Below are 44,061 nucleotides of genomic sequence, written 5' to 3'. Positions count from 1 at the left end.
TGAGTGTGCTCAAACCAAGTTCGCGTAGCTTCGGCAGCAGCGTTTCAGCTCCGCCGATGGAATCGAGCACGCGCACGGCGGAGATGTTGAGCGAATTGCCGAGCGCATTTCGATACGTCATCGGCCCAAAGCTGCGCAGGGAGAAATTTTCCGGCTTGTAGGTGCCGCTGGTGGTGGCGAACTCGATGGGCAGATCGGCGACGATGCTCGCGGGTGTCGCACCACGCTCGAAAGCGATCAGATAAGTGAACGGCTTCATCGCCGAGCCGGGGGAATGCGGTGCCCAGGCTCCATTGATCTGACCGCCTTCATTCGCGAAGAAATCGCGCGATCCAGCGAGCGCGAGCACGGCTCCGGTGGAGTTCTCGATCACCACCACGGCCCCATGCGAGACATGACGGCCTTTGAGCGACTCCAGGCGCTGCGCAATGATCGTCTCCACTTGCTGCTGAAGCGTGGCATCGAGCGTGGTGCGGATCGTCGTGGCATCGGAAGCGCCGCGCAGCATTTCAATGGCATGCGGAGCCTCAAATCCGCCGCTGAAGCGTTGCAGCACGATGTTTTGGCTCAAGGCGACACGATGCGACTCGTCATCGAGCCAGCCGAGCGTGCGCATGTGATCAAGAATGCGACGTTGGCGCGGTAAAACAGCCTCCAGGCTGCGAAACGGGTTCAAACGGCTCGGCGACTGCGGCAGCGCGGCGAGCAGCGCGCATTCGGCTGGTGTGAGATCGTTGAGCGGCTTGTGGAAGTAGCCGGACGCAGCGGTGGCGGCTCCGGTCATGAGGTTGCCGAAGGAAATGCGGTTCAGGTAAGCCGTAAGCACGTCCTCGCGGCTCCAGGACATCGCGAGACGACGTGCTTGCAGCGCCTCGACGATCTTGATCCCCAGCGTGCGTTTGCCGGAGCGCGGCGTGGTGTATTTGATGAGCTGCTGGTGAATTGTCGAGGCACCGGAAACGACACGTTTCGCCTGCGCATTGTCCCAGGCGGCGCGCGCGATGGCCAAAGGATCAACGCCGCCATGGGAAAAGAAACGTTTGTCCTCAGCGGCGAGCACCGTGTGAACCAGCGTCGTCGGAATCTCCGCGTATTGCACCGGTGGTGCGGAGCGTGTGCCATCTTCATTGAGAAGATGCCGCAGCGGTGTGCCGTCGCGGGCGAGGTAAAGCGTGGAAGCGGGCGGTGGTTGTAGCAGAGCTTCTGGCAATGGCACCAGCCATGGAATGCCCCACCAGCCGACTGCTGCGAATACGAGCAGGGTGATGAGGATGGCTTTCCAGCGGCGACGCATCGAGAAAGAAACATGTGCTGTGAGGAGAATGCCAGCGTGGGTTCGATTTTGACCCCTCACCCCAGCCCTCTCCCCGAAGATGATCTTGGAGCGAATTCAGACTGGGGCGGGGAGAGGGAGATTCGCTTTGTGTGCCTTGGAGATAGGTCGAAGTGCAGGGCGTCCTCCTCTCCCCGTCGAGAACGCGGCATGGTCGTGCGTTTTACTCCGGGGAGAGGCTGGGTGAGGGGGAATTCAAAAACGTCATTGGCGACACAACTTGACCGCATGCAGTCACCACCCCAGCATGCGCGGCTCGCATGAATCCGCCGCCAACCATCGCCTGCCTCGGCCCCGAGGGCAGTTTTTCGCATCTGATCACGCAGATGCGCTTTCCAGGCGCTGAGGTGAGTTTGCGGGACAACGTGGGCGATGTGTTTGCCTACATTGCTGCGAATCCTGCGGTGCAGGGCATCGTGCCGATCGAGAATTCGTCGGGCGGCTTCATCATCGACACCGTGGACTGCCTGGTGGACGCACGTTCAGGACTGACCATTTTTGAAGAACTGACGCTGGATGTGAAGCTGGCGTTGCTGGGACGTGCGGACGAAAAAATCACCTCGATTCATTCTCATGCCATTCCGTTTTTCCACTGCGATGAGTGGCTGCGCACGAACTATCCGCAGGCGAAACGTGTGCCGGAACCGAGTACGGCCAAGGCGGCGGCCAAAGCCGCCGCCACACCCGGTGCCGCCGCCATCGGCCCCAGGCAGAATGCCGAGCGCCACGGCCTGCAGGTGCTGCATTTTCCCATCGCGGGAGAGACGCCGAACATCACTCAGTTTTTCCTGGTGGGGCATGGGGTGAGCGCGGCATTGCCGGTGCATGACCGCACGGCGCTTGTGGTGGAGCTGCCGGATCGTCCGGGCAGCCTGTGCCGGTTCCTGACACCGCTGAGCGATGACGGCATCAACATGAAACGCATCGAGTCACGCCCGATCCGCGGCCAGCCGAACAAGTATCGCTTCTACATCGAGATCGAAGGCTCCATGGCTGATCCGCAGGTGCAGCAGGCACTGGATCAAACGCGGGCGGAGGGTGCGACGATCCGCAGCGTGGGGTCTTATTCTGCCGGGCGGCGGTTTGAGTCGTGAATCACTGCATGAAACGCGAATTTTCACGAATGGCGATCCTGCTATGAGCGCGTTTCTGGATTCGCGATCATTCGCGAACATTCCGCAGCATTCGCGTTGAAATTCTGAACCCTAACCATCCATGAAGAACATCATCACCTGCTTGTTACTGTTGTCGGCCAGTTCCTTTGCCGCCGAAACCATCTCCAAACGTGCGAGCGAGATCGATCCGCGTGCCAAGGAGCATCCTGAAATCGACTTCGTGTTCACGGACAAGAAAGGCAAGCCGCAGGACATGCAGAACGCGAGCGTGGACACGAAAGTGAAGCCTCAGGGCAAGCTGGTGATCTGGCTTATGGGGCACAACGCAGGCTTGTTTGAGCGGCTGAACAGCTACGGGTTGCATGCGATCCAGGTGCATTATGCGAACAAGTGGTTCGGCATCATCCCGGCGGCACGACGCGATGATGGCAAGACTTTGGGCGACATCCGGCTCGAAGCGTCCATCGGCGAAGATCGGAGCGATCTGGTGAGCATCCCGCAGCCGGATAGCATCATGGAGCGCTCGTTTCAGTTTGTGAAATGGCTCTCCAAGGAGCATCCCGAAGGCAAGTGGAAGCAGTTCCTGAGCAAGGATGGCAAAGGCCTGGACTGGGATAAGGTGATCCTCTCCGGTGCTTCTCATGGTGCGACGACCTCGGCGCGTTTTGCCAAGCACCAGAAGGTGGACCGCGTGGTGTGCCTGTGCGGGCCACGTGACAACTTGGAAAGCTGGCAGTCCCTGCCCTCCGCGACACCGGCAAACCGCATCTTCGGCTTCAGCCATGTGCTGGACGGCGGCTGGACGGGCGATCACTACTGCCGCTCGTGGGAGATGATGGGCCTGAACCAGTTCGGCCCAATCGTGAATGTGGACATGGTCTCCCCGCCGTTTGAGAACTCGCGTCGTCTCATCACGGACGCCGATGTGAAGGGCGATGCCGGTCGTGCGCACGGTTCCGTGACGCCCGGCGGGTCTGCTGTGAAGGACAAGGACGGCAAACTCATCCACGAGGCGGTCTGGAAGTATCTTTACACGCATCCGGTCGATCAAACCGGCTCGCCAACACCTGCGGATCCCGACTGTGTGAAGGATCAGCGCAAGTAATCCCGTTTCTCCACGCCTCCATCAACCCCACGACCTGCCTCCTATGTTCTTCTCGATTCGCTCCCTCTCTGTCGCTGCTGTTTTCAGTCTCGGCGCTGTTTTGAATGCCGCTGACAATCCTTTCGTAGGACGCTGGGCGCTGACGATCCCCGGCGGTGGCGCTGGCTGGCTGGGCGTTGAATCCAAAGACGGTGCCCTCAGCTCCAGCGTGCTCTGGGGCGGCGGCAGCGTGGTGCCGACGGCGGGCACGAAGGTCGATGGCGACACGTTGATCGTGACGCGTGAGCAGAAGAACAAGGAAGGCAAGCTGTCGGCCATCGAAACCATCACGGCGAAGATCGAAGGCGACGCGTTGAAGCTCACCACGGCGAAAAAGAACGCTGAGGGCAAAGAGATTGGCAAGCCTGCTGAGTTTGCCGGCAAGCGCATCGCCGACATCCCGGCCAAGCCTGATCTCGCGAAGGTGAAGTTTGGCGATCCGATCCAGCTCTTGAATGGCAAGGATCTCACCGGCTGGCGTTTGCTCAAAGAAGCCGACAACGGCTGGAGCGTGGTCGATGGCGTGCTGCAAAACCGCGTGGTGAAGGCCAAGGACAAGCATTTCGGCAATTTGCGCACCGACGCGGAGTTTGAGGACTTTAATCTGAAGACCGAGGTGCGCACGCAGGAAGGCAGCAACAGCGGCATCTATCTGCGCGGCATTTATGAGGTGCAGATCATGGAGAGCTTTGGCAAGCCGCTCGATTCGCACCACATGGGCGCGCTTTACAGCCGCATCACGCCAAGCGTGAACGCGGAGAAGCCGATCGGCGAATGGCAGACGCTGGACATCACGCTGGTGGATCGCCACCTCACGGTGATCCTCAACGGCACCACCATCATCGACAACCAGCCCGTGCTCGGCTGCACCGGCGGCGCGATGACGAGCGATGAGTTCAAACCCGGCCCACTTTACCTGCAAGGCGACCACACGAACGTGGACTACCGCAACATGGTGCTGCGCCCGGTGGTGAAGTAACTTTTGCTCATCTCCAGTCGCATGACTTCACGCCTGGCCCTGCTGTTGCTCTGCCTGCCCATCGGCGGGCTTGCCGAGTCCCACTGGCCGCAGTTTCGCGGTGAAGGCGGGCTCGGCATCGGCACAGGAAAGCCGCCGGTGGAGTTCAACGCGGAGAAAAACATGCGCTGGCAGGTCGAGGTGCCGCATGGGCATTCTTCGCCCTGCGTCTGGGGAGACAAGATCGCGCTCACGGGTCTCGATGGCGGCAAGTTGGTCACGTTTTGCCTCAATCGTGCTGATGGACGCGAACTCTGGCGTGTGGCGGCTCCGGCTGAGAAAATCGAGGGTGCGCATCGCATCGGCAGCCCGGCCACGCCGACCTGCTGCACGGATGGCGAGCGTTTGATCGCGTATTTCGGCAGCTACGGCGTGCTGGCCTATGATTGGAGCGGCAAGGAGCTGTGGAAGAAGCCGTTGCCTGCGCCGGTGGTCGAGTTTGGCACCAGCGCCTCGCCGATCATCGCGGACGGAAAGGTCATCATCGTCGCGGATCAGGATGTGGGCAGCTACATGATCGCGCTGGATGTGAAAACCGGCGCGGAAGCCTGGCGCGTGGACCGCAGCGAGTTCCGGCGCGGCTTTTCGTCGCCGTTGGTGTGGAAACACGACGGCATTGAGGAACTCGTCGTGTGCGGATCGCTGTGGGTGCGGAGTTATGATCTTAAAGATGGCAAACAGCGCTGGTCTGCGCGTGGCATGGCGCGTGTGTCGAATGCAAGTCCTGTGGCCGCCGACGGTGTGTTGCTCGTCTCAAGCTGGAACGTCGGTGGCGATGAAGACGACCGCGTGCTCATGGAGCCGCACGAGACTTTTGCCGCCGCGAACGACGCTGACAAAGACGGCCTGCTGACGCTGGCGGAGTTTCCGAAGGGCAAAATCAAAGACCGCTTCTCGCAGATCGACGCCGACAAAGACGGCAAGGTGACGAAGGCCGAGTATGAAACCATGCGCGGCATGTTTGCCGATGCCGTGAACCAGCTTTTCGCCATCAAGCCCGGTGGCAGCGGCGACATCACCGACACGCACGTCATCTGGCAGGTGAACAAGCACCTGCCGTATGTTTCCTCGCCCATCGTGGCGAACGGACGCGTCTTCACCATGAAGAGCGGCGGCCTCGCCAGTGCCTACGACGCGAAAAGCGGCAGCCCCATTTTCCAGGCCGAGCGCGTCGATGCCTCCGGCGACTACTACGCCTCCGCTGTCAGCGCCGATGGCCGTATCTACATCACGTCGCAACGCGGCACCGTCGTCGTGTTGGATGCCGCGAGCGACACGCTGAAGGTACTGGCACGCAACGATCTCAAGGCTTCCGTCTTCGCTTCACCCGCCATCGTCGATGGTGTGATCTACCTGCGCACCGACAAGCATCTTTACGCCTTCGGCGAGTGATCAAAGAGGCTGCTGTTGGTTCGAATCATGAGCCAAAACACCGCCGCGATGATGTAGAGAGCGCCAAAGCCGCCGAGCACCGCATTCCAGCCCCCGGCATGGGCCAGCAGCCATGGCACGGCAATCGGGAACGCAGCGGCGCCGAGATTGCCGCACATGTTGGCGGTGGCGCTCACGGTGGCGACATGCGGGCCGCCAAGGCTCATCACCGTCGCCCCCAGGCAGGGATTCGCCGTCGCCGCGCAGAACATGCCCGCGCTGATGACCAGCACCGCCATCACCGGATGCGCGACGAACCACGCGCTGAAGATCAGGCCCGCGCAGAGCAGCAAGGCCGTGGCACTCAAGCCCTGACGCGCGAGACGCGGCCTGCCGGTCCAGCGCAGCACCGCATCCGAAAGCACGCCGCCAAACATGCAGCCCGTCACATCTGCCAGCAGTGGCAGCGTTGTCAGCCAGCCGGAGCCGAGGATCGTCACGCCGCGTGCTTCTTGCAGGTAGGTGGCAAACCAGCTCGCAAAGAAGATGTAGCCCGCAGCCCGGCAGAACTGCTGCGCACACAGAAACCACATCGCCGGACTCTTGATGAGCAGCCGCCACGGCACCGCTCCAGGCTCATTCGTCCCATTCGTTTGATCCTCTCCAATCAGTTCACTCTCCGCTTCATTCACCGATGAATGCTCCGAGGGGCGGTTTCGATACCACACCGCAAACCAAATGGCCCACAACACACCGGGAACCGCATACCACACAAACATCCAGCGCCAGCCGACGCTCACGACGAGCCAGGCCGTCAGCGGAGCGGCGACGATGCTGCCCATCGACATAAAACCGCTGAACGCCCCCGAGGCCGAGGCCTGCGCTGTTTTGGGAAACCAGCGTGACATGACTGTCGTGCCCACCGGCACCAGTCCTGCCTGCGCCACGCCCATGAAGGCCCGCGACCCGATCATCACCGCGAGATGGCCCAGCGCCAGCCCCGCTGTCGCCAGCGACCACAACACGCCATACAACGACAGCGCCCAGCGCGAGCCCATCCGCTGCGCCAGCATCGCCGCCGGGATCTGGCACAACGCATACGGCCAGAAAAACGCGCTCATGAGCATGCCCGACTGCTCTTTGGAAATGCCCAGTTCCGCACGAATCGTGCTCTCCGCCGGACCCACGCCATTCCGCGTGAAATACGCCAGCGCCGCGCCCACGCAGATGCCAGCGAGGACGATGAAGCGAATGCGAGTGGGGTTCGGCTGGGGCATCATGTTGCGTCGGTGTTTTGCACGCGGACACCTTCAAGACGCTCGATCCACACAAATCCTCGCCAATGCTTTCGTCAATTGAGCTGCCGACCGCTTGGCTCTCTATCTAACCAGCAGTTCCTCACCGCGATACACCACGCGTTCGACCATGCCTTGCAGCGTTTGGTCGAGGAAGGGCGTGTTGATGCTCTTCGACTTCATGAAGGCGCGGTTGAAGGTCGTGGTGCGGGCGGGATTGAAAAGGATGAACTCGGCGATGCCGCCTTCTTGGATCGGCACGGGCGGGAGTTTCATGAGGCGGCGCGGTTCGGCGCTGTAACGCTTCACGATGAGGCCCCAGTCGAGGATGTCTTTGCGGATGTAGTAGTCGTAGAGCGAAACGAGCGCAGTTTCGAGGCCGGTGATGCCGAAGGGCGCGCTGGCGAAGTCCTGGTTCTTCTCAAACGGCGTGTGCGGCGCGTGGTCGGTGGCGATGACGTCGAACCAGCCGTCTTTGAGGCCCTGGAGCAGCGCGGCGTTGTCCTCCGGCGTGCGCAGCGGCGGGTTCATCTTGTAGTGCGTGTTATAGTCGCCGATGTGCTCGTGGTTGAACATCAAATGATGTGGCGCGATCTCGCAGGTGACGCGGATGCCACGGTCCTTGGCGCGTTTGATGGTGCCCATGCCGCGCTCGGTGCTGACGTGCTGGATGTGGAGATGCACGCCGGTGAATTCGGCGAGGCGGATGTCGCGCGCGATGCAGATCTCCTCGCTGATGGCGGGGATGCCGGGCAGGCCGAGCGCGTAGCTGATTTTGCCCTCGTGCATGCAGCCTTTGCCGCTGAGTTCCTTCACCTCGCAATGGCTGGCGAGGGGGATGTCGAACTCGCGAGCGTATTCCATCGCGCGGCGGAGAACCTGGGGATTATCGACCGGGAAACCGTCGTCCGTGAGCATCACGGCCCCAGCGGCCTTCATGCCCGCGATACCGGCCAGTTCCTCGCCTTTGCGGCCTTTCGTGATCGCTCCTGTCGTGTAAATGCCGGGGCCGATGCGGGTGCGGCGGGCGCTTTCGAGCACGCTGCGCACGACACCCGCGTTATCGATGGCCGGAGAGGTGTTCGGCATCATGACGAAGCCGGTGACGCCTCCGTTGATGGCCGCCTCGGCGCAGGTGGCGATGTTTTCCTTGTCATCCTGGCCGGGTTCACGAGCATGGACGTGGATGTCAAACAGGCCGGGAAGCAAGATGCGGCCGGTGCAGTCGATGATCTCCGCGCCCTCGACTTTTTCGATGCTGGGGGCCACACCGATGATTTTGTCGCCCTCGACGAGCACGTCGGCGGTCTGGAGCTTTGGAGAGTCTTCGCTGGCGATCTGGGCGTGGCGGTAGAGGCGTTTCATCGTTTGCGGCATGATGTCACGCAGGTCTGGCGAGGCAAGCGGGCTTCTTGCATCCCTCCAGGATGCGCCCTTGAGAAAAGGTAAGGATCGTCTGCGTTCCAGGAGTCATTCGATCCCTGGCTATCTTCTTTGATCCCTCCGGGATCGTGAATCACTTCTTCCGCACATAAAGCAGCACGCGGTCGTGCGTCAGCAGGCAGAGGTCGAGGCGGCCGTCGGCGTCGAGGTCGAGGGCGGCGTAGTCGTGCGGTTCGCTGGCGAGGCCGGTCTTGCCACGGAAGTGCGGGTCGGTCTCGAAGACGCGGAAGTGCATGGCGCTCTGCCATTTCGAGCCGGCGGCGGGCTGGAAGAACTCGATCACGCGACTTTTCGCGGTGTCGAGCAGGGCGATGTCGTCTGTGTCCTCGCCGGAAAATGAGGCGGTGATGAGGTCGGAGTAGGTGGAGTCTTTCAACTCGCTGTCAAAGGTGGTCACGGTGTCGAGCTTGAGCGTGGAGCCGTCGAGCGGGGAGATTTGGAAGCTGTTTTTGGCGAGCAGGAGCAGTTGCACGGCCTTGTCCGCCGTCATGAGCACACAGCGGTCCGGCGTCATGACGGGCAGCGCGTGCGTGTGATCGGCGCGATAGACGCGGTCCTTGTCCGCGACGAGCTCGTGGAGCTTGCTGTGTGTGGCGTCGATGAGCAGCACAGAAATTTTGCCGTCCTTGCGTGAGATGAGCGCGCTGTGCAGCTCGGCGGCGGGATCAGGCGCGTTGAACTGCTCGACGATGCTGGCTTTGCCCTCGGCATCGACCTTGAAGGCGCGGGCGAGCTGCTGATGCGCGATGATGAACTCTTCCTTGCCATCGCCATCGAGATCGCCGGTGGTGAGCGCGGCGGGGGCGATTTTGCTCACAAACGAGTCCGGGATGCCCTCGACGCGCTTGAAGGGTGCTTTCGCGTCGCTCGTGCTGAGCAGAAGCTGCATGGGACCGAGATTGGAGAACAGGGCGAGGTCGCCACGTCCATCTTGATTCGCATCCACCACACGCAGGCCGTTGATGCGGCCGGTTTTGATCGTGAGCTCCTGTGTGGTAGCCAGGAAGCCTTTGCCGGAACCGGATAGGCACAGTGTGACGAGCTGCGGCTTCGATTTGATCTCGCTCACGCAAAGAATGCCCGCGTCTGTCAGCGCCAGGAGCGAGCCGGTGGTCAGCGCGAGCAATGTCTCGCCTTCCTTGGCCTGGTAAACGATCTCGGGATAAACGAGGCGGTTGTCCTTCCAATGTGCGACTCCAATGGACTGTTCGCCGGGGCTGAGCAGCACGAGATCGGGCTTCTTATCGACATCCACGTCGGCAATGGCGAGCGACTCGACGCCGCTGAGGATCGGAAACTCACGACCGGCGCTGAAGGAGCCGCTGGCACTGCCTTCAAACAACCACGCACGCGCGGCTTTTGGCTCGGACATGACGACATCGGCGTGGCCGTCGCCGGTGAGGTCGCCATAGGCCACGGCGCCGGTCTTCGAGTCAGTCGGCGGCATGGCGTGGCGGATGGTGGCGGCACGATCCGCGTTGGGTTCGGCCAAACCACGCGTGAGTTTGGCGATCTCCACCATGTTCGTCTCCTCCTGAATCCAGGCGAGGCCGGTTTGCTTGCCGCCAAGGCGGATGGGATGCAGCCAGTGGCGCGTGGTAGGGATTTCGAGCCGCCACTCTTCGCCGAAGGTCACGCCATCGCGCTGGAGGCGCACAAGCAACGCGTCGCCCTCCGGCGCGGTGTAGAAAAGGTCGGCGCGGCCATCGCCATCGAGATCATTTGCGCTGAGACCACCGCAGCCGCTTTCGCCCAGCGCGTGATTTTGCGGCTCCGCCCATTCGCCAACGGCTTTTTGCAGCAGGATCATTAAACGCGTGTTGGTGAGCAGCGCGATGTCGTCGCGCCCATCGCCGTTCAAATCGCGGGCGACGAGGGTTTCGGTGTCGTCGTTGGTCGAATCGAGCGTGAACTCGCGTTTCTGCGTCCACGTCGCTTTCTCGCCCTGCATGCGGAGCACAAGCTTGTCCTCATCAGTGATGAATGCGATGTCGGTTTTCTTGTCGCCGTTCCAATCGCCCGTGACCAGTGCCAGCGCGGCGCGGCCGATGACGAGCGGTTGTTTCTCGAAGCGCGAGACTTCCAGGATCGGGTTCCAGCGGTCGGTGCGGGCGGATTTTTCAGGATCGCCGGGCTGCACGCCTTCTTTGCGCTGCAGTAGGAACTCGATGCGGGCGCGGGCGGCGTTGATGACGGCCAGATCGGTGAGTCCGTCGCCATTGAAGTCGCCCGAGCGCGGGCTGGTGGTGTTCCAGTCGAGTTTGACGACCTCCGGGCCGTCAAAGTAGAGCGCGGGGACTTCCGCGAAGGCGCTGGAGGCGAGAAGGCTGAGAAGAAGGGGACGCATGGTGCGGGATGCTGGTGTCCGCGACTACTCTTCCGGCGGGATGACGAGATAGTGGATCTGCACGGCGTCCGGGTGCGAGTACTGCGTGCCGAGCATGCGGCCGAAGTAGCGCTGGAAGACTTCTTTTGGCGGGATCGCGCTGGAATCGAGCATCGAGCCGCTGGCGGCGGCGGTGTCGTCTGCGGCGGCTTTTTTGCCGGGGCCTTTCTTTTGGGCCGCCGCCTTCTTTTTGCCGGCATTCTGCGCCTCCAGGGTGCTGGCGGCGGTGGCGATCATGCTGATCATGCTGCCCACATCGGCCACGGTGGCGCTGCCGTAGTTCGGCGGCACGGCGGCGAGGAGCTTTTGTACCTGCGCGTTTTCCCAGATGCTGGGGCCGGAGGGGTCCTTCATGCGGGAGAGCACCTTGTTCAGCGTGCTCGGGGCGCCGATGGAGATGAGGAGGTGCTTGCCGGTGTTGCAGTATGCCATCTCGGAGGCCGCGCTGGAGGTCTGGGAGAGCTTGAGTGTGTTCACACTATAGCCCAGGTAGTCGCTCTCCTCGAAGGCGCCGAAGCCCGCACCGACGTAGCGCTTCAGGCTTTCAAGCGCGCCGCCGATCTTGTCCGCGCTTTTGATTTTGAAAGCCAGCACCTGGCTTTGTTTGTCCAGCGCGCCGTCCTGAACGGTGGAAATCTCATCTTCGAGGCTGCCGAAGAAGTCATCGCGAATCTTGAAGCCGAGCTGCTGCTCGAACTGCGGGATCTGCATCGTCACCATCATAGCCATGGGGCCGAGCTTCATGATCATGCCCATGATGCCGTCGTAGAACTTGCCGAAGTCATAGCGCGTGACGCCACCCTGGAGCACATCGCCGGGAATGAAAACCGGCAGGGCCACTTCATTGGCCGTGGTGCGCATGAGGGAAACGAGCCCCGCCGGCTTTTCAGGATGCAGGATGGTGAAGTCCGAGCGCATCTGCCCGTCCTGCAGTTCCATCGTGATCGCGACAGCCTGCAGTTCCTGCACGCCGAGCATGTTCATGATGATCTGCGGGGTGATGCCCATGGCGGCCATGGCGTCTTTCTCTCCGCCCTTTTTCGCCTTTTCAGCCTCGGCCAGGGCTTTCTGGCCGAGTTCCAAAAACTTCACGCCGTTGAAGTAGATCAGCATGTCTCCGCCGCCGTTGGTGAGCTGGCCGATGCGCGTCAGATGCTCGCGGGCGTCCGCCGCCGCGTCTGCCGAGCCGCTTTGAACTGCGGTGATCATCTGCTCCAGCAGCTTGCGGGAGGTGGACTCGATCATCACATCCCCGACGACAGCCCAGGCGGTGAAGCAGGCGTCATCCTCAGGATCATCCGTGGCGATCTGCACACTCACACCGGCGATGCTGGCGTTCTCGATCTTCAAAGCCGCGTTCTTCTTTTTTTCCGCCTCGACCTCGGAGAGCTTGTGCGCCTCGATCTCCTTCTCCTTGCCCGCGATCTCGCAAAGAGCCACGCTTGGCGGGTTTTTTTTGAAGTCCTCAGGGTCGTTGATCACCAGAAAGTTCAGCAGGGCACCAGGATAGTCCTTTAGCGTGTCATGCATGCCGGTGCCGTAGTGCTCTTTGAAGAACTTGTCCCAGGGAGCGACGCCCTCCTGGCGCATCGGCGCGGTCCAACGCTGCACGGCCTCGTCCTGCATGAATTTCGAGAAGGTGCTCTTGTCCCAGTCGGCGAGCAGTTCTTGCGTGTTTTTCACCGCGACGACAACGGTGGTGCCTTTCGGCATGAGGTTGTACCATTGTTCCAGACGGTCTGCGGCGGAGGCGGGCAGGACGCTGGCGAAGGCCAGGGCGATTAAAATGAGGGCGCGTTGGGGTTTCATGAGATGAAGTTGAATGAAGGGCGTGATCACTACCGGCGAATCAGCCGCCGGTGGTTACAGATTCCGGCTTTGATTTTTCCGTCGGCGGAGCCGGTGGCGGCAGATAGCGGAAGCCGCTGTTCGGATTGCGCGGATCAAAGGCAAAGGCCTCGCGGTTCTTCAAAAACAGCTTCAGCACGTTCGAGGGGATCGAGAAGCCGAGGCCTTCCACGCCGACGCCAGCGGCCTTCATGTTGTTCACGCCCACGACCTCGCCACGCGCGTTGAACAGCGGCCCGCCGGAGTTGCCGGGGTTGATCTGTGTCGTGCTTTGAATGTACCAGCGCCCGCCGTTCTCACGCGCCCGAATGCTGACGATGCCCTTCGACACGCTGCGCTCCAAACCCAGCGGGCTGCCGATGGCGAAGACCTCCTGGCCCTGCGTGAGCGTTTCCGAATCTCCCATCGGCACGAAGGGCAGCGACGCGGCAGCCGGATCGTCGATTTGCAGGATGGCGAGGTCGAGAAAACCGTTCATCGCGATGATTTTCACCTGGGTGAATGGCTGTTTCTCCAATCCGCCCGGCTTTTTGCGATACACCACGACGGTGATCTCACGCTCGCCCGCGATGACGTGCTGGTTGGTGATGACGTAGCCGAGTTTGTTGATGATGAAGCCGGAGCCGAGGCCGGAAGCGGTCTGGATCTGCACCACCGACTCCGCCACGCGCTGGACGTTCTTTTCCACCGTCACCGCCTCACGCCCCGGTTCCACGAAATAGATGTCCTCGCCCTGCACCGCCGCCGCCTTGGTCGAGGCAGTGGCTTTTTCCAGCACGGAAATCTCCGCGCGTGGCAGTGTCAGCACCGTGTGGCCGAGATCGAGCACCACGAAATCCTCCCGCTCTTTCAGCACCTCTCCACGCAGCTCCGCGCCGTTTTTGAGCACGATCTTCACTGTGTCCGCCGCCAATGCCGAAACCGCCGTGCAGGCGGCCGCGAGAACTCCCAAGCTCAGTATTTTTCGCATCACGGACGCGGACTCTAGCGGACACGTCTGCGGATACGAGTTCTTTTTCCGTCACCCGCGCATCGCCCGCTGGCGCAGGAAATGATCCGCCAGCACGAGATGCACCATCGCCTCGACCATGGGCACGGCTCTTGGCAGCACGCAGGGGTCGTGGCGACCACGGGCGGACAGCGTCGTGTCCTCGCCGGTGTTGGTGACGGTTTTTTGCTCGCGCAAAACGGTGGCGGTGGGTTTGAAGGCCACGCGAAAGACGATCTCCTCGCCGTTGCTGATGCCGCCCTGCACGCCGCCGCTGCGGTTCGTGCGCGTGCGGACGTTTTGACCGTCCATGTAGAACTCGTCGTTGTGCTCCAGTCCGGTCATCGTGGTGCCGCCGAAGCCGCTCCCAATTTCAAAACCCTTCGTGGCAGGCAGGCTGAGCATCGCCTTGGCCAGATCGGCCTCCAGACGGTCGAAAACTGGCTCGCCGAGGCCCGCAGGCACGCCGCGCACGACGCACTCGATGATGCCACCGACGCTGTTGCCCTCGCTGCGGATGTTTTCGATAAGCGCGATCATTTTCTCCGCCGCCACCGGATCGCAGGTGCGGACGATGTTCGATTCGATGACCTCGGAGTTCAGCGCGGAGCCGGCGGGCACCTCCGCGTGGATGTTTTGCACCGTTTTAACGTAGGCGAGCGCTTCATAGCCGGAAAGAGAGTGCTGAAGCACTTTCCGCGCGATGGCACCAGCGGCGACGCGACCAATGGTCTCGCGGGCGCTCGATCTACCGCCGCCGGAGACGGCGCGGATGCCGTATTTGGCATCGTAGGTGTAATCAGCGTGACTGGGGCGATACGCCTGCTGCATCTCGGTGTAAGCCGAAGGACGCTGGTCGGTATTGCGAACAAAAATGCCGATGGGCGTGCCCAAAGTCTGCCCATCAATCACACCGGAAAGAATTTCGGCGGTGTCGTCCTCTTTACGCGGCGTGACGATCTTGCTCTGGCCCGGGCGACGACGGTTCAGCTCGTGCTGGATGTCCTCAACGCTGAGCGGGATCTTCGGCGGGCAGCCGTCCACGACGACCCCGACGCCGGGGCCGTGTGATTCGCCCCAGGTGCTGATGCGGAAAAGAGTGCCGAAGTTGCTCGCCATAGGCCGCTCATGATGCGGAGCTTGATTCAAGGTTCAAGGTTCAAGGTTCAGCACTGTTGTAGGGTAGGAAACAGCCAAACGCTCAGTCGTAACTCAGCACATCGTGGATTTTCCACGACAGCACCCCGCGTCCCAGTCCGCCTTCGCTCCACTTGCGAAGTTCGAGCACCTCCAGCGGTTCCAGCCACTTGGCCGCTTGCTTGAAGCCTGACACGTCATTGCCTCCTTGACCACGCACCACGGCAAAGGCCTTCAAAAACTCCCGCAGCTTGGTGAAGCTCAGCTTCACGCGCGTTCCCGCCGTCACGGCTTTGCCTGCCTGGGCGAGATTGTCGGCAAACTGACGCTGTAATGCCCGCGAGGTGCCAAGCATGAAGAACTTGTCCGTCAGCGACACGCAAGGCAGCAGATCCTCGGATTCAAACGGCAGCGTGTAGGCGTAACTCGTCACCGGTCCTTTCTGCCTCATGATCGCCTGCGGCAGTTCCAGTGGTTGCGGCAACGGAGCCTGTTGCGCCAGCTTTTGCAGCGCGGTCTCGATGTTCTGCCACGAGACCCCGATCAACGCGCGATTTTTCATCTCATGCAGCACCGTCAGGCGCGGCAGCGGCACATCCTGCCCGCCGGGTGGCAGACCTGGCAGCAGGGGCATCTTGCCGCCGACATCCAGGATGAACGCGCCATCATTTCCCAGCGCCTTCTGCCAGATTGTTTTCGTGCCGTCATAAACGTCGAGCACGCCTGGCAGCACCGTTTGATCCACCAGCTTGAAAATCTCTGCCGCCTGCTTACCGCCCACGCCCGCGCCGATGACCTCCTTCGTCGCCGCATGGGCCAGCTTCATCCACGCCTCAAAATAAGCGCGTCCAGCGCCCGATGCCGCGCTTTGGCCGCTCACACCCAGCACCACGGATTCATCATCGAGCAGCGGTGTGAACTGCGATCCCTGCGCCAGCACCGCCGCGTTCGCCGGGTTGACACTGCCGGCCCAGTCCAGGTGCAAACCCGCGTCCCACCAGGCCACGGCGGCGCCATTCATGAAATCAGCGCGGTAATACGCCTGCTCAGCCGCTCCCAGCTCCACAACCAGCGGTGCCAATGACCTCGCCACACCAGCAAACATCCGCTCCTGCTCCAATCCCGCCAGCAAACCGCGCAGCATCGGCTGAAAGGGCTCATCGGATTGCAGCGCGTTCAAAAACGCCCCGTCCCAGCAGGCGACCAGGCCCAGCTCACGTTTCGCATGCGCGTCGTCCGCGAAACGCATCTCGCTCCGCGCCAGCATCGAGTCCTCGACCGAATTCGCCAGCCGCACCTGCTCCGTCGTGCGCCCCACCGCCACATAGGCGCGGCCTTTGCCCAAGCCGAGCGCCAACACCCACTTCTTCCGTGCCAGCACCTCCAGGCCACGCGCCACGCGATCCCGGATCTCGGGGGTGATCTGCGGCATCGACTTCACCAGCGCCTCCAGCCAGACACGCCGCCGCTCCAGCGTCAAAATCTCGTTCATCGCGATCTCGTTGACCGTGATCTGCTCGCCCTGCGTCGTCACGATGCGCGATTGCGGCGCGTCGCCAAGCCAGTCCGAGATCCGCAGCAGGCCGCTCATCTTTTGCAGCACCTTTTCCGGCTCCGGCGAGGCCACGCCGATCATCACCGGTGGCATTTCAAAGCGCTCCAGCCACAAAATCAACGCCTCCAGCACCTGCGCGTCACGCAACGCCGCTTCCATCATCTTTCCCGCGTCAAAACTCGTTCCCAAGCCCGCCAGCGCACCGCCGCTCATCATGCCGCGATACGCGGTCTCGTTGTAGAGGTCGTTCAACTGCCGCAGCATCACGATCCCCTTCGCGCTCTGCTTCCCAAACGCCACGAACGCCTCGTCCACCTGCACCGCCTCCGCGCTGCCATCCGCCGCCGGCAATTGCTCCTCCACAAACGCCATCGTCTGCTTCCACCAGTTCGTCGCTCTCAAGGCCTCCGCATGCTTGCGGAAGTGAACGCTGCTCACACAGAACTCCACATCCCCCGGCACCCGCTCCGCCAGCCCCAGCTTCGCCGCCTCCGTCATCAACGTCTGCTTCACCACGACGGGCGCTTCCGCTTGAGCCTTTGGCGCGGCTTTTTTCTTCCCGCAGCCGCAGAACAGCAGCACGGCCAGGAGCAGCAATGACGAAGCCCAAATGACGAATGACAAATGACCGAACCCACGTTCGGCATTCCCACTTCGGCATTCATTCGTCATTCGGATTTCCTCATTCGTCATTACTTCAGCGCCGCATACACGCGATGCACGTCATCATGCGCATCGAGCGTTTGCAAAAACTCGGTCACTTCCTCGCGCTGCGCGTCGGTCAGTTCCGGGTATTCCTTTGGCACATAGCTCATCTCCGAGGTCGTCACCTGCCAGCCTGCGGCCTTCAGCGCCTTCGTCACCGCATCCAGGGTCGTCGTTTGCGTGAAAAAACGTGCGCCGATGTGTCCTGCGGCCTCCTCGTCCTCGATTTCCAGCGGCTCCACGTTCTCCGCCTCGGCCTCCAGCGCCGCGACTTCGATGTCGAGCGACTTGTCCGCGTGATGCGCCTCGATCAAGCCCACATGGTCGAACATCCACATCACCTTGCCCATGCTGCCAGCGCGGAAGAGCACCTTGATGTCCGAAGAGGTGCGGTTGTTGTTGTCCGTGAGGCATTCCACGATCACCGGCACCCGGTGCGGCGTGAAGCCCTCGTAAGTTGTCGTTTCATACTGCACCGCGTCCGGTCCGGTGCCCGAGCCCTTCGCAATCGCTCGCTCGATCGTCTCGCGTGTCACGCTCTGCTTCTTTGCCACCGCGACGGCCGCAGCCAGTCGCGCATTGTACTCAGGATGCGGCCCGCCCAGCTTCGCCGCCACCTGGATTTCTCGTACCAGCTTGCCCGTGATCTTGCCTTTCTGGTCCGCGGCCATCTCCCGCCATTTCTGTTTCCATTGTGCGCCCATGATGTGTCTTTCAGTTCAAAGTTTAGACGCGCACCAAAGGTGGGAGCGGGGGGAATGCAAGCCGCGCTCCTGCCTCACGCTCACTTGCGCAGCGCTTCCCGCGCCTTCTTCGGCAGCGCGTCCACCACGAGCTGGTACGAATGCTCGATCAGCTCTCGGATCAGCTTCGGCGGCAGGCTGCCGTCCAGCATCACCGTGTTCCAGTGCTTCTTGTTCATGTGCCAGCCGGGTTTGATGGCCTTGTGCTCGTCTCGCAGCTCGATGGCGCGTTCAGGATCGCACTTCAGGTTGATGCGTGCGGGAAAATCCTCCGGCACGGTGATGGCAAACATCTTGCCGCTCACCTTGTAAACCAGCGCCTCGGGTCCAAACGGCGTCGTTTCCTCCGCTCCAGGCAGGCTCAGGCAGTGGGCGATGACATCCGGCAGGTCCATGCGGTCATGACGCCAGCAGCGCCAGTTTAAAGCGGCCGTCATACTGGCCGCCCGCGTGTTTGTTGCAGCAGTGCAGGCAGGCGGTAGGCCGACGGAACTTGCGCACACGCTGCACCGTCGTCTGGCAGGCCGGGCAGGCATAGACCAGCTTCCTCACCACCTCGTTGCGCGGCAGCGGCAAGCGATGATGTGCTTTTTCACCCGCGATGCCCAGATCCGCGCAGGCCTGCCGCCACTCACGCCCATGCGGTTCGATGCGCCGACGCCCGCTGCGATGGTAGGCGATCAAATGCGCCAGCTCATGCTTCAGCGTGCGCTCCACCTGCCCTTCAAAGTCACGCAGCAGCGGATTCAGTTCCACCGCCCACTTCGGATATCGCGCATAGCCCGCCGTGCTGCGCAGCCGTGCGTTCCAGCTCACGGTCAGCAGTTTCGCGCCACCGGGCAGCTCCAGCGCATGCAGCCACTCGCGTGCCTGCGCCTCCAGCGTTTCATCGCGACCGTCCTGCAGGGCGGTTTCGGTCATTTCCGGGGGCTCCACCGCCTCCAGCTCACGCACCGACTGAAACGGCGTCCACACCGGCGACGCCGTGAAGTCGAAAAAGAGCTGGGAGAGATCAAGCATGCGCGTCACTTCTGCTTCTTGGCCTTCACCTGATGCTCTTGCTGGCCGAGCGCGTAAAGCATGTCCGGCGGCACCGATTCAAGGATGAAAACATTCGCGCCGATGGTGCTCCGCGCGCCGATCACCGTGTCGCCGCCCACAATCGTCGCGTTCGCATACACCGTGACGTGATCTTCGAGTGTGGGATGCCGCTTCTTGCCACGCAGCGCCTGCCCGGCGGCCAGAGAACGCGCCACGAGGCCCACGCCTTGGTAAAGCTTCACATGGTTGCCCAGCGCCGCCGTTTCGCCGATCACCACGCCCGTGCCGTGGTCGATGAAGAAATGCGTGCCGATCTCCGCGCCGGGATGGATATCGATCCCCGTGCGGCCATGCGCCCACTCCGTCATCATGCGCGGGATGAGCGGTACGTTTTCTTTATATAAGACATGCGCTGTTCGCTGGATAGCGATCGCCTCCAGCCCCGGATACGCGAGAATGATCTCCTCAAAGCCACGCGCCGCCGGATCGCCCTCGAACGCGGCCTCCACATCGGTTTGCAGCAGCGCCCGCACTTTCGGCAGCGCCAGCATGAAGCGGCACACGAGGCCCTCGCTCTCCGCAGGCGCTGAATCGCCGTTCAACCGCACGGTGCGGCGCACCTCGACATTCAAACGCTGACGGATGCCCGCGACGAGCTCATGCGTCATGAGCTGAAGCTCGTCCGACGTCACCGCCTCCTCGGAAAAGAAGCCAGGGAACAGCAGGTGCAGCAGATCCTCGCACAGCGACGCGATCGCCTGCTTCGACGGCAGGTTCCCGCAATCGACGTGGTTGATCCCCCCGACCTCGTGATACGAGGCCATGAGGCTGGTGACGATCTCATCCTGGCGGCAATCCATGTGCTTCCAGCGATACCGCGCTGCGGAGGGGATTCAAGTGAGGCATCACACAAACCTTGGTTGCGCAGAGGTGAAGTTGTTCGTAACCACCCACTGCCGTGTGAATAACCATGCTCGCTAATATCAACCAGCTCAAACTTCCCGATCCCTGGCAGCACCAGGCGGTGAATTTGTTGCGCACGGGCACGGATGTGGTCGTCAGCGCGCCGACCGGGGCGGGGAAGACCTACATTTTTGAGCTGCTGCATCAAGGGCGGCATTTGTCCGGTCAGGCCATCTACACGGTGCCGACTCGTGCGCTCGCAAATGACAAATACGCGGAGTGGAAGGAGGCGAAGTGGAATGTGGGCATCGCCACGGGGGACATCGCGGAAAATGTCGATGCGCCGGTCGTGGTAGCGACGCTGGAGACGCAGCTCGAACGCCTCGTGCGCGGTGAAGGGCCGTCGCTGCTGGTGATCGACGAGTATCAGATGATCTCCGATCACGCGCGTGGCGCGAATTATGAAGCCGCCGTCGCACTAGCGCCTGCGGGCACGCGTTTACTGCTGCTCAGCGGCTCCGTGGCGAATCCCGAGGATGTGGTGGCGTGGTTGCGCGGGTTGAATCGCCAGGCCGAGGTCGTGTTGACGAAGGAACGGCCCGTGCCGCTCGAAGAAGTGCCCATGGAGACGCTGCCACAGCGTCAGCGGCAGTTTGAGAACTACTGGCCGCGCTTCGCCGCCGCCGTGATGATCGCCGATCTCGCGCCGCTGCTCATTTTCGCGCCACGACGCAAGGAAGCTGAGTCCATCGCACGCCGACTCGCCGCCGACCTGCCGATGGGTGATCCGCTTGAGCTCACCCCCGAGCAGCGGGCGGTGTGCGGCAAAGATTTGGCGACATTGATCGAAAAGCGCATCGCGTTTCATCACAGCGGCCTCTCGTATGGTGCGCGCGCCGGGGTGATCGAGCCGCTGGCGAAGGCCGGGCAGCTCCGCGTGATCGTGGCGACGATGGGACTCGCTGCTGGTATTAATTTCTCCGTGCGTAGCGTCCATGTGGCCGGCACGACCTATCACGACGGTCGCAGCGAGCACAAACTGGCTCCCGACGAACTTTTGCAGATGTATGGCCGCGCTGGTCGTCGGGGACTTGATGACAAAGGCCACGTCGTCACCAGTCGCGACAGTCCGTCGATCTTCGATGCGCGGCCTGCTCGGCTGCATCGCAGCGCCTTGCTCGCCTGGCCGATTTTCTTGCGAGTGATGAAGCATGCGGCTTTGAAGCAGGAAAACCCGTTTGAGGCCGCGAAGCACTTCTCCGAGCGTCTTTTCGCCAAAGTGCCGCCGCTGCTTGGTTTGGAGGACTTGGAGCCAAATGTCGCCCATCCGCATTTGGAGAACGTAAAGGCCCTCTTCGGCCTCGAAGCGACGGAGAAGCAGATTTTAAACTCCTTTGGCGAATGGGAGCGCAAACACAAGCATGCGCTGCAACGCGTGCCCTTGAGCCGAGTGCATGCCTTGCTTGGTGTTCCGGCCTTTGCGGCGAAGTTTGCGCATGGCATCGGCCGCGTGGGCAAGATTCGTCGTGAAAAGGATGTGATCTACGGTGTCGAGATCAGCCTTGGCACGCCGGTGGGTGATGACATCAAGCCCACCAAGTCGATCCGTCGCCTGTTGAAGCTGCCACGCAAGGCGGAGACGGTGCCGCTGGAGGAAATCACGGTGCTGCATGCCGGTGATCTGGCGAACGCGATCCTCGCCAGTGTTGAGGACGTGATTCATGACGTCGCGCCCGAGTTCATCGGCACGGTGACGAAGGAGAACCTCGTTTTCGCCTGCTTCGACCTCTCACCGGTCGAGGTGATGGCGTATGAGGATAGTCACGGGAAGCTGCTCTTCTCCCCGCAGGAGCGCAGCATCGTGGTACGGAACGAAACCGGCGTCCACATGCCTGAAACGGTCACCACCGACCGCGAACCGCGTCCTGGATCACCCATTCATGCCTGGCGCACGCTCGGACTCATCGACGCTGATGGTGCGCCGACGCGGCGCGGCGAAATTTTTAGCTTCTTCCAGCACGGCGAAGGTTTGGCGGTCGTCGCGGCGCTGGAGGACGAAAGTTATCCTGCGGACGATCTCGTGCATCACATGGCAAACCTGCGCAGCGGCTCGAAGTTCGATCTGCCGTTGGATTGCGGCTCCGAACGACTCGCCGCCGTGTGTCGCGGCACCTACGGCTTCGTTAATCATCACGGCTACCTCGAAAACGGCCTGCCCATCGACTACGGCGAGGGCGCGGCGGAACTGCTCGATGCCATGCTGCATCCTGAACAACCCGGTGCCCAGGATTTGAAGGCCGGTATCGCCGAGGGTGACATCTCCCGCGCCTACGTCGAGTGGCTGAGCCTGCTGCGTCACATCAGTCATGCGCCCGATCATCCATGGAAGCGCTGGATCGCGCTCAAGGAAGCCGCGAAGGCCGTGCTAAAGCACCACACCAAGACCCTGCGCCACTTCTTCCACCTCGACCTCCCGCCGCTGACCAACAAGCAGAGGCACGGCAAGACGCGGCATTATTTGATGGTGAAGTGAGCAGGCAGCCTGATCCCGGAGGGGTCAGGAGGTTGTGCGCATCTTCATCAGTGCCGCGCGCACCATGAGCGTCTCGCCGATATTTTCAGCGGTGAGCAGGCCGACGAGCTCGCCGCTGAGCGGATCAATGACAGGAAGAGCGGGGCAGTCGCTCGCGCCGAGCGCATCGAGAGCCTGGGTGAGATCAATGGCTGGTCCAGTGGCATCCGGGCAGCGGCGCATGACGTCGATCACGGGATGCGCGGGTCCCTTTTCCGCCAGCGCGGAGATGAGGTCATGCCTCGTGAGCATGCCCTGGATGCCGCCTTGCAGGTTCAGCACCGGGAAATCCTGCTGTGTGCCGGCGAGCAGCAGTGTGACGCCATCCCGCAGCGTTGCCTGGGGCGGCAGCGTGCGGAAATCGGTGAGCATGGCATCCTTCACACGCAGATCACGCGTGGCCTCCTGCTGCGTGACACTGGCGGCCTCCTGACCGGCCGCCATGAAGATGAAGAAGCAGATGAGCAGCAGCATCGGATGAAATTCGACTTTGTTCAGCAGCATGGCGATGCCCACCAGCATGGCGATGCCCTGGCCGATGGAGGCCGCCAGGCGTGTGGCCTTGCCGTAGTCGAGGAACCATGCGAGCAAGGCGCGCAGCACACGGCCGCCATCCATGGGAAACGCCGGGATTAGGTTGAAGACCACCATGAAGACATTCCACACCATGAGCTTCTGGAAGAAGTGTCCCGTTTTGAGAAAGTCGTAGCCGGGATTGAACTCTGCGTTGATGCCGAGCCCGAGAAAGATCGCGGCTGCGATGATCACATTCACCAACGGCCCGCAGATGGCGACGACAAACTCCTGCGAGGGCTTGCGCGGCATGCGCTCCAGCCGCGCGACGCCGCCGATGGGCAGCAGCGTGATGTCCGGCGTGCGGATGCCGTAACCGCGCGCGGCCAGCACATGCCCGAACTCATGCAGCACCACGCAGGCGAACATCGTCACGATGAACAGCATCGACTCCAGCGCCACGGCCATGCCCTGGCCGCTCATGAGGCCCTGGCTGGCGACAAACAGCAGCAGCAGAAAAAAGGTGACGTGGATGCGCACCTCGGTGCCGGCGAAGGTGAAGATGCGGAAGGACCATTTCATTGGGGAAGAGTTACGTTTTGTCCTGCTTGGACGGATCGAAATAGATGCGCACGTCGGCGTCCTTGATGCCGAGGATTTCCTGGGCGCGCCGCAGGGCATTGCGCGTGGCGAGGTTGGGGTTCGAGGGGCTGGCGGGGAAGATGTTGTCCTTGCCCACGACCTCCACCAGGCCGGAATCCTTCAACACGCGGTATAGATCCTTCACTACGCCGCTGATGATGAGATCGCGCCCGTCCATGCGCAGCGTGCGCACGAGCTCCTCAATGGCCATGGCGCAGGTGGCGTCGAGATGACGGGCGTTCTTGAGCCGCAGGATGATGATGCGCAGGCTGGGATCGACACACGAGCGTTGGATCTGCGTGCGGAACAGGTCGGCGGAGGCGAAGAACAGGTCGCCCTCGACATGCACAATCGAGATCGCCGGATGCTGGCGCGCGCCCTCGCGCGCCTCGGTGAGGTGGCCTTCCTCGTTGAACTCGTATTCGACCAGCGAGGGGCGGCTGGCTTTCCGCAGATACAGCACGATGGAAACACCGATGCCGACGAAAATGGCGACGTGCAGCGGCAGCATCAGCGTGGCGAGCAGCGTGATGACAAACACCAGCGCGTCCGAGCGCGTGGCATGGATGGAGATGCGGATGTGCCGCTTGTTGAAGAGCGAAACAGCCACGCAAATGACCAGCGTGGCCAGAGCCGCCCGCGGGATGTAAGCCACGGCACCGCCGAGGGTCAGCGCTCCAATCAGGCAGCACAGGCCGTTCCACATGCTTGCCAGGCCGGTGCGCGCGCCCGAGGCATAGTTCAAAGCGGAGCGCGTGAGAGAGCACGAGGCGGACATGCCGCTGAGGTAGGCGCAGGCAAGGTTCGACGCGCCCAGCGCCAGCATGTCCTGGTTCGGGTCCACACGTTGATTGGAGCGGCTCGCCAGAGTCTTGGACATGGCGCTGTTTTCCAGCGTGGCGAGGAAGGCCAGCGCCGCGGCGAGTCCGAACAAGCGGCTGGCATTGGCCAGCGCTCCGGTGGACATGAAATCAGGAAACGGCGGCAGCAGCTCGCTCCAGGTGAAGGTGGCGTTGCTGAAAGTCGGCACATGCAGCCCGAAAGCCGCCGGAATCAGCGCGAGCACGGAGATGACAACGATCGTGACCGCAAAGGCCGGCCAGCGCGGCAGCCAGCGCTTCATGCTGAGAAAGCTGGCCAGGGTGAGCACAGAAAACGTGATGCTGAGCCAGCCTGCATGATCCAGATGCGTGAGAATGCGGTGAACATGGCCGGGGAAGGTGATGACCAGCTTTCCACTGGCCTGCAAGACCTCCGCTGGAATGCCCAGCAGCACCGGAAGCTGGTTCACCGCGATCAGAATCGAAGCACCGGTCACATACGCCACCACCACCGTGCGGCTGATGAACTGGGTGAGTTCCGCCACCCGCAAAAACGCCCCCGCGATCAGCAGCGCCGCCGTCATGAACACCAGCAGCGGCATCATGCCGATCCGGTCCATGTTGGGATAAGCCGCGAAATACGAGAAGACCATGAACGCCGTCGCATTCGTCGGCCCGAAGATCGTGTGGCGTGAGGAGGCCAGCAGCGGTCCCACCAGCGCCGCGATGGCGGAGCAGGTGATGCCGTATTGCAGCGGCAGCCCGGCGATCAGCGCGTAGGCCATGCCCTGCGGGATGTCGAGCAGCGCCACGCTCGCCCCTGCGCGCAGATCGGCCATGAAGCTGCGCTTTCCATAGCCCAGCAGCGTCCGCCGCAGCGGAAACGGGTCCAGCGCGCTCTCCACGACGACGGATTGCAGCGACGCCTTTCCCTCAAGCGCGATGTCACGCAGTTGCTGGAACCAGGCTCGTAGGTGGGAAAGCAAAACAAACTCCTTGGGAAACGCTTCACGCACGCTAGACGCGGCAGCTTGGATCACAAGCTTTGCCACATGCCGATTTGCCACAGAGAGGCAAATTTGAGCGGCGACAGGCAAGGATGTTGCCACTGGACGACGCCCTTGCCCAAACACACACTCCATTCATGCCTGAGTCCGATGACGACGCGATCCCCGAGCTGGTGGAGCACCCCATCGGCCCGGAACTTGATCTGCACACCTTCCGTCCAGGCGAGGTCAGCAGCCTCCTGCCCGAATACTTCGCCGAATGCCGCAAACGCGGCCTTCTCCGCGTCCGCATCATCCACGGCAAAGGCAGCGGCACCTTGCGGACCGGTGTGCATCACCTGCTCGCGACTTTGCCCGAAGTACAGCAATGGATCTGGCCCGCCGATGAAGCGAGCGGCTCCTGGGGTGCGACGTGGGTGATTTTGAAGGCGTGATGTGATCACAGCCCCCACGCCGCGCTCGTCCACACTTTCGGCTTTTTGTTCTCCAGCTTTTCCAAGTCGAGCGGCGTGCTGTTTTTTACCTCCAGCTTCTGACCGCGAATTTCCAGGGTCAGCGGACCGGCGAGGTCGGCTTTTTCCAGCCAGAAGCGCAGGCGGATGTCGGAGGTGGTCTGGGCTTCGACACTGGCAGGGCGCTCGAGGGGCAGGATGAAGGGCGGCACGTCCTTGCCGGCGGCATTGATCAGGCGCACATCCGGCGGCTGCATGAAGAGCGGGCGCGGACTGGTGTTTTTGTAGCGGATTTCAAGATCGAGCCGGGCATTGCCGAAATCACGCTCCAGCGTACAGCGGCGGAGCTGCAATGGGGCATCGGCGTTCATTTCGGCCACGGGACCGCCCTCGTCCCCAGGGGCGTCGGACTGAAAAGACCACCACACGGCGATGCCGCCCGCGATGAGCAGCAGCCAGACCTCAAATCGTTGGAACAAGCGCATGTGGGGAAGAACCGGGTTTTCCGGGGTTGTCAAACCGGGAAGTTGCCCTAGCATGCCCGCCCCCCGACCCCGGCGACCGGTTTGCAGCCCCGCTGGACCCGCCCACAGCCCCATTTCCCCCATGAACATCAACGTCGAACACCAGCCCAACTGCCGCGCCGTCGCCCACGTCCGCGTTCCCGCCGACCAGGTCGGCAAGGAGCGTGACGAGATCATCACCTATTTCGCCAGCATGGTGCGCCTCCCCGGCTATCGCCCCGGCAAAACGCCGAAGAGCATCGTCGCCAAGCGCTATGAGAGCGAAGTGAAGGACGAGCTCGAAAAGAAGCTCATCAGCGAAGGCCTGCGCCAGGCTGTGAAGAGCGAAGGACTCGAGCTGCTGAACGTCCTGGCCGTGAACGACAAGATGTATCACGACACGGACAAGAGCTTCAGCTTCACCATCGAGATGAGCCTCGCGCCGAAGTTTGAGCTGCCTGAGTACAAAGGCATCCCGGTCAAGCTGCCGCGCATCGAGGTCACCGACGCCGATGTGGACCACGATCTCCTCCACCTGCGCGAAAACCAGGCCACCTACGAAGACGTGGAGCGTGCCGCCGCAAATGGCGATGTCGTCGTCCTCACCGTCACAGGCAGCCTCGATGGCCAGCCGCTTGGCGAGGCCATGCCCGAAGCCCCGGCGCACCTGAAGGAGATGAAGGAAAACTGGTTCCTCCTCGCCGAGGAGGACGATTTCCTCCCCGGCTTCTACGCTGGTTTGGTCGGCATCGCCAAGGACGATGAGCGCACGCTCAACATCACCCTGGCTGACGACTTCAACTTTGAAGCCCTGCGTGGCAAAACCATCGCCCTGGCTGCCAAATGCCACGGCGTGAAGAACAAGTCCGTGCCAGAACTCACTGAGGAATTCATCAAGAAGATCGGTGGCGAGGAAATGACCCTCGAAACGCTGCGCGACGAAGTGCGCGACGCCATCCGCCGCCGCAAGGAGCAGGCCCGCGACGTCGCCAAGTCCAATCAGGTCATCGCCCACCTCTTTGAAAAGGTGGAATTTGAGCTGCCGCAGGAAGTCGTGAACCGCGAGGCCCAGCGCCGCACGAATGAGATCGCCATGCGCGCCATGCAGCAGGGCATCGGCGAGGAAGAGCTCATGAAGCAGCAGGACGAGATCCTCAACAGCGCCACCAACCAGGCCCGCCAGAACGTCAAAGTCAGCTTCATCCTCGAGCAAATCGCCAAGAAGGAAGCTCTCGAAGTTCCCGGCCAGAAGATCGCCATGGCCCTCGCCCAGCTCGCCGAGCGCCAGAAGGTGCCGGCGAAGAAATTCATGGCCGAGGCGCAGAAGAGCGGCCTCATCGACAACGTGCGCGGCGACCTGCTCCTCCAGGAAGCCATGGAGTTCCTCAAGGACAACGCCACCGTCGAAGAAACCGAGCCCGAAGCCGAAAAGTGCGACGTTCACGGGCATTGATGCCGCATGACTGAGACTGTTGGAGACCGGTGTTGAGGCTCATCAACACCGGTCTTCGTTTTTTAAGCGAGGAGGAAGTGTTTCGGGCGCATGGGGCAAAGTAGATTCGATTGGCAATCTTAGCCCAAACGCCGCGTTTGCCATATGATTGAAGCCGCTTGTGCGGGTTCAAATCGCGTGGCCGCAGGGGCGTGTGGATGGCTGCCAGGCATGCCCGCAGCCTCCGGAAGGCCTCGGCTCACCCTCCGCGGTGCAGCGTGTCCAGCGCCTGATCAATCGCCCGCATGTTGAGCTCCTGAATCTCCGCAGCACTGCGCCCGACCAGCATCACCGGCAGTTCCTCCTCGAACTTCTGCCGCAGCACCCTTGTCGCCCGCGCCGTGACTCGCCCCCATTCCGCCCGCACATCGGCCACGGACACATGCGCCGCGCGGAACTCCGCCAGCCGCATCTCACGCTCATCGGTTTGCGCCTGCAAGCGCCGCAGCCGCAGCGCGGCTTCCTCCTCGCCACAATGCCCCGCCAGCGCTGCAAGGTGCGCCGGGTCACGCCGAGGATGGCCGCAAGCTCCACGAAGCTGGCGGCCACGGCAGGCCCCGCTTCCGCCTCCGCAGGGGTGGCGGTCATGCGTTGGAGCAGGGAGCGCTCGGAACGGCTGATCGGGTCGCCCTGCTGCACCCGCCGGGCGAGGTTGGCGAGGTCACGCTGGAGGAGCTTGTGGGCGAGTTGGGCAGGGAGTTCGTTCATGCTCTCGGGACCCGAGTCAACTCACGGCCACGGCGCGGAAGTGGGACATTTGGAGCACCAACTTTACACTTGGAGCATCCGCGCGCCCGGCGCAGCATGCGTCTCCGTGCATTCCTCTGCGCCAGCTTGCGGCAGCCAGCGCTCATCAGCGGAGGGACTCATCAAAAAAAGTGGGACACGAAAAAATTGCGTTTGCATGGAATTTGCGTGGTGGGGGGCCGACCCAAGGACTCGGTTGATCTCGAAAAGAGAGTCCCCAGTCTCGTGGCGGACCTTCGAAATGCCAAAACGCACTAGAGCCCTCCACCGGTTGCTAACACTCACGTTGGCTTGTCCCCGGCATGCTCGCACTCGCGGTGCTACTGTAGTCTGATGAAACTCCAGAAAGCATCCACGCAGCCTCCCGAACACGGCATCCTTGAGCTTCGCCATACACGTGCGGAAAATCAGACAGATGTTCTTGCTTCAAAGCGTAACTGGTATGACCTCCTACCTCTAACCCTTTTGCCCGTCTATGAAACTCATCCGCTTCGGCTCACCTGACCACGAAAAACCCGGTGTCCTCCTGGACGATGGACGCCGCATTAATGTCTCGGGGTTTGGCTCGGATTACGATGAGGAATTCTTTGGCGGTGATGGGCTGGAGCGACTGGCGGCTTGGGTGAAGGCTAATGCGGCCATGGCTCCGACGGTGGATGCGAGCGTGCGGCTGGGGCCTTGTATTGCACGACCGAGCAAGATCGTGTGCGTGGGGCTGAACTACACGGATCATGCGAAGGAATCGGGAATGCCGATCCCTGCGGAGCCGATCTTGTTTTTCAAGAGCACGTCGTCCATCGTGGGACCAAACGATGATGTGGTCATCCCGAAAGGCTCGCATAAAACAGACTGGGAAGTGGAGCTGGCGATCATCATCGGCAAAAAGGCACAGTATGTCAGCGAGGCAGATGCAATGCAGCATGTGGCTGGCTACGCGCTGCATAACGATTATAGCGAGCGCGAGTGGCAGCTTGAGCGCGGCGGTCAATGGGTGAAGGGCAAGAGTTGCGACACCTTTGCGCCACTGGGGCCTTTCCTAGCGACAGCGGATGAGATTCCTGACCCGCATAGCCTGCCGCTGTGGTTGAAGGTGAATGGTGTGACACGGCAGAACAGCAACACAGCGCAGATGATTTTCGGTGTGCCGAAGCTGGTGAGCTACATCAGCCAGTTCATGACGCTGCTGCCCGGTGATGTGATCAGCACGGGCACTCCACCGGGCGTGGGGCTTGGTTTGAAACCTGAGCCTGTCTTCCTAAAACCTGGTGATGTGGTGGAACTGGGTATCGCCGGACTCGGTGAATCACGTCAGGTGGCGCGAGCGTTCGCGGGGGTGGCATGATAATTCAATGACCTCACCTGTGAAAGATTCTCTCGAACAACAACTCAAAGCGTTGCTGCCGCGCGGGCGTGTGTTGACCTCGGCTGCGCAGCTTGCGGGCTATGGCGCGGATGGCTTGGGTTACAAAAACTACCTGCCGGATGCCGTGGTGATTCCTTCGGATGCCGAGGAACTCGCAGGCTTCATGCAAGGCGCGAGGGCGCTGAGTGTGCCGGTGGTGATGCGTGGAGCGGGCACGTCGCTTTCGGGCGGGCCGGTGGCGGCGCAGGGTGGCGTGATCGTTCACACATCGGCATTGAAGAAGATTCGGGAGATCAACACGGACGGGTTCTGGTGTGAGGTCGAATGCGGTGTGGGGCTCAATGATCTCGATGCTGCGCTGAAACCGCATGGCGTGTTTTATCCGCCTGATCCATCGAGTGGTCCGGTCTGCACACTCGGGGGCAATGTGGCGTCGAACGCGGGTGGTGCGCACTGCTTTCGCTACGGCGTGACGAGCAACTACGTGCTCGGAGTCGAGGCGGTGATGCTGGATGGCAGCGTGCATCGTTTTGGCGGTCCAGCGGGTGGTCGCGGTCCTTGGCGGGAGGATTGGAAACGCTTCATGATAGGCTCCGAAGGCACTCTGGCGGCCTTCACTCGTTTTTGGCTGCGGCTGCTTCCACTGCCGGAGAAAGTGTGGACCTTTCGCGCGACCTATCCCGATTTAAAGTCCACTGAGGCGGCGATTCATGCGCTGGTGGCTCATCCTTCGTATCCGGCGGCCATCGAGATGCTCGATCCGCGTGGTGTGGCGATGGTGGAAAGCAGCCAGATGGCATGCGGCTTGCCAGAGGGTTCCTTCATGCTGCTGGTGGAGATTGACGGTCCGGCGGCGCTTGTGAACGCACGGGTGGAGCCGGTGGCAGAGATTTTGTGCCAAGCCGGATCGCAGGACGTGATGTTTAGCGATGAAGATGATATTCGAAAGAAGCTCTGGAAGGCCCGCAAAGCCTCGGGCGGTCTGCTCGGCCAGTTGAGCCCTGCTTACGTCGTGCAGGATGCGGTGATTCCAAAACGGGCGCTGGCTGAAGTGCTCCAGCTTGTGTATGACGAAGCCGATGCGGCTGGCATCCGCGCCGTGAATGTCTTCCACGCAGGAGATGGCAATTTGCATCCGAATTTCCTCTTCGACTCAAGGGTGCCTGGTGAACTGGAGAAAGTGGAACTCATCAGCAAGCGCCTCATGCAGCGCGTCATCGAGGTCGGCGGCACGCTGAGCGGGGAGCATGGCATCGGCAATGACAAGTCCTCCTACATGCCGCTGGTATTCGGCCCAGACTCCATGCGGTTGCAGCTTGCCGTGCCACACGCCTTCAACCCCGCGCATCAAATGAATCCGCTCAAGGTTTTCGACAACCGCCGCTTCACCGCATGAACGTCTTCCCTCCCATGCTGAGCGAGCGGCTCTTTGTTCCTTTCCTGGATGAGGTGGACGGCACCCTCTGCCTTCCCGCCAGCGCCACGGCCGCAGACATGACTGCACAAGCCCGGGCGCATCGTCTCCGCTTTCCACTGCTTCTCGATCAAAGCCTCCCAATGAAGGATCAAATCGCCGCCACCACTCATGTGCCTGCCTCGTGCCGTTTTGGGCCGTATTGCGACAACATCCTCGGCATGAACTGGAGGCTGCCGAGCGGACGCATCGCGCGCATCGGCGAACGTGTCGTCAAAACCACGACCGGCTATGATTGGCTGCGCTTTCTGCTGCATAGCGGCACCCGCTTCGGCGAGGCGGTGGACTATGTGGTTCGTTTGCGCCCCGATTGCGGCTTTACCGCGATCGCTCTCTTCGAAGGCTGTCACAAAGCTCTGCAAAGCTGTGTCTCCAAACTCCTGCACAGCGGCTGGATGCATTGGTGGGATGCGGTGGACTTCATCACCGAAGGCACAGCCTCGAAGGTGCGCGTGTTGGTGCATTGCGTGCCGGAGGAAGCCGAGATTTTCGCCCGTCAGCTCGAACTCATCGCTTCTTCGAGCCATGCACACCTCACTCTGCAACATCATGCGCCTCCGCCTCTCGATGGATTGCCCGACCTGGTGCTGAAGACCACGACGGACCGGCTGCCGGAACTCGCGGCGGCGCTTTCAAAGGAAGTCGAACGAAGCATCGCGCTGTGCTACAGCGGAGTGCTTCATCTCCACCTGAAGCCGGGCGAGGATCAGGCCGAGCGCATCCACGCGCTCGTGCAGAAGGTCGCCCACGAACTTCACGCCATCGGCGGTGACTGGCACTCGCGTTGGCTGCCCGCCATGCCTCCCACGATCACCGAGTCCGCATGGATTCAGACCTTGGAGCAAGCCATCCACGACTCCTCCACCTCATGACACCAGTTTCCTCGCCAGACTACTTCTCAAACTGCACCCACTGCGGCTTCTGCCTCGCGGTGTGCCCAACCTACAAGCTCACGGGCGATGAAAACAACTCGCCACGTGGCCGTTTGCGCCTGTGGAGCGAGGAGGCGGCAGGACGACTGCCCCGGGACGAGTGGACGGATTTTTACACCGCCGAGTGCGTCGGCTGTCTCGCCTGTGAGACGGCATGCCCGGCCATGGTGCCTTACGGCTCCATTTTTGAGCATACGCGCCACGAGCACGTCGTCACGAATCGTTTCAAACCCAGGCTGCAACTTCGGCTTGCCGCCCTGGCGGTCACGAGGCCGCTGCTGTTCAACCTCGCGCTGCTGCCCGCACGACTGCTGCGTCGCGCAGGCATCAGCCTGCATCGCTTTCTCTTCCCGGGCCGGCCTGCTGTCTTGAAAAGCACCGCCGCGTATGCGGATGAACTCATGCAGCGACATCGCCCCACCGGGCCACGGGTCGCCCTCCTCACGGGTTGCCTGATGGAGGCCGCGTTCCGCGAGATCAACTTCGCCACGGTTCGCGTGCTGATCGAAAACAACTGCCAGGTGATCATTCCCGACGAACAAGGCTGCTGCGGTGCCTTTCAAGAGCATACCGGCCTCGATGGGGTGGAAACATTGCGCGAGCAGAATCGGCGAGCGTTTGGCCCACTCGATGTCGATGCCATCGTCAGCAACTCGTCCGGCTGCGGTTACGCTTTGGGCAAGACATTGCAGCCCGGCAAACAGGTGCGTGATGTGCTTGGCTTCCTCGGTGAACTCAGCTCCGTGCGCCGCCAGCGTGGTCGCGATGATGGCACGCGAGTTTATGTGGATCTGCCCTGCCACCTCGTGCATGGACAGAAGGCAGCAGGCATCCCCGCGAATGTGCTTGATGCCACTGGCTACCGCTGGGAACTCGCGCCAAAGGCCAAAGACTGCTGCGGCTCCGGTGGCGTTTACAACATCCAGAAGCCCGAGAACGCGCAGGAAATCCTCGCCGACAAATCCGCCTTCCTCAACGAAGCCGAAGGCGCACCCGTCATCCTTGGCACATCGAACCACGTCTGCATGATGCAGTGGCACAGCGCCGGCGCCACCGGACTCGTCACCCGCCCTTATGAGGTGAGGCACATCATCCAGCTCCTCGATCCCGGCGAGGACTTCAGCATCCCTCAGGCCCGTGATCCAGGGGCGATGGAGGGGGTGGGGCTCGTCTGCGGGCCTGGCATGACGGCGGATTAATCAACTCCAGTGAGCCGAACTGACTCGAAAGAAGTTACGAAGGACTCGCGTTTCTATATACACACAAACACACAAATATAGAAAATGCCTCGCAAAGCCACATCCCGCCGTGAAACGACCTCTCCTATTCAAGACTCAGGCTTCAGCACGCCAAGTCTCGATCGTGCTCTAGCGGTGTTGCGTTGCCTTGGCGCAGCTTCGGGTGGGTTGACGCTCTCGGAGATCGCCGGGCGGCTCAGCTTGTCGGTAAATTTCGTCTATCGGGTCACGCAATCGCTCGTGGCACATGGCTATGTGGTCCGGGATGCGGAGAAGCGCTTCAGCATCGGGGCGCAGATGCTGGCGCTGTGTCAGCCGGTGGTGGATGATGTGCCGCTGGCGGAGGCCGCCCTGCCGGCGATGCGCTGGCTGAGCGAGCAGACGGGGGAGGCTGCGCATCTCGGCATCATCAGCGGGTTTGAGGGCATCGTGCTTGAGCGGGTGATCGGCAAGGCGCTGATCAAATTTTACGTGGAGCGTGGCACGCGTTTTCCGCTGCACACGAGCGGTCCGGGGAAGGTGATGCTAGCCTTCATGCCGGAGGCGGAGCGGGACGAAGTCATCGCAGGCATGAAGTTCGAGCGCTTTCAGCCTTGGACGATTTCGAACCGCAAGGACTTCCTGAAATGCCTCGAACAGGTGCGGCAGCAAGGCTGGGCGGTGGATGCAGGCGAGCACCTGGAGGGGCATCACTGCCTGGGCGCGCCCATTCTCGACGCGGATGGAAACGCCATCGCCAGTCTGTGGATCTCGGGACCCAGCCAGCGGCTTTCGGAGGAGCGTCTCGTCAAACTGGCTCCGGTGGTGAAAAAAGCGGGCGCGATGGCCTCGACCGCACTCAACCCTGCCCACGCAAAAGCATGAAATCACTGATTCGTTCGATTTCTGGGCCGTTCCTGGCGCTGCCCATCCTTGCCACGGCGGCGGAGCCCGATGGCACGGCGTTCTTTGAATCCCGCATCCGGCCTGTGCTGGTGATGCAATGCTACGAATGCCACAGCGCGGAAAAGACGAAGGGCGGCCTGCGGCTGGACTACCGCGGCGGTTTTGAAAAGGGCGGCGAGAGCGGTGCGCTCGTGGACGCTAGCAAGCCCGACAAGAGCCTGCTTCTTCAAGCCATCCGCCACGATTCAAAGGACCTGAAGATGCCGAAAGGAGCTGACAAGCTGCCCGGTGGTGTCATCGCTGATCTCACACGCTGGGTGAGCATGGGCCTGCCGGGTTTGTCCGAGAATCCGCCGAGCGCGCAAGCCGCTGCCACCGAAGAATGGCAGGCCAAACTGGCGAAACGCCGTGCTCACTGGGCCTGGCAGCCGGTGCAAAAGCCAACGGTGCCGAAGCTGGCAGCGCACCCGGTGGACAGCTTTCTCATGGCGAAGATGCAGGAAAAGGGCTTGGAACCCGCCGCACCGGCAGCGCCTGCCGCGCTGCTGCGCAGGCTGAAGTTCGCCCTCGTGGGCCTGCCGCCGACGGAGGAGGAGATGGAGTCTTTTGCTGCGGCAATGGGACAATCAGATGGGGAGAAGGTCTATGTCACCTTGTCTCCGACTGAAGCTCTCATCGACCGCCTTCTCCAGAGCCCGCAGTTTGGCGAGCACTGGGCCGCTTACTGGCTGGATCTGATGCGTTTTGGCGAGACTGGCGGCTATGTGCGTGATTATCCCATCCCGCAGGCCTGGCGTTACCGCGACTATGTGATCCGCGCCTTCAATGCGGATGTGCCGTATGACCGTTTCGTGCAGGAGCATGTGGCGGGCGACCTGCTTCAGCCGCGGCTGAATGCTGCGATGAAGATCAACGAGTCACCACTCGGCACGGGCTTCATGCGCCTGATGGAGGTTTCCTCGACCGCATCGGATGTGGCGTTGGAGGAGGCGCAGATCGTGGAAAACCAGATCGACACGCTGGCGAAGGCTTTCCAAGGCCTCACGGTCTCCTGCGCACGATGCCACGATCACAAATTTGATGCGATTTCCACGGCGGATTACTACGCACTGTTTGGCACGCTCGCCAGCTCACGGCAGAGCCAGGTGATCATCGATGCCCCGGAGGTGAAGGACAACGGAGTCGCGGCGATGCAATCCGCCAAGCAGCAGATGAAGGACCGCCTGCTCACGCTATGGAAAGATGATGTGCAAACTCAGAGCACAGCGTTGCAAACATGGCTGCAAGCCGGGCCAGGCAACAAGCCAGACAAGACGACCTTCTGGGGGCGTGTCTTGCTGCGGGAGAAAGTGGACCGTGCTGATCCGGGGCATTTATTCAAAAGCATCAGCCAAACGCCTGCGAACGACCATTTGGAAACATCAGCCGCGTCATGGCTCACCGAGCAGCGGCGTGAGTCTGTCGCCCGCGAGGTGCGGAACCGGAACAAGTTCAAGACCAAGGCGGATTTTCGCGAGAGCGATGCTGGCTGGTTCCTCTCGGGTGTGCAGCCGGGCACGGTCTGGAGCGGTGGCAGCGATTTCACACTGATGCCGGAGGGCAAGGAGCTGGTCGATCGCTTCGTGTCTCCGGGCCTCAGTTCGGACCGGTTGACCCGCAAGCATGGCGCCATCGCACGCTCGGTGGATTTTACGCTCGGCACGCAATTCGTCAGCCTGCGGGTCGCGGGTGGTTCGTCGGCGCATGTGCGGCTGATTCAAAACAACTTCCAGCAAATGGAGAACATCGCTCACGCCAACAAAGTGCGGCACTTTGATTCACGCTTTCCCACCTGGGTCACGGTGCCTGTGGGGCATCAGGCGAGCTGGCAGGGACGCCGCTCGTATTTGGAGATCCTGACCAAGGACGATGCGGCCCACTTCCGCCGTTCCGATGAGGGCAACAAACCTTATCAACTCGTGGTCAATGACGCGACTGGTCGCTCATGGTTCGGTGTTGATCAGATCGTGGAGCACCAGACTCCAGGAGCGCCCGAGAATGACCTGCGACTGACCCTTCGCCTCGCGCCTGCGAGTGCGCCATGGAACGCCGAAACTCTCGCGGCGCACTGGCGCAAGGAATGTGATGCCGCGCTGGATCGCTGGGGCCGCAACGCGGCGAAAGCCGACGATGTGGAGTTGCTGAACTGGCTGCTGGAACACGGCGCTCTGCGCAATCAATTGGCCCAACTGCCCGGCGATGTGCAAAAGCTCGCGGAGCAGTATCGAGCGCACGAATCCGCAGTGCCGCGTTTCCAGCGTGCCTCGGCCATCGTGGCGGAGGGCACAGGTTTTGATTCGCCCGTGCATCGTCGCGGCTCGCCAGATTCACCGGGTGAAAAGGCTCCGCGCCGTTTCCTTGAGGTCATCCACGGCGCGGAAGGTTACACCACCGGATCGCAGGCGCGGCTGGAACTAGCGCACGACCTCACCTCGCCGCAGAATCCGCTTACCGCTCGCGTCATGGCGAATCGTGTGTGGCGCTGGATCTTTGGTCAGGGGCTCGTGGCCACCGTGGACAACTTCGGCGTGATGGGAGAAGCGCCGAGCCATCCCGAGCTGCTCGATTACCTCGCCACCTATCTCGTCGAGCATGATTGGTCGGTGAAAGCCTTGATCCGTCATCTCGTCACGAGCCGGGCTTTTCAGGCGCAAAGCATCGCCTCCGCCAAGGCGCAGCAAGTGGACCCAGCCAACCGACTCCTCTCGCACATGCCGGTGCAGCGCCTGCGGGCCGAGGCGGTGCGCGATTCCATCCTCGCGGTCTCTGGCACGCTGGATCAAACGATGTTTGGCTACACCGGTCCGGCGAACCAAAGCGAGAGCGCTGCCGTGGCCCATCCGAAGCTGCGGCGTGGGGTTTATCAATACATCCGACGCGAGTCGCTCGATCACATGATGCTCATGTTTGATGCGCCGGAGCCATCCCGCACGCAGGGCGACCGCGAGACCAGCAGCGTGCCCGGGCAGTCGCTGCTCCTGCTGAACAGCGCTCTGGTCCACGAGCAAGCCACCGCCTGGGCCGCGAAGGATATGAAGCTCCGCAAGGGTTACTCGACCGAGCAGCGCATAGAGCATCTCTTTGCCACGGCGCTCGGTCGCCAGCCCTCCGCTGACGAGGTGCAGTCGCTCGTCGAGTTCATCGATGACCAGGCCGAGGCCTACGCCCTGCCGCCCGCCGCGCGTAGCACGGACCAGCGACTCTGGGCGGACCTTTGCCACGTCCTCATCAACGCCAAAGAGTTCCTCTACATCCCCTGATTCGCCATGCAGCCTTCACCACCTAGCCGCCGATCCTTCCTGCAAACCAGCGCCTCGGGCTTTGGCTGGCTCGCGTTGCAGTCGCTCCTGGCTGACCGCTCCTTCGGCTCGCCCGTGCAGATCACCACACCTCACCTGGCACCGAAAGCAAAACGCGTCGTGTGGTTCTTCCTCGATGGCGGTCTCTCGCATCTCGACAGCTTTGATCACAAGCCGCGGCTCAACCAAGATCACGGCAAGCCGCTGCAGGTCGCTGGCAAAAAAGAGGACATCACCGGACGCACCACCAATGCCATCCTCGGCAGTCCCTTCGCCTTTCAGCGCTACGGCGAGTGCGGAAAGATGGTGAGCGATCTCTTCCCTCACATCGGCTCCTGCGTGGACGATCTCACCTTTCTCCATGCCGTGCATGGGCCGTCTCCCGATCACGAGAGCGCCATCGGCATGTTGCACGGAGGCTCGCTTTTGCAGGGATTTCCCAGCGTCGGCTCGTGGGCGCACTACGGCCTCGGTTCGGAAAATCAGAACCTGCCCGGTTTCGTCGTCATGGGCTCGCGGAAGCGCATGTATCGCACCAATGGATTCCTGCCGCCGGTCCATCAAGGCTCGCCCTTTTTCCAGGACCCAGCCCGGCCTTTGTCTGACCTCATGATGGCGGAGAAGATCAAATCGCTCCAGCAAAACAAGATGCGGGCGGTGGGGCAGCTCGACCGCGATTTTCTGAAATCCTCCGCACAGAATCAGATCATCGAGGCCGCCATCGCCAACCACGAAAAGGCCTACGTCATGCAGGATGCCGTGCCTGAGGCCACCGATCTCACCAAGGAAACCGCCGCCACCCTCGCGCTCTACGGCGTGGGCACCGAACGCAAGGAAACCGATGAGTTTGGCCGGCAATGCCTCGTCGCCCGGCGCCTGCTTGAGCGCGGTGTTCGCTTCATCGAGATCGTCAGCAACGGCTGGGACCAGCACGGCGATCTTCAGAACCTGCACGCCAAAAACGCCCGTGCCATTGATCGGCCCATCGCGGGCCTTTTGAAGGATTTGAAAGGCCGCGGCCTGCTCGAAGACACACTCGTCGTCTTTGCCACCGAGTTTGGCCGCACGCCCAACACCGAAGGCGGCGGCACTAAACCGGGCCGCGATCATCATCCCTGGGGCTTCACCATCTGGATGGCCGGCGCTGGTCTGCGTCCCGGCACCAGCCACGGTCAGCTCGACGACTTCGGTTACTTCCCCGTCGAAGGAGCCGTCGATATCCACGACATCCACGCCACCGTCCTGCACCTCCTCGGCATCGACCACGAGCGCCTCACCTACCGCTACTCCGGCCGTGATTTTCGCCTCACCGACGTGCATGGCAAACTCGTGAAGGAGATCCTCGCGTGATGAACCCAAGCCAATAGGCAGAAGAATGGGGGCAAAAGAATGGCCTGATTCTCCTGCCCCCATTCTACTGCCTACCTGCCTTTCCAAATCCGACCATGAGACTTCTGCTCTTTCTTCTCCTCACCGCCTTCGCTCACGCTGAGGAGCGCTACATGCTTGCGGCGGACAATCAGGTCATCGAGATCGACCGGAGTGGCAAAGTCCTCTCTGTGCTGAAGCATCCCGGCCATGGCGGCATCTACGATGCGGCGCGGCTGCCAGACGGCGGCATCGCGTATGCGCACCGGGGCGGGCTGGCGATTTTTGATGCGGCGAAGAAGCTCATCATGGAGCACAAAGCCGTCGCAGGCCCCAAAGGCGCGGAGGCGAACAGCGTGGCCGTGCTTGAAGGCGGCAAGAAGTTCGCGCTCATGGACAGCGGCGTGAATCAGATCTGCATCGTCGATCAAAGCGGCAAGGTGATGAGCGAGACGCCACTGCCCGATCTCAAGGACGATCCGCTGCACTTTCGCTATCGCATGATTCGTGAGGTGTCCGGCGAGAACGCCTTCTGGGTCGGCCAATACGGGCGCAAAACGGTGCTGAAGGTGGAGAAAGGCACGGGGCGTGTGTTGCAGACCATTCCGCTCGATCCGCTGCTGAAGCCATCGCCAACCGTGAAGAAGGCTTTTGCCACGTTGCAGGATGCGGATGGCTCGTTGTGGGTCGCCACATCGACGGGATGCCAGTTGCTGCATGTGGATGCGAAAGGCCAAAAGCTCGGCTGCTGGACGAAAGAAGACCTCGGCCTGCAATGCCGCTACACGCTTGGGATGTCACGTCTGACCAATGGCAACTTGCTCATGGCCTGCGGGGATTATCACATGCAGAAAACAGACGAAGGCCGCGATGTGCTGGCCGAGATCGACAAGACCGGAAAAGTCGTGTGGAAGCTCACGCGAGATCAGTTGGTGGATCAAATCGATGGCTACATTGATAAGAAAAGCGGCCTTGAAGAACTGCACATCACGAATGTTCACGTCTTTGAATCACCCACTCCAAAATCCGCTGCAACGAACCCAATCCACGGCTTCATCGACAAGCATTGCATCGACTGCCATGACGACAGCGTCGCCAAGGGCGACTTCGACATCACCGCGCTGCCTTTTGACCTCAGCCATGCCGACACACGCAGCCGATGGGCACGCGTGTTTGACCTCATCGAAAAAGGCGAGATGCCGCCGCCGGAGAAGTCGAAGGTCAGTGCGGAGGAACGCAAAGCCGTCGTCTCGCAACTAAGCGCGAGCCTACTCGCCGCCGCAAAGGAAGAGACAGCGAAAAATGGCCGCGGCCCCGTTCGCCGGCTCACGCGGGTCGAGTTTGAGAACAATCTGCGCGTGCTGCTGAAGCTGCCGCATCTCGACATCCGCGACAAACTACCCGAGGACCGCGATTCGCACGGTTTCACCAAGGTCTCCGCGTTGCTCGACATGTCGCATGTGCAGCTCGATGCCTATCTCGAAGCCACCGAGACCGCTCTGCGCACAGCGATGGCAGGCCCAAAGCCACCCGCAGCGCCGGTGACACAGCGCTTCACCGGCACCGACCTCTTTCCCACGCTGGAAACGTTCGGTGAGCGCGAGGCGATGTTCTTCGCCAGGGACAATCGCCTGGCGCCCATCACCAACGCGCAGCTCAAAGACATGACACCGGAGCAGCGTCGCGATCCCACGCTCGAAATGGCGCTTTTCCGATCCGCGACATGGCCTTACTACGGCTATCCGCGTGGTTTCCGAGCCAGGGAGAGTGGTGCGTATCGCGTGCGCTTTGCGGGCCGTGCCGTGCGGCAAGTGCGTGACTTCCGTCTCGTTCCCGCGCACGAACCCATCGCGATGAGCTTCCGTGCCCGTCAGCCTTCCGGCCCGGATGTCTCCGGCGATGTGCGTGAGACCGGGGGTTGGTTGGATCTGCAACCGGAGGCGCGTGAGTTTGAAACGACGATTCATCTCAAGGCAGGCGAAACCTTCGAATACAGTCCGCTCGGCCTGCCGGTGCCTTTCATCCGCACCGATGGCGGCTTCTTCTATGATTATCCGCCGATGCCGCCGGAGGGCCATCGCGGCGTCGCGATCCAGTGGCTCGAAGTCACCGGCCCGATTCGCGAGAAAACATGGCCGCCGCCTTCCCATCACGTTTTGTTCGATGAGGTGGATGTCGCGAAAGCCACCGCCGCCGATGCGGAAAGGCTTTATCGCCGTTTTGCCGCGATGGCCGCTTTGCGTCCGATGAGCGAGGAAGCCCACCAACCGTTCTTGAAGCTCATTCAGGCCAAAATGACCGCTGGAGCCACTTTTGCCGATGCGATGCTCGCGGGCTATCAGGCGCTGCTTTGCTCCTCGCACTGCCTTTACCTCACCGAACCGCGAAATGGCGCTCCCGATGCTCATTTCGCCATCGCGAACCGTCTCTCGCATTTTCTCTGGAACTCGCGCCCTGATGACGAACTGGCCCAACTCGCGAAGAACGGCCGTTTGCATGACAAGGCCGTGTTGCGTGCGCAAACGGAGCGCCTCATCGCGGATCCACGCTTCGAGCAGTTCGTGCGCACTTTTGCCGAAGAATGGCTCGACCTGCGCAAACTGCGTCGCGACATCCCGGACGAGCGTTTGTATCCCGAGTATCGCAAGGACGACTACCTCGTGGACTCCATGGAGCACGAGACGCGCGCCTTCCTCCGCGCCATGATTCGCGAGAACCTGCCCGCGAGCAGCGTCATCGCCGCCGACTTCACTTTCGTGAACGACCGCCTCGCCGCGCACTATGATCTGCCACGCGTCAGTGGCTCCGCCATGCAGCGCGTGACTTTGCCCAAAGGCAGCCCCTTTGGCGGACTCATCACGCAAGCCGCGCTGATGAAACATACCGCCAATGGCACCACCACCTCGCCCGTGCTGCGTGGTGTGTGGATCATGGAAAAACTGCTCGGCCAGCCGCCGCCGCCACCGCCCAAAAGCGTGCCCGCCGTGGAGCCGGACATCCGCGGTGCCACCACCATCCGCGCCTTGCTCGCGAAACACACGGAATCCAAATCCTGCGCTTCCTGTCATGCCCGCTTTGATCCCGTCGGCTTCGCATTGGAGAACTTCGATGTCATGGGGGCCTGGCGGGATCGCTATCGCGGCATGGAGCGTGGCGAAAAAATCACCGGCATCGATCCCGCCGGCCATCCCTACACCTACTTCGTCGGCCAACCCGTCGATGCCGCCGGCAAACTCCTCACGGGCGAAACCTTCCACGACATCCACGAACTCAAACGCCTCCTCGCCGCCCACCCGCGTCAACTCGCCAAAAACCTCCTCGAACACCTCACCCTCCACGCCACCGGCACGCCCGTGGGATTCGCAGATCGTGCAGAGATCGAGGCGATGCTCGATGCTTGCGCAGCGGATGGCTATCGCGTTGGCGATCTGCTTCACTTGCTGATTCAAAGCCGAATCTTTCTTGGAGGACAGAAGTCATGAACACCCCTCACGTTTCCAAAACTCTCCCACGTCGTCGTTTCCTCCGTGGCATCGGCGTCACGCTTGGACTGCCGCTCTTGGAGCAAAACTACGCCCGTGCGGCATCGCAAACGCCTCCAAAGCGAATGCTGCTCATCTCCAACAACCTCGGTGTGTTGCCCCAGCACTTCTTCCCAAGGGACAAAGGCGCGGGCTACACGCTCTCGCCCTATTTGAAGGAACTCGCGGCATTCCGAAACGACTTCACCATCTTCAGCGGTCTGTCACATCCTGCCGTCACAGGCGGCCACAGCACGGAAAACTGCTTCCTCACCGCCGCGCGTGATCCCACACGCAGCGGCTTCCGCAACAGCATCTCGCTCGACCAGCTCGCGGCAGAAAAGCTAGGCCAGCAAACGCGCTTTCCCACGCTGAACCTCGGCGTGAACATCGACAAGGCCAACCGCAGTCTCTCGTGGACCCGCGATGGCGTGCTGCTGCCCGCCGAAGACAGCCCGGCCGCCTTGTTCCGCAAAATGTTCCTTCAAGGCGATGCCAAACAGACCGCTGCCTCGCTCAAGCGGCTCCAGGATCGCGGCAGCATCCTCGACACCGTGCGCGATGACATCAGCAGGTTCCAACGCAACCTCGGCGGCACAGACAAAAGCCGTCTCGATCAGTATCTGACCTCCGTGCGCGAACTGGAGCAGCGCCTCGCCATTTCCGGCGAATGGGAGCAAAAACCCAAACCGCAAACCAAGGCCGCCGAGCCCAAGGACATCGCCGACAAGGCCAAGTTCTTCCCCAAGATCCAACTCATGCTCGACATGGCCCGCCTTGCCTTTGAGTCCGACTCCACGCGCATCATCACGCTCATGGTGGACGGTTTTGCCACGCCTGTTTTTGAAATCAACGAGCAGCAGCGAACCCGTGACGGCTACCACAACCTCAGCCACCACGGCCAGTCGAAGGAAAAGCTCGCCGAACTCGAAAAGGTGGACCTCCAGCAGATGCGTCATCTGCGCGATCTCCTCACCGCGCTCGCCGCCACACCCGCCGTCGATGGCGCACGCCTGCTCGACCAGACGATGGTCCTCTACGGCAGCAACCTCGGCGATGCGAACATCCACAACTGCACCAACCTGCCCATCCTCCTCGCCGGCGGCGGTCTGAAACACGGCCAGCACCTCAGCTTCGACACCGTGCAGAACAAACCGCTCTGCAACCT

Annotated in this window: 32 protein-coding genes (1 of these 32 cut by a window edge); 16 read left to right on the top strand and 16 right to left on the bottom strand. The window is 61.8% G+C overall.

What is annotated here, in order from left to right; translation table 11 throughout:
• Nucleotides 1-1,294, bottom strand: a 1,294-nt coding sequence (locus ACILSI_RS09380; protein WP_395721612.1) for a transglycosylase domain-containing protein, incomplete at its 3' end; no start/stop codon positions are given.
• A gap of 299 nt (nucleotides 1,295-1,593) precedes the next feature.
• Between ACILSI_RS09380 and ACILSI_RS09375 the strand changes: the two genes are divergently transcribed.
• The 4 genes from ACILSI_RS09375 (at nucleotide 1,594) to ACILSI_RS09360 (ending at nucleotide 6,002) form a co-directional block, all read left to right on the top strand.
• Nucleotides 1,594-2,427: a prephenate dehydratase gene (locus ACILSI_RS09375; RefSeq protein WP_395721611.1), complete on the top strand. Its 834-nt coding sequence runs from the start codon at nucleotides 1,594-1,596 to the stop codon at nucleotides 2,425-2,427.
• A 121-nt stretch (nucleotides 2,428-2,548) separates the two neighbouring features.
• The gene (locus tag ACILSI_RS09370; protein ID WP_395721610.1) at nucleotides 2,549-3,553 is read left to right on the top strand and encodes a BPSS1187 family protein; all 1,005 of its coding nucleotides are present in this window, start codon (nucleotides 2,549-2,551) and stop codon (nucleotides 3,551-3,553) included.
• A 43-nt stretch (nucleotides 3,554-3,596) separates the two neighbouring features.
• Complete coding sequence (locus ACILSI_RS09365; RefSeq protein WP_395721609.1) at nucleotides 3,597-4,571, top strand: DUF1080 domain-containing protein; 975 nt, start codon at nucleotides 3,597-3,599, stop codon at nucleotides 4,569-4,571.
• A 21-nt stretch (nucleotides 4,572-4,592) separates the two neighbouring features.
• Nucleotides 4,593-6,002, top strand: a complete 1,410-nt coding sequence (locus ACILSI_RS09360) for a PQQ-binding-like beta-propeller repeat protein (RefSeq protein WP_395721608.1) — start codon at nucleotides 4,593-4,595, stop codon at nucleotides 6,000-6,002.
• Here ACILSI_RS09360 and ACILSI_RS09355 read toward each other — a convergent pair.
• The 11 genes from ACILSI_RS09355 to epsC all read right to left on the bottom strand — a co-directional run bounded on the left by ACILSI_RS09355 (nucleotide 5,984) and on the right by epsC (nucleotide 19,982).
• On the bottom strand, nucleotides 5,984-7,261 hold the full coding sequence (locus tag ACILSI_RS09355) for an MFS transporter (protein ID WP_395721607.1): 1,278 nt from the start codon (nucleotides 7,259-7,261) through the stop codon (nucleotides 5,984-5,986). The genes ACILSI_RS09360 and ACILSI_RS09355 overlap by 19 nt on opposite strands.
• Nucleotides 7,262-7,360: 99 nt before the next feature.
• Nucleotides 7,361-8,641: a dihydroorotase gene (locus ACILSI_RS09350; protein ID WP_395721606.1), complete on the bottom strand. Its 1,281-nt coding sequence runs from the start codon at nucleotides 8,639-8,641 to the stop codon at nucleotides 7,361-7,363.
• Nucleotides 8,642-8,792: 151 nt separating this feature from the next.
• Nucleotides 8,793-11,066, bottom strand: a complete 2,274-nt coding sequence (locus tag ACILSI_RS09345; protein ID WP_395721605.1) for an FG-GAP repeat domain-containing protein — start codon at nucleotides 11,064-11,066, stop codon at nucleotides 8,793-8,795.
• Between the two features lie 24 nt (nucleotides 11,067-11,090).
• Nucleotides 11,091-12,914, bottom strand: a complete 1,824-nt coding sequence (locus ACILSI_RS09340; RefSeq protein ID WP_395721604.1) for a hypothetical protein — start codon at nucleotides 12,912-12,914, stop codon at nucleotides 11,091-11,093.
• Nucleotides 12,915-12,954: 40 nt separating this feature from the next.
• A complete protein-coding gene (locus ACILSI_RS09335; protein ID WP_395721603.1) occupies nucleotides 12,955-13,905 on the bottom strand; it encodes a trypsin-like peptidase domain-containing protein in 951 nt (316 codons plus the stop codon).
• A gap of 69 nt (nucleotides 13,906-13,974) precedes the next feature.
• Nucleotides 13,975-15,060 carry a chorismate synthase gene (gene aroC / locus ACILSI_RS09330; RefSeq protein ID WP_395721602.1) on the bottom strand — a complete coding sequence of 362 codons (1,086 nt, stop codon included), beginning with the start codon at nucleotides 15,058-15,060 and terminating at the stop codon, nucleotides 13,975-13,977.
• 82 nt (nucleotides 15,061-15,142) lie between these two features.
• Nucleotides 15,143-17,257, bottom strand: coding sequence for a hypothetical protein (locus tag ACILSI_RS09325; protein ID WP_395721601.1), 2,115 nt, complete (start codon nucleotides 17,255-17,257; stop codon nucleotides 15,143-15,145).
• Nucleotides 17,258-17,325: 68 nt separating this feature from the next.
• Entirely contained in the window at nucleotides 17,326-18,042 is a 717-nt protein-coding gene (locus ACILSI_RS09320; RefSeq protein ID WP_395721600.1) for a YebC/PmpR family DNA-binding transcriptional regulator, read from the bottom strand.
• A gap of 80 nt (nucleotides 18,043-18,122) precedes the next feature.
• Nucleotides 18,123-18,518, bottom strand: coding sequence for an MmcQ/YjbR family DNA-binding protein (locus ACILSI_RS09315; RefSeq protein ID WP_395721599.1), 396 nt, complete (start codon nucleotides 18,516-18,518; stop codon nucleotides 18,123-18,125).
• Nucleotides 18,481-19,101 carry a SprT-like domain-containing protein gene (locus ACILSI_RS09310; RefSeq protein WP_395721598.1) on the bottom strand — a complete coding sequence of 207 codons (621 nt, stop codon included), beginning with the start codon at nucleotides 19,099-19,101 and terminating at the stop codon, nucleotides 18,481-18,483. The genes ACILSI_RS09315 and ACILSI_RS09310 overlap by 38 nt, the downstream gene beginning before the upstream one ends.
• Before the next feature lie 5 nt (nucleotides 19,102-19,106).
• Nucleotides 19,107-19,982 (bottom strand): serine O-acetyltransferase EpsC, encoded by an 876-nt coding sequence (gene epsC / locus ACILSI_RS09305; RefSeq protein ID WP_395721597.1) that lies wholly within the window; start codon nucleotides 19,980-19,982, stop codon nucleotides 19,107-19,109.
• 110 nt (nucleotides 19,983-20,092) lie between these two features.
• Between epsC and ACILSI_RS09300 the strand changes: the two genes are divergently transcribed.
• Nucleotides 20,093-22,558, top strand: a complete 2,466-nt coding sequence (locus ACILSI_RS09300; protein ID WP_395721596.1) for a DEAD/DEAH box helicase — start codon at nucleotides 20,093-20,095, stop codon at nucleotides 22,556-22,558.
• A 24-nt stretch (nucleotides 22,559-22,582) separates the two neighbouring features.
• On the opposite strand, the gene ACILSI_RS09295 is transcribed toward ACILSI_RS09300, so the two are convergent.
• A complete protein-coding gene (locus ACILSI_RS09295) occupies nucleotides 22,583-23,692 on the bottom strand; it encodes a site-2 protease family protein (RefSeq protein WP_395721595.1) in 1,110 nt (369 codons plus the stop codon).
• Nucleotides 23,693-23,702: 10 nt separating this feature from the next.
• Nucleotides 23,703-25,589, bottom strand: coding sequence for a SulP family inorganic anion transporter (locus ACILSI_RS09290; RefSeq protein WP_395721594.1), 1,887 nt, complete (start codon nucleotides 25,587-25,589; stop codon nucleotides 23,703-23,705).
• A 128-nt stretch (nucleotides 25,590-25,717) separates the two neighbouring features.
• On the opposite strand from ACILSI_RS09290, the gene ACILSI_RS09285 reads away from it, so the two are divergent.
• Nucleotides 25,718-26,014 (top strand): Smr/MutS family protein, encoded by a 297-nt coding sequence (locus ACILSI_RS09285; RefSeq protein ID WP_395721593.1) that lies wholly within the window; start codon nucleotides 25,718-25,720, stop codon nucleotides 26,012-26,014.
• A 5-nt stretch (nucleotides 26,015-26,019) separates the two neighbouring features.
• Here ACILSI_RS09285 and ACILSI_RS09280 read toward each other — a convergent pair whose 3' ends face one another.
• A complete protein-coding gene (locus ACILSI_RS09280; protein ID WP_395721592.1) occupies nucleotides 26,020-26,517 on the bottom strand; it encodes a hypothetical protein in 498 nt (165 codons plus the stop codon).
• A 121-nt stretch (nucleotides 26,518-26,638) separates the two neighbouring features.
• Here ACILSI_RS09280 and tig point away from each other — a divergent pair, with 121 nt between their 5' ends.
• On the top strand, nucleotides 26,639-27,988 hold the full coding sequence (tig, locus tag ACILSI_RS09275) for a trigger factor (protein ID WP_395721591.1): 1,350 nt from the start codon (nucleotides 26,639-26,641) through the stop codon (nucleotides 27,986-27,988).
• Nucleotides 27,989-28,226: 238 nt separating this feature from the next.
• On the opposite strand, the gene ACILSI_RS09270 is transcribed toward tig, so the two are convergent.
• Complete coding sequence (locus ACILSI_RS09270) at nucleotides 28,227-28,466, bottom strand: hypothetical protein (RefSeq protein ID WP_395721590.1); 240 nt, start codon at nucleotides 28,464-28,466, stop codon at nucleotides 28,227-28,229.
• 783 nt (nucleotides 28,467-29,249) lie between these two features.
• Here ACILSI_RS09270 and ACILSI_RS09265 point away from each other — a divergent pair.
• From ACILSI_RS09265 to ACILSI_RS09225, 9 genes are all read left to right on the top strand, one after another.
• Nucleotides 29,250-30,116 carry a fumarylacetoacetate hydrolase family protein gene (locus ACILSI_RS09265; RefSeq protein ID WP_395721589.1) on the top strand — a complete coding sequence of 289 codons (867 nt, stop codon included), beginning with the start codon at nucleotides 29,250-29,252 and terminating at the stop codon, nucleotides 30,114-30,116.
• A gap of 19 nt (nucleotides 30,117-30,135) precedes the next feature.
• Nucleotides 30,136-31,533: an FAD-binding oxidoreductase gene (locus tag ACILSI_RS09260; RefSeq protein WP_395721588.1), complete on the top strand. Its 1,398-nt coding sequence runs from the start codon at nucleotides 30,136-30,138 to the stop codon at nucleotides 31,531-31,533.
• Nucleotides 31,530-32,483, top strand: a complete 954-nt coding sequence (locus ACILSI_RS09255; protein WP_395721587.1) for an FAD-binding oxidoreductase — start codon at nucleotides 31,530-31,532, stop codon at nucleotides 32,481-32,483. The genes ACILSI_RS09260 and ACILSI_RS09255 overlap by 4 nt, the downstream gene beginning before the upstream one ends.
• Nucleotides 32,480-33,742: a (Fe-S)-binding protein gene (locus tag ACILSI_RS09250; protein WP_395721586.1), complete on the top strand. Its 1,263-nt coding sequence runs from the start codon at nucleotides 32,480-32,482 to the stop codon at nucleotides 33,740-33,742. Before ACILSI_RS09255 ends, ACILSI_RS09250 begins: the two co-directional genes overlap by 4 nt.
• 84 nt (nucleotides 33,743-33,826) lie before the next feature.
• Nucleotides 33,827-34,645 carry an IclR family transcriptional regulator gene (locus ACILSI_RS09245; RefSeq protein WP_395721585.1) on the top strand — a complete coding sequence of 273 codons (819 nt, stop codon included), beginning with the start codon at nucleotides 33,827-33,829 and terminating at the stop codon, nucleotides 34,643-34,645.
• Complete coding sequence (locus tag ACILSI_RS09240) at nucleotides 34,642-37,965, top strand: PSD1 and planctomycete cytochrome C domain-containing protein (RefSeq protein ID WP_395721584.1); 3,324 nt, start codon at nucleotides 34,642-34,644, stop codon at nucleotides 37,963-37,965. The genes ACILSI_RS09245 and ACILSI_RS09240 overlap by 4 nt, the downstream gene beginning before the upstream one ends.
• Nucleotides 37,966-37,971: 6 nt before the next feature.
• Nucleotides 37,972-39,354, top strand: coding sequence for a DUF1501 domain-containing protein (locus ACILSI_RS09235; protein WP_395721583.1), 1,383 nt, complete (start codon nucleotides 37,972-37,974; stop codon nucleotides 39,352-39,354).
• A 95-nt stretch (nucleotides 39,355-39,449) separates the two neighbouring features.
• Nucleotides 39,450-42,854 (top strand): DUF1592 domain-containing protein, encoded by a 3,405-nt coding sequence (locus ACILSI_RS09230; RefSeq protein ID WP_395721582.1) that lies wholly within the window; start codon nucleotides 39,450-39,452, stop codon nucleotides 42,852-42,854.
• A protein-coding gene (locus ACILSI_RS09225) for a DUF1552 domain-containing protein (protein WP_395721581.1) crosses the window boundary here: on the top strand, nucleotides 42,851-44,061 show its 5' portion. The gene runs 85 nt beyond the window's last position; 1,211 of the gene's 1,296 nt are visible here — the first part of the coding sequence; it begins with the start codon at nucleotides 42,851-42,853; its stop codon lies beyond the right edge, outside the window. Before ACILSI_RS09230 ends, ACILSI_RS09225 begins: the two co-directional genes overlap by 4 nt.

It is taken from the genome of Prosthecobacter sp., assembly GCF_044232965.1.
Taxonomy (GTDB): domain Bacteria; phylum Verrucomicrobiota; class Verrucomicrobiia; order Verrucomicrobiales; family Verrucomicrobiaceae; genus Prosthecobacter.
Note: the sequence above shows the minus strand (reverse complement) of the source record. Positions and strands in the feature narration are given on the sequence as shown.

Bases quoted from the DNA above. Each gene is read 5' to 3' on its own strand.
- ACILSI_RS09320 (WP_395721600.1), bottom strand. From the start codon at position 18,042: ATGGGCGCACAATGGAAACAGAAATGGCGGGAGATGGCCGCGGACCAG.
- ACILSI_RS09340 (WP_395721604.1), bottom strand. From the start codon at position 12,914: ATGAAACCCCAACGCGCCCTCATTTTAATCGCCCTGGCCTTCGCCAGC.
- ACILSI_RS09285 (WP_395721593.1), top strand. From the start codon at position 25,718: ATGCCTGAGTCCGATGACGACGCGATCCCCGAGCTGGTGGAGCACCCC.
- ACILSI_RS09235 (WP_395721583.1), top strand. From the start codon at position 37,972: ATGCAGCCTTCACCACCTAGCCGCCGATCCTTCCTGCAAACCAGCGCC.
- ACILSI_RS09230 (WP_395721582.1), top strand. From the start codon at position 39,450: ATGAGACTTCTGCTCTTTCTTCTCCTCACCGCCTTCGCTCACGCTGAG.
- ACILSI_RS09355 (WP_395721607.1), bottom strand. From the start codon at position 7,261: ATGATGCCCCAGCCGAACCCCACTCGCATTCGCTTCATCGTCCTCGCT.
- ACILSI_RS09265 (WP_395721589.1), top strand. From the start codon at position 29,250: ATGAAACTCATCCGCTTCGGCTCACCTGACCACGAAAAACCCGGTGTC.
- ACILSI_RS09365 (WP_395721609.1), top strand. From the start codon at position 3,597: ATGTTCTTCTCGATTCGCTCCCTCTCTGTCGCTGCTGTTTTCAGTCTC.
- ACILSI_RS09345 (WP_395721605.1), bottom strand. From the start codon at position 11,066: ATGCGTCCCCTTCTTCTCAGCCTTCTCGCCTCCAGCGCCTTCGCGGAA.
- ACILSI_RS09350 (WP_395721606.1), bottom strand. From the start codon at position 8,641: ATGAAACGCCTCTACCGCCACGCCCAGATCGCCAGCGAAGACTCTCCA.
- ACILSI_RS09240 (WP_395721584.1), top strand. From the start codon at position 34,642: ATGAAATCACTGATTCGTTCGATTTCTGGGCCGTTCCTGGCGCTGCCC.
- ACILSI_RS09300 (WP_395721596.1), top strand. From the start codon at position 20,093: ATGCTCGCTAATATCAACCAGCTCAAACTTCCCGATCCCTGGCAGCAC.
- tig (WP_395721591.1), top strand. From the start codon at position 26,639: ATGAACATCAACGTCGAACACCAGCCCAACTGCCGCGCCGTCGCCCAC.
- ACILSI_RS09370 (WP_395721610.1), top strand. From the start codon at position 2,549: ATGAAGAACATCATCACCTGCTTGTTACTGTTGTCGGCCAGTTCCTTT.
- epsC (WP_395721597.1), bottom strand. From the start codon at position 19,982: ATGGATTGCCGCCAGGATGAGATCGTCACCAGCCTCATGGCCTCGTAT.
- ACILSI_RS09360 (WP_395721608.1), top strand. From the start codon at position 4,593: ATGACTTCACGCCTGGCCCTGCTGTTGCTCTGCCTGCCCATCGGCGGG.
- ACILSI_RS09375 (WP_395721611.1), top strand. From the start codon at position 1,594: ATGAATCCGCCGCCAACCATCGCCTGCCTCGGCCCCGAGGGCAGTTTT.
- ACILSI_RS09315 (WP_395721599.1), bottom strand. From the start codon at position 18,518: ATGACGGCCGCTTTAAACTGGCGCTGCTGGCGTCATGACCGCATGGAC.
- ACILSI_RS09280 (WP_395721592.1), bottom strand. From the start codon at position 26,517: ATGCGCTTGTTCCAACGATTTGAGGTCTGGCTGCTGCTCATCGCGGGC.
- ACILSI_RS09255 (WP_395721587.1), top strand. From the start codon at position 31,530: ATGAACGTCTTCCCTCCCATGCTGAGCGAGCGGCTCTTTGTTCCTTTC.
- ACILSI_RS09250 (WP_395721586.1), top strand. From the start codon at position 32,480: ATGACACCAGTTTCCTCGCCAGACTACTTCTCAAACTGCACCCACTGC.
- ACILSI_RS09295 (WP_395721595.1), bottom strand. From the start codon at position 23,692: ATGAAATGGTCCTTCCGCATCTTCACCTTCGCCGGCACCGAGGTGCGC.
- ACILSI_RS09310 (WP_395721598.1), bottom strand. From the start codon at position 19,101: ATGCTTGATCTCTCCCAGCTCTTTTTCGACTTCACGGCGTCGCCGGTG.
- aroC (WP_395721602.1), bottom strand. From the start codon at position 15,060: ATGGCGAGCAACTTCGGCACTCTTTTCCGCATCAGCACCTGGGGCGAA.
- ACILSI_RS09245 (WP_395721585.1), top strand. From the start codon at position 33,827: ATGCCTCGCAAAGCCACATCCCGCCGTGAAACGACCTCTCCTATTCAA.